Here is a 57,671-nt window from a genome sequence, read left to right as displayed (position 1 = left end):
AAATGCCGGTGACACTGTTTGCGAACAATATGCCGGTCGCGACCTTCACCTTCAATGGAACGAACAGCGAGTGGGTCAGTCAGACGAAGGACGTCTTCGTCTTCAACCCACACAACTATTTAAAACTCTACTTTGCACTCGGTGGTCTCGAGTTAAAAGAGTTGACGTTTACGCTGGCGGAATCGGTTCATATGAAGAACGGCTGATTAGATTAGCCGGACGGAAAGGACGGATTGCGTGCAGTTTTCCATCATCAAAAAACGGGTCGAGCCACTGCTCGCCCCGTCGTTACAGGGACGGATTGCTTTTCATGCAGCCGTCTACCGGATTCAAGACAGTCCTAGTCGCGTCTGGATGACGTTTGACGGAGAAGAGATTCTCGGAGCAGGCGACTTTCACTTCGAGCGGGAAGTCGATCGGCGCTACGCGTTACAAGCTGCACAGCTACCGGAAAAACCAGCCGGATCGTTATGGCAGTCCGACTGGTTGAAGCAGTCGCATGCGTTATCCGCTGAGATTGAACGACAGGTCAAACAAGACGGGTACATGGAGAACTACGAGATGCAACAGGACTTGTTGCAGTACCCGAACCTCGCGTTCGAACAAGCGCTTGTTCATCCACATCCTTTTATCCGTGGTATCGCACGGCTCGATCGGCGACTCGGCAAACGACGTTTCCTATCGCTGACGCATCAGTCTGATTTTGAACAATGGTGTGCGGATACGCGGCAAACCGTCGAACGCTGGTGACACGAAAAAGCACGCTTCCTCAAGATGAGGAGGCGTGCTTTGTTGTTAGATTGAAAACGAGTTGACCTCGTGAATGCCTTCTTCTTCAACGAAAGCGTCGAGTAAAGCACGCACTTCGTCCGTTGAGTTCGTCTCCATCAATTTGACCCGCAGTTCACTCGCGCCGCGGAATCCGCGGACGTAAATCTTGAAGAACCGGCGTAATGGTTTGAAGAGACGTGGCTCGAATTGAGCCGAGTAATGATCGTGCAGATCGAGCTGGAGACGTAACAAATCGAGGAGTTCTTGGCTCGAATGTTCTTTTTTCTCGACTTCGAATGCAAACGGATTGTGGAAGATCCCGCGACCGATCATGACACCGTCGACACCGTATTTCTCGACGAGTTCAAGACCGTGTTGGCGATCGTTGATATCCCCGTTGATCGTCAGTAACGTCTGTGGTGCGATCTCATCGCGTAACTTTTTGATTTCCGGAATCAATTCGAAGTGCGCTGGAACGGCGCTCATCTCTTTACGTGTCCGGAGGTGAATCGAGAGGTTCGCGATATCTTGTTCGAGGATGTGACGCAACCAATCGTGCCACTCTTCGACCTTCGTGTAGCCGAGACGCGTTTTGACGCTGACTGGGAGACCGCCCGCTTTTGCAGCTTGGATCAGTTCAGCCGCGACTTCCGGACGATTGATCAAGCCGGAGCCTTTTCCGTTCACGGCGACGTTATGGACGGGACAGCCCATGTTGATGTCGATCCCGCTAAAGCCTATCTCTGCCATGCCGATACTCATTTCGCGGAAATATTCTGGTTTGTCGCCCCAGATGTGAGCAACCATTGGTTGTTCATCTTCCGTGAACTCGAGACGTCCGCGGACGCTCTGTTTGCCTTTCGGATGACAATAGCTTTCTGTATTCGTAAATTCCGTGAAGAAGACGTCCGGACGCGCCGCTTTTGCGACGACGTGGCGGAAGACGACGTCGGTGACGTCTTCCATCGGTGCTAAGACGAAAAATGGTCGTGGTAAGTCCTGCCAAAAGTTCTTTTTCATAGTATATTAAACCCTTTCCTTAAGGTAATGCACATGTGTGGTTAAAGAATTTCATCAACTATACACTTTAAGCGCTCTGGCTAAAAAGTGCAAGTAAGGGATGCGATTCACTAGATGCAGGAGGGAATGAAGGAAATAAGAGAAAGTTGGACGGAGGTAGTTTCCAGATATTGAATCTTTTCCGTCGATGATCGCGTAAATGAGACTATACACTAAAGGAGGAGACCGGGATGCATACACTCTATATGAAAGAAAAAGCGTTTAGTTTACGTGGACGATTCTCGATTCAAGACGAGGCAGGGCACGACGCCTATCACATCGAGGGCAGTTTTATGAAACTTCCGAAGTCGTTCAGCGTGACGAACCGAGATGGAGAGGAAGTCGCGGAAATCACGAAGAAGACGTTCAGTTTCCGACCGGTCTTTTATGTCGAAGCAGCAGGGCAATCGTTTGAAATCATTAAAGAGTTCACGTTCTTCAAGGACCGCTATACAATCAACTCGGATCAATTCGAAGTGACGGGCGACTGGTGGGATGTTGATTTTGAGGTCTTACAACAAGGGCAACGGATTGGTCGCGTGCAGAAGAAATGGATCTCTTGGACCGATCAATACATCATTGAAGTCGAAGATGAAGCAATGGAAGAATTGTTGATCGCCCTCGTCGTCGCGATTGATTGCGTCAAGGCGGAGGAAAGTTCGAACTCTACATCTTTCATTGATTAAAAGGGGCATGATTTAGGATGGAACAGTGGGACGTATACACAGCAGATCGTAAGAAAACAGGACGGCTCTGGACACGGGGAACGCCACATACAGCCGGCGATTATCACATGACGATTCACGTCTGTGTCTTTAACGCCAAAGGAGAGATGCTCGTCCAACAACGGCAACCGTTCAAATCTGGTTGGCCGAACATGTGGGATCTGACGGTCGGAGGCAGTGCAATTAGCGGGGATACGAGTCAGATGGCAGCGCAACGGGAACTGTCGGAAGAGCTTGGACTCGATATCGATTTCACAGGTGTCCGTCCCCATCTGACGATCCCGTTTGAGATCGGTTTTGATGATTATTATCTCGTCGAGCAGGAAGTGGATTTGACGACACTGACGTTGCAGGAAGAAGAAGTCCAACGCGTTGCTTGGATGACAGAAGAAGCGATCGTTAACGGGATCAAAGAAGGATGGTTCATCTGTTATCATGAATCATTGATTCGACTGTTGTTTGCCCTTCGCCATAGTTACGGCGCGCATAACGAGACATAAAAACAAGCCCTTCCGGTAATTCGGAAGGGCTTGTTGCTTGATTAAGCGGATTTTTGAAGTGTATCCGTCCGTTTTGGTTTTGTTTCTGGTAAGAAGAACGTGAAGAACAGATACACGGAACAGCAGAGGAAGAAGACGATCATTGAGACCGTATATCCCGCATGTCCGAGTGCGTAACTCCAAATGATCGTAAAGATCGTCTGCGTCGCATAAGCGATTGCCCAGAAGAGGCCGAATAAAACGGTGATCTTTTGCGGTGTCATGCCTTTTCGTTCGTGTGCCAAGTTCATGAAGATCGGATACTGGATGTACATCGCAAATCCGGAAATGAACGCAAAGACATACGAAACGACTGGCGAGATGTTTCCGAACAAGACGGTGACGAGGAAACTCGCAATCATGACCGTCCCGCTGATCAACAGAATCGGTTTACGAGGTGTTCCTTTGTTACCGATCCGCAGACCGACGAACGTACCGACGATTCCGGCACCTGAGACCAACAGGTTGACGAGCGAACCGTTCAACTGCGTATACGTATCGAACACAGGTTTCAAGCCGACGAGCGATAAGATATAGAGCGTCAAGAAACCGCCGAAGGCAACCGCATATTTCCAGAGGAACGGATCGCGGACAGCATCTCCGTAACCGTAAGGCGTTTCGTCCGCGTCCGGAGCATCGTTCAACTCGAACGATTCACTACCGATCCACCATGCGAAGAAGAGGATCGCTGTCAGACTCGCGAAGATCGTCAACGTCAGTTTCCAGTCACTGACGAATTGATCAGCGAACAAGGTGAACAAGAGCGAAACAACGAATGCACCGACGTTATAGGAGACAGTATTGAAAGCGTTGATGCGTAATTTTTCAGCCGGATCTTGAACGTAACGTGTCACGACCGGGTTCATATAGACGATGACCATTGAACCACCGAGTCCCATGACCATGCGAGCGACCGTATACGCCCAGTAGTTCGGCAGGTAGATGGCGACAATCGACATCATCAGGAAGAACAGTGCGAGTAACGGTGCTTTTTTCGGACCGAGCTTCATCAAGATGAGCGCGGCGAGAATGTTGGCGAAGACACGCGCCGTCGTAATCGAATAATTGACGAGTTGTGAGATGAGGGGGTCAACGGTCTGATTGCCGAAGAAATGCGCCGTGATTTGTGGCGTCAACGACGAACCTGCAACCCAGTTCATGGCGAAGGTCGCATAGGCGAACCAGAGGACGATCATCATGAAATAGCCTTTTTTTGTGGTAGACATAAAAATCCCTTCTTTTCTGAAGTTCCGCTTCATACCTGAATCGAAAACTACTTAACTTTATTATCAATTCGTTTAATATAAAGCCGTTTCGAAGGGAAGTAAAATAGATAGTTCTTATGAAATCTATAAGCAAATTGAATGAGTAGAGTTCATTATTATTCTTCAAATGAATAATAATAAGAAAATAAATGCCTATAATTGTAATAAAAGGAGTTGTTCATTTGAAACCTAATATTTTTAATTATGCCACCAGTGAATTATCGCAAGATGCCTTTCTATGTTGGTTATTGAAGTGGGCGGAAGAAGGAGCACGAAATCACGATCCACAACTCCATGCGATTGCGAATGGATTCGTACGCGAAATGTTTTACCTTCATGATTGCTCATTGCCGGAGCCTATTCACAGTGTCCGTATTAGAAGACAGTTCAATAGTCTAGATATATTAGCGATCATTAATGAGACATATGCCATTTTGATCGAGGATAAAGTCTTTACGAAACATCATTCCAACCAATTAAAGCGATATCTTGATATGGTCAAAACGCATCCTGAAACATGGTATTTGGAGCCGATACCGATTTATTACAAAATCGTAGAACAAGGCGACTACTCCGGCGTGACAGGAGCAGGATATCAAGTATTTACGCGAACGAAGATGATTGAAGTACTGAGCGGCTTTCCTGCTTCGACGAGAAATGATATTTTGAATGATTATCTTCAGTATCTCAAGCAGATTGACACCTCGATCGAATCCTATAAATCATTACCTCTCACGGAATGGAGCAATTTCTCTTGGCAAGGATTCTTTAGAGATCTGCAAAAAGAATTGAAGCACGGAAACTGGGGGCGTGTGGAAAATGCCCGCGGTGGATTTTGGGCATTCTGGTGGAAGGGAGATGATAGTCAACCGCACTATTGGCAGTTAGAAGAATCAACGTTAAAAGCAAAGGTAGAAGCTGCTGATAGTCAAAATATAAGAGAGTATCGAGATCACTGTATGCAAGCATTATTGGAGTATTCTCAAAAAAATGAGTTGAATTTAAGTCGACCAAAAAGTGTTCGTAGTGGAAAAACGATGACGATTGCACAACGCCCCGATTACATACAAGTCTTTGATGATCAAAAAATTAATTTTGAACAAACCGTATTAGAGTTGAAGCGTTATGCGTATTTTAGTCAGGCTCCGTTAGTGTAGATCGATTGGTTGAAAAGATATTACATCATCTACTTGCGTCACCTTAAAAATATCCGGATTCTTCAGCTGTAAACTTTCTTCGAATCCAAAAGTAGGGTCAATCGAATGCAAGTATAAAGATAACAAATTCCCATGTGTCACGAGAATGGAACCATCATGCTGTTGCAAGGCTTTTTCAACGACACGCGTGATGCGCTTAGTTGCTATCCGGCTAGATTCACCACCAGGACACGTATAGTCTGGATCGATGAACGTTCGACGAAGATGATCCTGCCAATCGTCAAGTGGAATAGCACTTAACCGTCGTTCTTTTAAGTCCTCTTCTTGTGCAACGGGTAGTTTCAGAGCAGTCGCAAGTGGTTGAATCGAGTCGAGCGCTCGGCGATACGGACTCGAAATAAGATGTGTGATTGGAAGCTCAAATAACTGCGTACACAGTCGTTGCGCCTGTTCTTCTCCACGAGGTGTTAACGGGGCTTCCGGTGCTTGACCAGTCGTTTCACAGTGGCGAATCAAGTAAATCGTCGACATGAATGTTTCATCCTTTCGTGATCAAGTGGTGCTGTATGATTTCTGGAAAAGATGGTAAAGTCCTTTTCATAGATTGAAAAATCATTTTGAAAAAGGCGTTGACAAACGCTGTCGAGATTACTAGAATTAGAAACAATTCATCGATGCAGCGACGCATCGGATAATCAAATAAAGAGAAAGCTATGATTGTCATGGGTCACACTATGGCAGGAGCAGCTTCTGGAGAGACCGTGTCGACACGGCGCCGAAGGGTTCACAATCTCAGGCAAACGGACAGAAGAGTAATCACATGCAGCGACGGGCATTCATGGAATGTCGTAGTGGCGTGTATGGGTTATTCCTTTGATTTTGTTGAGATTGGACATTCGTCCAGTCTCTTTTTTTCTTTTTCAGGACCGACAGAACGGTCTGAAGCGTAGAGAAACCATCACAAGGAGGAGTTCAGGTTTGGAACAGCAAGGATTAAAGCGGGATTTATCGAATCGTCATGTACAGTTGATTGCCATTGGTGGAACGATCGGAACAGGGTTATTTTTAGGATCAGGAAAAGCGATCCAACTCGCCGGACCATCGATCATTTTTGCCTACTTACTCGTCGGGATCGCGATCTTCTTCGTCATGCGGGCACTTGGGGAATTGTTATTGTCAAAAGCAGGTTATCAGTCACTCACAGACATCGCAGAAGATTATCTCGGACCACGTGCCGCGTTCGTGACCGGTTGGACGTATTGGTTCTGTTGGATCATGACAGCGATGGCAGACATCATCGCTGTCGGTCTTTACGTCAAGTATTGGTTTGATATCCCGCAATGGATTCCAGCCGTGCTTGCTCTCTTGATTTTACTTGGATTTAACTTGTTGACCGTTAAATTGTTCGGTGAACTAGAGTTTTGGTTTGCCTTGATCAAGGTCGTGACAATCCTTGCTTTGATTGGTGTCGGAATCGTCTTGCTCGCGATTGGGTTTAAAACAGACGCGGGTCCGGTGACGGTCTCGAATCTCTGGTCACATGGCGGCTGGATGCCAAATGGAATTACAGGATTCCTGCTATCGTTCCAAATGGTCGTCTTCGCTTATGTTGGCGTTGAGCTCGTCGGGGTATCCGCAGCAGAGACAGCAGATCCGAAGAAGAACATTCCATCCGCAATCAATAAGATTCCACTTCGGATCTTATTCTTCTATGTCGGTGCCTTACTCGTCCTATTGATGATCAACCCATGGACAGGATTAAGTGCAACAGAGAGCCCGTTCGTCAAGACGTTCAGTCTGATTGGGATTCCGCTCGCAGCAGGAATCATCAACTTCGTCGTACTGACGTCTGCTGCTTCTGCGTGTAACAGCGGAATGTTCTCGACGAGCCGGATTCTGTATAACCTGGGAAATCAACAGCAAGCGTCGAACAAGTTCTCGAAGTTGAATAAAAACCATGTCCCGGCAAACGCCTTGTTCGTCTCAACGATCGTCGTCTCAGTCGGTGCTTTGCTCAGTAAACTGTTACCAGGACAAGCGTTCAGTATCGTTACGACGATCAGTGCGATCTGCTTCATCTGGGTTTGGGGTGTCATCCTCGTCTGTCATCTCCGGTACAAGAAACAAAATCCAGAATTGCATGCGGCGTCGACATTCAAAGCACCATTGACACCACTCGTCAATTACCTCGTGCTCGGATTGTTTGCAGTCATTCTCGTCGTCATGCTGTTTGCTGACGATACACGCCCAGCCTTGTTGCTGACACCGGTCTGGTTCCTCGGACTATTCGGACTGTATCACCTCCGGAAAAAGAAACAACAAGCAGCTAATCAAAAAAGTGCGTAAGCCAAAACAAGCCGGTCGGATCTAATCCGACCGGCTTGTTTTATGGTGTATCGAAAGCACCGTCCTGCAGTTGTTTTCGAAGTGCTTTCGCTTTCTTTCGAATATCGCGTTTGCTGTCCGCATCGCGCTTTCCCCATTGCCGATACATCATCGACATCCGCTGATTATCAGCGAACCGTTTTTCGTGCCGGTCGATGAAGTCCCAGTACAAGGCGTTAAACGGACAAGCATCCTCTCCGAGCATGTCCTTTTGATGGAACGGACATCCCTTGCAATAATCACTCATCTTATGGATGTAATTCGCCGAAGCGATGTACGGTTTCGTCGATAACGTTCCGCCATCAGCATGAAGCGCCATCCCGAGGACGTTCGGTAAGACGACCCAGTCATAGGCATCGATGTACATCTCGTTGAACCAATCTGCCGTCTGTTGCGGCGAAATCGCAAACAGATTAGCGAAATTCCCGAGCACCATCAAGCGTTGGATATGGTGATTGTGCGCATGCTCGACAACAGGACGTAACGATTCAGCGACACAGTTCATGTTCGTCTTCCCGGTCCAGAAAAAGTCCGGTAAATCCGCTTCATGCCGTAGCGCATTGACGGAAGCATAGTCCGGCATCTCGGCTAAGTAGATAGCACGCATGTACTCGCGCCAGCCAAGGATTTGTCGAATAAAACCTTCGACCGCATTGAGCGGAGCATCTTGATCTTCGAGGGCGGCTTCAACTTGACGAATGACCTCTTCCGGTGTCAGCAATCCGAGATTGATTGCTGCGGATAAGAGCGAATGCGATAACGTATCTTCACCGGTCAGCATGGCGTCTTGATACGTTCCGAACGTCTCAAGTCGTTCTTCGATGAAACGATGAAGAGTCCGCGTCGCTTCCTTGCGCGTGACGGGCCAATGGAAGGAATCAAGTGCTCCCGGATGATTGGAAAAATCACGTTCGACCTTGTCGATGACATCCTTTGTGATGCGATCGGGACGAAACTGAATCGGATCGGGGAACGTCGTCCCGGACTTCGCCGGTTTCCGGTTCTCGGCGTCAAACGACCACTTTCCACCAATCGGTTTGGAGCCGTTCATGAGAACGTTTCGTTCCTTGCGCAGTTTGCGATAAAAACGGTCCATCTTGTATGGCTTGTCGCCGATTGCTTCGACCGCTTCTTCCTGTGTCAGTAAAAACAACGGCACGTCGGAACAGACCTCGACCTTGATTTTCTTCGGTAAAGCGTCTTGCCACTTGTGCATCGCCTTTCGCATCGGTTCGTCCGTGATCGCCGTATAGAATACATGATCCGGATCATGATCTTTCCGGTGCGCCTTAAATGCCTGATCGAACGAATCAGCTTCCCGGTAATCGACGGTGAAGCCTTTTTCGCGCAGTTCTTCCGCAAAATGTCGCATCGCTGAGAAGACGAGGACAAGTTTTTGTTTATGGTACGTCTTCCACTTGGAGCGTGAGGTCGCTTCGACCATCAGGATGACGTCGTCTTGTTTGTTTGCTTCCTTCAATAAAGGGAGATCGTGATTCAATTGATTGCCGAATATCCAGCGTGTCGCCATGAGTGTTCCTCCTTTTACTTTCGTTATATGATTACCGTTTTTCGTCAAAGTCATGCCTGATTGTATGCCGGCTGACGAAAATCTTCTTACCTGAATCGTCGCTTTTACACATTTCTGAATGTAAAAGAAGTTCCTTTCTGTGCAAGCTATGATAGGGTTATAATGGAAAGGTAAGTAGTCGTCATGAGGGGGAAGTTTTTCATGACAGGTAGTCCATAATATCAACGGGGATAGGAAGGATATCATGAGCAGTATGCCTAAAAAAACAGACGTTATTTTAATTGGTGCCGGAGTCATGAGCGCGACGTTAGGGGTCTTATTAAAAGAACTCGCGCCTGAGATCAACATCAAGGTATTCGAGAAACTCGCGAGTGCCGGGGAAGAGAGCTCGAACGAGTGGAACAATGCAGGAACAGGTCACGCCGCACTATGCGAACTGAACTATACGACGGAAAATGCCGATGGTTCGATCGATATCAGTAAAGCGGTCAAAGTAAACGAACAGTTCCAACTGTCACGTCAATTCTGGTCGCATCTCGTCAAGGAAGGTGTCTTGCCGAATCCGAAAGAATTCATCATGCCGATTCCACATATGAGCATGGTTGAAGGAACGGAAAACGTCGAATTCCTGAAAAAACGATTGGAAGCGCTATCAGCGAATCCGTTGTTTGCGGGAATGGAATATTCAGAGGATCCAGCGAAATTAGCCGAGTGGATTCCACTCATCATGAACGGTCGGACGTCACCAGAGCCGATCGCTGCGACAAAAATCGATTCAGGAACGGACGTCAACTTTGGTGCGTTGACACGAATCCTGTTTGAATATCTCGCACAACACGATGTAGCGATCAACTATCAGCATGGTGTCGAGGATTTGAAGCGTGTTGACGGGGGTTGGGAAGTCAAAGTGAAGAATGAGCGCGATCACCGGATCGAGCATCATACGGCGCAGTTCGTCTTCATCGGAGGTGGCGGCGGTAGTCTGCCGTTGCTCCAAAAAACAGGCATCGAGGAATCGAAGCAAATCGGTGGTTTCCCGGTCAGTGGTTTATTCCTCGTTTGTAAAAATCCTGAGATCATCGAACAGCACCATGCGAAAGTCTACGGAAAAGCGAAAGTCGGAGCACCGCCGATGTCAGTACCGCACTTAGATACACGATACATCGATGGGAAGAAATCACTCCTCTTCGGACCGTTTGCTGGCTTCTCACCGAAGTTCCTAAAGACAGGATCAAATCTTGATTTGATCGCGTCTGTCAAACCGAACAACGTCTTGACGATGCTTGCTGCGGGAGCTAAAGAGATGGGATTGACGAAGTATCTGATCGAACAAGTCCTCTTGTCGACGGAACAACGGATGAACGAATTACGAGAGTTCATTCCGAATGCGAAGACAGAAGACTGGGATGTCGTCGTCGCTGGTCAACGTGTCCAAGTCATCAAGGATACACCACAAGGAAAAGGGACACTCCAGTTCGGAACAGAGGTCATTAGTGCAGCCGACGGATCTGTCGCTGCCTTACTCGGGGCGTCACCAGGTGCCTCAACAGCAGTTCCCGTCATGCTCGAAGTACTCGCGAAATGTTTCCCGTCCGAATTACCGGCGTGGGAAGCAAAAATCAAGGAGATGATTCCGTCTTACGGGATCTCACTCGTTGAAAATCCGGAGCTGTTCGAACAGATCCATGCCGAAACAGCTAAAACGCTCGAGCTTGAACAAGGTCAACCGATTCGCTAAACGAAAACCGTCCGACTCCACAAGGAGCCGGACGGTGTTTTGATTTAGCGGAAGTTACGGAAGAAACGTGTTTTCTTTAATGCAATCCCGACTGGAATCGCAACGAGGATTCCGACGACGTTTTGTGTGATGTTTCCTGGAATTGAAGCGACTGGTGCGACCCAGTTGCTGTAAAGGATACCTTCACAAACATAGTAAACAGCAAGCATGACGGGAGCAGAAACAATCATTGCGAAAATATTTAAGCCTGGATTGTCTCCTTTGTATCGCGAAGACCAGGCGATACGCCCGACAATATATCCTTGGAGTCCTCGAGCTACGATTGTAAATGGAGCCCAGAGTGTCCATCCACTGATAAGATCAAATAATCCCATGCCGATTGCTCCGGCAATCAGTGCTGTCCGTGGACCGAATAAAATCGCGATGAGAAAGAGCATCGCTGTTCCCATATGAACGAGACCACCGCTTGAAGCGATTGGCAATTTGATATTGATGAATAGTGTCGCGACAAGAACAAGTGCGATTGACATCGCAGTGATGACGAGCTGGCGAGTACGAGTGCTAGAATACGGTGCTGCTTTTTGCATGTGGCTAACCTTCTTTATGATAGATTTTAAGATAGCTTTAATCTATCAGATGACTGGACTAGTCAAAAGTGTCAACTTTGAATTATTTATAGGGGTCAGATTGACTAAAAAGTCGTCATTCGTTCTTAATTCCAAAAGAGTTTAATCTATTCATACAGTCTTAAATGAAAAAATCTCCAAAACGGTTGTCGTTTTTGAATCTACTTTTTGTTTTTTCTGTACAATGAACAGCGAAAGGAAGGGGAAGTTAATGAAATATCAGATCGCGACAGCTGTTTTTTTATTCGCTTCATTGTCACCAGTCATATCGGAGGCAAAGGACCAGACGACACAACATCAACGTTATTACGCGGCATATGAAAAAATCGTGCAGAAAATAAATCGGACACATGAAAATGCGGACGTCACGTTGCTTGCAGCAAATCAATTCGCAGACGAGGACTGGGTTTCGCCGAAACGTTTTCAGGAACGAGCAGTCAAACGGTTGAAGCCGTTACGTGTCCAAACGAGCTTCGAGTGGGATAGTGAACGGACGCTCGAACGCACGCAACGTGGAAACGAAGTCCGGATTATCGGGAATTTCGAGACAGAACTCTTGGAACAGAGTAAACGCCAACGATTATCCGATGTCTTTTCGATGACGTCTCTTGCGATCGATGATGGAAGATGGACGCAAACTGAATTTGTCGGTAGACCAATCGATGCAGGACAAACGATGGTCGTAACGGTCAGTGGTACATACGCGAAGCAAGGCATCTTAACAAAGCACCACATCACAAAAGAATTTCATTGTTCATCCGTTGGTGAAATCTACTATTGAAATAGAAAAAGAGCAAAACTCGTTTGAGTTTCGCTCTTTTCGTTTAATTCCGGATCAAGTGATCGAAAGCACCCAGTGCAGCTGTTGCACCAGATCCCATCGAGATGATGATCTGTTTATACGCGCTATCTGTGCAGTCTCCTGCAGCGAAAACGCCTGGTACGTTCGTTGCGCCGTGGCGATCGACTTGGACTTCACCGAACTTGTTACGGCTCACCGTTTCACCGAGCCAGTCCGTGTTCGGTACGAGACCGATCTGGACGAAGACACCTTCGAGCTCAACGTGACGCTCGACGTTCGTTTCGCGCTCGATGTACGTGATACCGTTCACTTTGTCCGTTCCTGTGATTTCCTTCGTCTGTGCGTTGACGACGACCGTGACGTTCGGAAGCGAAGCGAGGCGTTCTTGAAGAACAGCATCCGCTTTTAGTTCCGGTGCGAATTCAAGGACCGTGACATGCTTGACGATTCCCGCGAGATCGATGGCTGCTTCGATCCCTGAGTTTCCGCCACCGATGACTGCGACACGTTTTCCTTCGAACAACGGACCATCACAGTGTGGACAGTAGGCGACGCCTTTGTTCTTGAATTCGAGTTCGCCTGGGACACCAACGTTACGCCAGCGTGCACCTGTTGAAAGGATCAAACTCTTCGTCTTCAAGACAGCACCGTTCTCAAGCTCGAGCTCGAAAAGGTCTTTCTTCTCAAGACGAGTTGCCCGCTGCAGGTTCATGACATCAATGCCATACTCCTTGACGTGCTCCTCAAGACTTGCGACGAGTTTTGGTCCTTCCGTGTACTTCATGCTGATGAAGTTTTCGATGCTCATCGTATCCATGACTTGTCCACCGAAGCGCTCTGCGACGATTCCTGTCCGGATGCCTTTACGGGCTGCATAGATGGCAGCACTCGATCCAGCTGGACCACCACCGACGACGAGGACATCGTATGGATCTTTATCAGCGAAATCAGAAGCATCGGCACCTGTGCCAAGCTTCGCCAAGATTTCTTCAAGTGACATCCGTCCGTTACCGAATGCTTCGCCGTTGACGAAGACCGTCGGAACAGCCATGATCTCTTTTTGTTCGACTTCTTCCTTAAATGCCGCGCCATCAATCATCGTGTGACTGATGTTCGGGTTGAGGACGCTCATGACGTTCAATGCTTGTACGACATCTGGACAGTTGTGGCAGCTCAAGCTGATGTACGACTCGAAGTGGTACGTTTCTTGAATGCCTTGAATCTGCTTGATGACGTCCGCATCGACCTTCGGTGCTCGACCGCTGACTTGTAGCAGAGCGAGAACGAGGGACGTGAATTCATGACCGAGTGGGATTCCCGCGAACGTGATGCCGCTTGTCTCACCGACACGGTTGACTGTGAAACTTGGTGTCCGGGGAAGGCTTGCCTGCTCGACGGAGATGCGTGGTGTCATGCTTGCGATCTCTTCGACGAGTGCGCTCATCTCAAGCGAGACGGCGTCTGTCCCAGCGCTAACCGCTAGGACGAGATCGCCTTCGAGAAGCTCGAGGTATTGCGCGAGTTGTGCTTTAATGTCTGGTGCTAAAGCCATCGCGAATCCGCTCCTTAAATTTTTCCGACGAGGTCAAGGCTTGGTGTGAGTGTTGCAGAGCCTTCTTCCCATTTCGCTGGGCAGACTTCGCCTGGATTGTTACGTACGTATTGTGCTGCTTTGATTTTGTTGACGAGCGTGCTTGCATCGCGACCGATACCGCCTGCGTTGATCTCAACTGTTTGGATGACGCCGTCTGGGTCGATGATGAACGTACCGCGGTCAGCAAGACCATCTTGTTCGTTCAAGACTTCGAAGTTACGTGAGATGACGTGTGATGGGTCACCGATCATGACGTACTCGATTTTACCGATTGTTTCTGATGTTTCGTGCCATGCTTTATGTGTGAAATGCGTATCTGTTGAGACAGAGTAAACTTCAACGTCAAGCGCTTTGAGGGTTTCGTATTGGTTTTGGAGATCTTCGAGTTCTGTCGGGCAAACGAATGTAAAGTCTGCAGGGTAGAAACATACGACACTCCATTTACCGCGAAGGTTAGCATCCGTTAGGTCAACGAATTCTCCGTTGTGGAATGCTGATGCACTGAATGGTTTTACTTCACTTCCGATTAAAGACATGATAAAAATCCTCCTCAAGGGTTCTATTTTTAGAATCTGTTCTAGTGCATACAAACAATCTGTATTTATCACACTAGAATAATTCTAATCTAATACTAATTTCATATAGACCAACACTTTTGTCAAGGTATAATCGGTAATTTCTTATTTCAGGAAAGATTGTGTGAACAAAAAAAGAAATCCCGACTCCTAAATGAAACAGGAGTCGGGAGCTGTATTCTTTATTGCCAGTCCGTGTGGAAGATCCCTTCGCGGTCTGTCCGAGCATACGTATGAGCACCAAAATAATCGCGTTGTGCTTGCAACATGTTGGCATTCGAATTCGCTGTCCGGTAGCTATCGTAATACGTCAGTGACGTCGATAGAGATGGGAGTGCAAAACCAGATAACGCACCCTCGGCAACGACGTGACGTAACGATTCTTGATACGCCTGTACTTTCTCAGCGAAGAACGGGGCGAGCATCAAGTTCGAGAGGTTCGCATCATTTTTGAACGCTTCACTGATGACGTTCAAGAAGTCGGCCCGGATGATACATCCACCACGGAAGATCAAGGCGATCTCCTCAAGGCGTAAGTTCCAGTCATACAACTCAGACGACGTTCGGTACTGGGTGAAGCCTTGCGCGTATGCGGCAACTTTCCCCATATAAAGCGCTTGACGAATTCGTTCGACCCACGCGTCTCGCTCAAGCGTCGACAAGTCTTCGGGTCCCTTTAGGACAGCAGACGCTGCGACGCGTTCTTCTTTAATAGCTGAAAGGTAACGCGCGAACAGAGCTTCTGTAATGATTGAAGAGGCGATCCCATTATCAATGGCTTGCAGGCTCGTCCATTTTCCAGTTCCTTTTTGACCGGCTTGATCGAGAATGACATCAATCAACGGTTGCCCTGTCTCGTCATCCGTTTTTCGGAGAATGTCCGCTGTGATCTCAATCAGGTAACTTTTCAGTTCACCCGCGTTCCACTCAGCGAAGATATCCGCGACTTCCGTGACGTCGAGTCCGAGACGGAAACGGAGGAAGCTATACGCTTCAGCGATCAGTTGCATGTCCGCATACTCGATTCCGTTATGGACCATCTTAACGAAGTGACCAGCGCCCTTCGGACCAATATAAACACAACATGGATCTCCTTCGACGTGAGCGGCGATCTTCGTCAAGATTGGTGCGACATGTTCGTAAGCTTCTTTCGATCCACCCGGCATGATCGCAGGGCCGGTCCGCGCACCGACTTCACCACCCGATACACCGACACCGATGTATTCGATCCCGTGGCGTTGTAACTCGTCGAAACGACGCTCTGTATCGAGGAAGTGAGAGTTTCCGCCATCCATGATGATATCGCCTGTTTCGAGATGCGGAAGCAACGATTCGATGACTGAATCAATCGCGCTACCGGCTGTGACCATCATGAAGATTTTACGTGGGCGAGCGAGTGATTGAACGAATGCTTCAATGTCGTAGTACGGATGAAGAGGTAGTCCTTCATCATGTGCGACGAGATCGTCCGTTAAATCACGTGTGTAGTTATAGATGGCGACTTCTTCTTGATGACTCGCCATATTCAGTGCCAGGTTGCGTCCCATGACGCCAAGCCCGATGACTCCGATAGAATGTTGCATAAGTAGAACGACTCCTTTTCTTAGACGACGAGGCTGAGGAGAAGAACGAACCCAAGTCCACAAACGGAAATGATCGTCTCAAGCACAGTCCATGTCGCAAACGTTTCTTTTAATGATAATCCGAAATACTCTTTAAACATCCAGAAGCCCGCATCATTGACGTGTGAAGCGATCAGACTACCCGCACCAGTCGCGAGAACGACGAGCGCTAAGTTGACGTCGGATTGCTCTAGTAACGGAATGACGAGACCTGCCGTTGATAGGGCAGCGACTGTCGCGGAACCGAGTGAGATCCGCAGAATCGCAGCGATCAACCAAGCGAGTAGAATCGGGGATAACGCCGACCCCTCAAATAAGTGCGCGACGTATTTTCCAACACCACCGTCAATCAAGACTTGTTTGAAGGCACCGCCACCACCGATGATCAATAGCATCATCCCGATTTGGGCGATCGCCGTCGTACAAGATTCCATGACCGTTTGCATCGGAATCTTACGCGCGATCCCCATCGTGTAGACCGCGACGAGTAACGAAATCAACATCGCCGTCGAGGCGTTCCCGATGAACTCGATTGCCGAGATGACACTGTTTTCACCCCAACCGAGTGTTTCTTGTAAAAGCGTGAAGATTGTTGCGACCGACATCAAGAGGACCGGTAGCATCGCCGTGAAGACACTGATGCCGAAGCCTGGTGTCTCGTCTAAATCAAATTCTTTTTGTTCCCCGAGTGACGCGATGTTTCCTGTCCGTGTAAACGATTCAGGAACGAGTCGTTTGGCGATTTTCGTAAAGATAGGACCGGCGATGATGACGGTCGGAACAGCAACGATGAAACCATACAATAAGACTTCCCCGATATTGGCTTTATACTCCCCGGCGATGACGGTCGGACCCGGGTGAGGTGGTAAGAAGCCGTGCGTGACAGATAGTGCTGCGACCATCGGGATCCCGAGATACAGGATCGAGACGCGGAGCTGACGTGAAATCGCAAAGACGATTGGAATCAACAAAACGAGTCCGACTTCGAAGAAGAGGGCGATCCCGATGATGAACGAAGCGACGACAACCGCCCACTGGATGTTCTTTTCCCCGAATCGGGCGACAAGCGTCATGGCGATTCGCTGCGCCCCCCCGGCGTCAGCAATCAGCTTTCCAAGCATGGCACCGAGACCAAAAATCAGTGCCAAGTGACCAAGCGTTCCTCCGATACCGGCTTCGATCGTCTTGACGATCTGATCGAGCGGCATGCCGAGTAGTAGTGCAACGCCAAAGGAAACGATGATGAGTGAGACGAACGTATTTAATTTCAACCCCATGATGAGAACGAGCAACGCGACAATCCCAATTCCTACGATGACTAAAGGCATGATGACTTCCCCCAAAAGATTAAGTTAGTTTTCTTCTTGAATCAAGCTCCGTTGATACGTAGCGATTCGTTTGTGATCCTCAGACAATGTCCGCGCTAGACTAATGAAAATTGGTAAGAGCTGACGATATTCATGCATCGCTTCTTCATTTGGTACATGGCGATGCGTTTCCCCGATCATCTCAGAGACGACTTCGAACGAATCGACTTCCCCTGTCGCATACAGTCCAAGAATACAAGCACCAAGACATGAACTTTCAAAACTTTCCGGAATGACGACTTCTGATTCAAAGATGTCCGCCATCATTTGGCGCCAGACTTCGGACCGGGCAAACCCACCTGTTGCCTGAATCCGTGTCACGGGACCGTCCATGCACTCGATTAGGGCGAGGAAGACGGTATAGAGATTGTAGATGACGCCTTCTAGTGCCGCCCGGATCATATGCTCTTTTTTGTGCGAAAGTGTCAAACCGAAGAACGAACCGCTGACATCCGGATTCCAAAGCGGCGCACGTTCACCGGACAAGTAAGGATGGAACAATAGCCCGTCGGATCCAGGACGGACGCGTTCGGCAATCTTCGTCAAAACAGCGTACGGATCGATGCCAAGGCGTTTTGCTGTCTCGACTTCTGCTGAAGCGAGTTCGTCTCGGATCCACCGTAAGACCATTCCACCATTATTAACGGGTCCGCCGATGACCCAGTGGTCCTCGGTCAGCGCGTAACAGAACGTACGTCCCTTTTCATCGGTCTGCGGACGATCAATGATCGTTCGGATGGCACCGCTCGTTCCGATCGTGATCGCAATTTCCCCTTTGCGAATCGCGTTGACACCTAAGTTAGAAAGGACACCGTCACTGGCACCGACTAGGAACGGCGTATCGATGGAGAGTCCCATTTGTCGTGCGTAATCAGCATTTAGTTCGGTACATGTCGTCGTCGTCGGTACGGGTTCCGATAAGTAGCTTGCATCGATCCCTGCGACGTGTAACGCGCCCGTATCCCAGCCTAATTCATGAATGTTGAAAAGACCGGTCGCTGAAGCGAGAGAGTGGTCGATGACATATCTGCCGAACAGTCTTTGGAACACGAATTCCTTGATCCCGACATATTTTTTCGTTTGAGCATGGAGCTCCGGACGATCTTCGACGAGCCAACTGATTTTGCTGAGCGGTGACATCGGATGAATCGGTGTTCCGGTCCGGTGATAGATCGATAGACCATATTGTTCCTTGATCTTGTTCGACCATGCTTCACTCCGACTGTCTGCCCACGTGATGCAGGCAGTCAATGGTTGATGCTGTGCGTCCATTGCGATCAAGCTGTGCATAGCACTACTGAACGCGACGAACTTTGGTGGCATGCTCGGATGACGTTTCGTGATCAAGCGGATTGATTCGAGTACAGCATCAAAAATTTCTTCCGGATCCTGCTCCGCCGTCGAGCGATTTGGTGTATGGAGCGGGTAACCGACGTTCGTTTGTCCGATGACCTCTCCTTTTGTCGTAAATAAGACCGCTTTCGTACTCGTCGTTCCGATATCGACGCCTAACATATATTCAGTCATGTGAATCGACTCCTTTCGACATCATTTGTTGCGTTTTCCAGAGATCTTCGACTTCCTGGACGTCATCAAAGTTCTGATGTAAGGAAGCAACCATCCGTTCACGGTCGCCTGTCTCGATCGCTTCGATGTACAAGGCGTGGTTCGCGAGGATGCGTTCGAAGTCTTCGATGTCTTCCTCGAATCGTACCCGCATCGATAGGAGGATGAAACTTTCCATGACCGGTTTGAGATTTTGCCAAATCATGCTGACATATCCATGATCAATCGAGCGGATGATCGTTTCATGAAACAGTACATCCTGGAAGGAGAATTCATCGGCATCCTTGTATTTGATGGCAACCTTCATCATTTCGAGAATTTTACTGAGCTCTCGGACGAGTTCTGCCCGTTCGATTTTGACGAGTCGTTCGAAGACGAACGTTTCGATGAGTAGCCGGACATCATAGATTTCCTGAATGTCGCGCTCAGACAAACCGACGACGACTGCTCCCATCCGCTCGAGACGAATCAATTGTTCGGATGCAAGGACCTTTAATGCATCACGGACAGGCGAGCGACTGACTGAAAAATCAGAGGCTAATTTGTTCTCAGATAAGATGTTACCGCTTTCAATCCTTCCTGAAATGATGCGCATCCGTAGCTCGTGTGCAACACGATCTCCGGCGGAAGCTTTTGATAACCACTTCAAGGGGTATAACATTTCTGACATGGAATCACCTGATTTCTAAAGTGAGTATACTTGTATACAAGTTAGTATATACGTTTTTTTCTAAAATGCAAACGCTTAACTTAAAACGGATCGATCCACGCAGAAATCAGGAAATCGGTTCCAAATATGTTAGGGTGAAGGAGTAAGCAACGCACAGAACGGGTAAGGAGGAGATAGTACATATGAACATGTTAGTTGTAGGTGCAGGGGCAGTTGGAGGCTATTTCGGAGGTCGTCTTGCTGAGCAAGGGGAGCAGGTGACATTCCTCGTCCGTTCGAATCGATATGAACAACTACAAAAAACAGGACTACACATCACTAGTCCTCATGGCGATATGACGATTACGCCTCAGTTGATAACACGAGACATGCGACTGGATCGTGCATTTGATGTCATCTTGCTTTCGACGAAAGCCTATCACTTAGATGACGTCCTACAGGACATCGCGCCATTCGTTTCGAGCGAGACGTATATCATTCCTTTGTTGAACGGCATGCAGCACATTCGACGATTAACAGAAGTCTTTGGAGAAGATCGAGTTTTGGGTGGTCTTTGCTTTATTGAGTCGACGCTTGATGCAGAAGGGCGCATTGTACAGACAAGCCCGTCGCATCGGCTGCTATTTGGTTCACGAACCGGTAAACCAACAGCGCGTCTAGAGAAAATCGCAGCGTGTTTTGCGAAAGCGAAGGCACCAATGAAGTATTCGATGCATATCATGGATGACATGTGGCAAAAGTATCTCTTCATTTCGACATTCGCGGGCGTGACGACGCTATTTCGCTCAGCAATCGGTCCGATTCGGGAAGAAGCTGTTGGACGTCAAATGATCCTAGACGTCATGGCGGAAGCGAAACAGGCGATGGAAAAACAAGGGGCAGTCTTTAATGACGATGTAGAAGCGGTCTTGCTGAAGCAGATGCATGCAATGGAAGATACGATGAAATCATCGATGTTACGGGACATGGAAAAGGGTCAGCCCGTCGAAGTGGAACATTTTTTCAGTGAATTATTAAAGCCTGCTACGACTGATCAGATGCATGCCTTGAAATTAGTCGAAGCGAATTTACGCATGTATCTCGAAACGACTAAATAGTCACATTTTTCTATTTTAGAAAAATGATGGTGTGGTGCAAATGTTTCGTTTTGATGACGAAAGACCTGTTTCCCTTAGGAATCGTTGACTTCCGAAATAAAGTTCATCTATTCTTAATGAGATTGAAAAAAACTGATAATATATTTTTCCGTATTTTTTTCTTGCAAGGACGAATGAAGCAGACGAGAGGGGAAGTTTATCCATTATGAAACGTATTATTATTCGTGCAGGTATGACACCATTCGAACAGTTCGATGCTCCTTATTTGATGAAACATAATTCCATTGGAGGAAACGTTGGAAATCTTATCTATCAATACAGTATCTTTCGGACGTTGATGACAGAAGGTACGACGATTACACCTGACTATTACTATTACGACGAAGAACGGGCAGACGAAATCAATGCCAACTTTGATCTTTATGTCATTCCGTTAGCGGATGCATTCCGAAAAGAATTCGTACCGACGTTACGGAAATATACACGTCTCATCAAAAAATTAAAAATTCCAGTCGTCGTCATCGGTGTAGGGTTACGTGCACCGTTTGAACCAGACTTAGATGGTGGATTCCCATTCGATGAAGATGTCAAAGCGTTCGTCAGTGCCGTTCTCGAGCGCTCGAGCATGCTAGGTCTTCGCGGGGAGATCACGTCGAAATACTTAACACGTCTTGGTTTCCGCGAAGGGATCGATCATCGCGTTATCGGATGTCCTTCGATGTACGCGTTCGGTCGTGATTTGAACATTCGCGAAACAAATATCACGTCCGAGTCGATGATTACAGTCAACTCGTCACGTTTGGCACCACAAAACGTTCTTGATTTCATTACGCGCGGGATGGAAGAGTATCCGAATCACTACTTCATTCCACAGTGGATGAAGGAACTGAAGTTGACGTATACAGGAACGCACCCAATCGCAGACTTGTCCGTGACGAACTATCCGGTGAAGATGTCGAATCCTGCTTATATGAACGATCGTGTCCGTTTCTTCTTGAACGCACAGACATGGTTTGATTTCATCGGTCAAGCAGACCTCAGTTTTGGAGCTCGTTTACACGGAAACATCACAGCGACACTTGCGGGTACGCCGAGTATCCTCATTCCAAAAGATGCACGGATGCGCGAATTGACGGATTACCATCAGTTGACGCACATTTGGGCGAACGACATCAAAGCGGATACACAATTATCCGACGTCGTAGCAAATGCTGACTTCCAAAGTCCGGCACGTGTTCAAGCGCGTAACTTCGACAACTTCGTTGACTTCTTGAACGTGAACAATCTTGAGCATATTTATCAAGAGACGAACTATCCTGAGAATGTACCGTTTGACCGTCAAATGGCGCAAACCGAGTTGCTCCCACCAGTCCAGCCGATTTCTGGCGTAAGTCTTGAGGAAGCAGTCGCTCGTTTTGAACGGTTCTTCCCGGAACAAGAGAAGAAGATTGCGGATGCGCAAAAACAAACAAAAGCACAATTAGCTGAAAAAGATAAGAAAATCAAAGCATTGCAGAAACAAACAGGAACGGCTCAAAAGGATCAAGAGATTGCGGCGCTCAAAGCGCAATTGGCTGCCCAAACGAAGAAAATGAAGCACCAGCAAGGAACATTGAATCGGAAAGCGGTTCGTGCAGCCTTGAAAACAGCGGATTTATTCGCCAAAAAGTAACCCTTTAAACATTCCGGATTGATACGATGCGGAATGTTTTTTTGATAGGAGTATTCTGAATTGTATTGACAATTTAAAAAAGACTTGATAGGGTTAGGAACAATTACATACTTATCCAGAGAGGTGGAGGGACTGGCCCTATGAAACCTCAGCAACAGGTCGAAAGATACTGTGCTAATTCCTGCGGGTGCTGCACCCGATCGATAAGATTTCCGAATTGTCGACCGACGCATCCGTGAGGATGCGTTTTTTGTTTGGAATAGTTGGAACGAGGAGGAAATGGATTCATGAAAACGAGCGGAGCGTTTCGACGCAAGATGGAATCACGTCATCTGATCATGCTGTCGTTAGGTGGTGTCATTGGAACAGGATTATTTTTAAGTACAGGTTATACGTTGGAACAAGCAGGACGCGTCGGAACGATTCTGTCTTACTTGATTGGGGCCGTCGTCGTTTACTTAGTCATGTTAAGTCTCGGTGAACTCGCCGTGCACATGCCGGAAACCGGATCATTCCATAAGTACGCAACGAAGTACATCGGACCCGGCACCGGTTATACAGTGGCCTGGCTCTACTGGCTGACATGGACGGTCGCCCTTGGTTCAGAATTCACGGCAGCAGGCATTTTGATGCAACGTTGGTTCCCGTCGATTCCTGTATGGGTGTTCAGCGCATTGTTCGCTGCGATGATCCTCGGTATTAACGTCTTGAAAGTTCGCGTGTTCGCTGAAGTCGAGTTTTGGTTTTCCGCCATTAAGGTCGTGACGATCATTGCTTTCATTTTACTCGGTGCGGGAGCAATCGTCGGCTTCATTCCACTGCAAGATGGTAGCCCGGCTCCATTCTTTTCTTCGTTAACCGAAGGCGGGTTGTTCCCAAATGGCGCTTTCGTCATCTTCATGACGATGCTTGCCGTGAACTTTGCTTACTCGGGAACGGAACTAATCGGTGTCGCAGCGGGTGAAGCAGTCGATCCGAAACGGACGATTCCGCTTGCGATCCGGACGACAATTTTGCGACTCGTCCTCTTTTTCGTCGGTACGATCATCGTGTTAGCCGTCTTATTACCAACGGATGGGAAAGGTGTACTCGAAAGTCCGTTCGTCGCCGTGTTTGAACGGATCGGAATTCCGTATGCGGCAGACGTGATGAACTTCGTCATTTTGACAGCGATCTTGTCGGCAGCGAATTCTGGACTTTACGCCGCCTCTCGGATGCTCTGGTCGCTTGCGAACGAACGCATGATTCCACGCTTCTTCGCCCAGGTGACGCCAAGTGGGGTTCCACTTCGAGCCGTATTGTTCAGCATGCTTGGCGGAGGACTTGCCTTGCTGTCTAGCATCTATGCAGCAGGAAGTGTCTATATCGCGCTCGTCTCGATTTCCGGTCTCGCTGTTGTCGTTGTTTGGATGAGTATCAGCGTTGCCCAGTATCGCTTCCGGAAGCAATTTCTTCGTGAAGGGCATACGGTCGACGAATTGGTCTATCGCACACCACTCTTTCCATTCGTACCGATCGCCGCTTTCGTCGTTTGTTTGATTTCCTTGATTGGTATCGGATTTGATCCGACACAACGAATTGCCTTGTACTGTGGTATTCCATTTATCGTGATCTGTTATGTCGTTCATGCGTTCACGAATTCTTCTCAGAAACGGAGTGTTGAAGATGTCCCGAATCAAAAATCCAGTTGATCAACGATTACAGGAAGTTCCCTTTCTTATTTTAGATGGTGCCCTTGCAACCGAACTTGAACAGAAGGGATTCGACTTGAACGACCCGCTTTGGTCAGCACGTCTCTTGATCGAAGCACCGGAACAAATCGAACACGTCCATCGTGACTACTTTGAAGTAGGTGCCGATGTTGCGATCACTTCAAGCTATCAAGCAAGTATCGAAGGGTTCAAGCAACGTCATATCACGACAGAGGAAGCACAGGCGCTGATCCGACAAACGGTCACCTTGGCGCAAAACGCACGTACGCGTAGCGGAAAGAGTGACGCATTGATCGCGGGATCAGTGGGTCCTTATGGTGCCTACTTAGCAGATGGTTCTGAGTATCGCGGTCATTATGGAGTGTCAGCAGATGTGCTAGAAGCCTTCCACAGACCACGGATCGAAGCATTGATTGAAGCGGGGGCTGATCTGCTGGCATTTGAGACGATTCCGTCGCTCGAGGAAGCTGTCGTGTTGTTCCGGATTCTCGAAGCGTATCCGGAAGTGTCCGCTTGGCTGACGTTCTCGCTTCAAGATGCGACACACATTAGTGAAGGAACGGCACTTGCGACGTGTATTGAAACGGTCGGACAACATCCACAGCTCGCAGCAATCGGTGCAAATTGTTTTCCGGCATCTTACGCGACCGACTTTATCCGTCACCTTAAGGCGTTGACGGATGTGCCAATCATCGTCTATCCGAACTCTGGTGAGGTCTATGATCCGGTCGCAAAAACGTGGTCAGGTACGAATCAGTGTACATCGTTCCAAACCGTCGCGAAGACATGGTATGAGGCAGGGGCACGATTGATCGGTGGTTGTTGCCGAACGTCACCTGAACATATCGCACAAATTCGTTCGGTTTGTCAGGTTTCTCATACATCATGAAGAATGACGAAAAAACGGACGCGAAATCGATTGATTTCGCGTCCGTTCCTTTAAATGGTGTGATTTCGTTACCGCTCGCGCAAGGCACGGTTGAATTGTTGCAATAGACGTCCAAAATCTTCGGCATCGTCTGATGGCCAATCCGTCAGGAGACGTTCGATGCTCGCGAGGCGCGCTGTCCGGTAAATCGTGAGCTCTTCTTGTCCTTTATCCGTAATGTGATAGAAGAAGGCACGTCCATCTGTCGGATCTTTTACTTTTTCAACGAGTTGCTTTTGATCGAGTGCCGCAGCTTGGCGACTGACGGTCGAGACATCAAGCTGGAGTTCACGGGCAAGTGTTTTGACACCGACGTTGCCGGAATCCGCTAGTTGTCGCAGTAAGAGGTAGGAAGCACGATCTAAATTACGATTGTCTGCCGTCGCTGTCGTCAAGCGCCGGATCAGAATCGCTAACTCCAATTCAATGGTTTCGAGTGCTTGTTGAGACATCGGGTATCTCCCCTTTCAATAAGGTCTCTCTGTCCCTCATGATTACCCAATGTGGATAAGCTGTCAATGCGAAAAGCAGGAGGCTTGACAGAGTTGTAGTTGTATTATACAATCATTTTTGTTCTTTTAATTGTATCATACAACTTTTTCATATGAGAAATGAACGACAAAGGAGAATTCAGATGAAAGCTTATGAGTCGATGAAACAAGAGGTCATCACGGTAAACGATACAGATCTGATTCGGACGGTCATCGAACGATTCATTCAATCTGGTATTAGCGGCGTTCCTGTCATCAATGCTGAGCAGGAGGTCGTCGGGTATATCAGTGATGGAGATATCATGCGCGCGATCGGAAAACACAAGGACATCATCGTCGATACATTCTTATATGTAGATGTCATCAAAGGAGACGAAGAAGATTATGAAGATCGGATTCGTCATATCTTGAATCGACCTGTCATGGAACTGGCACGCCGGAAAGTCGTAACTGCGGACGCTGACACAGAAATGGAAGAGATTGCAGCAACGCTCGGCGCAAAACGGATCAAAAAGCTTCCGATCCTGAAAGCAGGACGGCTTGTTGGGATCATTAGTCGAGGCGACGTCATCCGCCATTCGTTTAAACAGTTCATGTAACACATCCAATAGAAAGAAGGGACATTATGGCACTTGCTGAAAAAACAACGACGCTTGAGCCGGAAACGGTATTAGCAGAGAGCAAACATGGATTATTCCATCAACCAGTTGCTGTCTGGGCAGTCTTTTTCGCCAGTATCACAGCATTCATGGGAATGGGGCTCGTCAATCCGGTCTTACCGACGATTGCCGAGAATTTAGAAGCGTCAAAAAGTGAAGTAACGCTCTTATTTACAAGTTATAACGCCGTCATGGCATTCGCGATGTTGATTACAGGCGCGATCTCATCACGGATTGGTCAAAAAGGAACATTGATGCTCGGGATCGCCGTCATCGCAATCGTTGCTGGTTTTGCTTCACAAGCTGACAGCATCTGGACGCTCGTCGCGTTACGCGGTGGTTGGGGGCTTGGTAATGCCTTATTCGTTGCAACAGCACTCGCTGCGATCGTTTCTCTGTCGTCAGGTGGAACAGCAAAAGCGATCATTTTATATGAAGCAGCCGTTGGTCTTGGGATTTCGATTGGACCACTATTAGGCGGAACGCTCGGTTCAATCACATGGCGCGCCCCATTCATGGGTGTTGCGACGATCATGGTCATCGCGTTCCTCGTCTTGCTCTTCTTAATGCCAAAACCAGCAGCATCTGCTGCACCAAAACAGAAGTTATCATTAAAAGCACCGTTTCAAGCGATGAAGCATCGTTCACTCTTGACGCTCGGGATCGTTGCGGCACTTTATAACGTTGGGTTCTTCACGATCATGGCTTATGCGCCATTCGTCATGAAACTACCAGCGCAAGGACTCGGATTTGTTTTCCTCGGCTGGGGAATGTTGCTTGCGATCACATCGGTCTTAACGGCTCCGAAACTGAAACAATGGTTCGGAACAATCAAAGCGATGGTCATGATGTTGATCACATTCGCAATCTTACTTCTATTAATGGGGATCTTCACGGAAACACCAGCCGTCGTCATCGTCTGTGTCATCTTGGCGGGAGCCGTGCTTGGGAATAACAACACGCTCATCACGACAGCTGTCATGGACGCAGCACCTGTCGATCGTTCGACAGCATCTGCGGCATACAGTTTCCTACGTTTTCTCGGGGCAGCCATCGCGCCATTCATGGCCGGTAAATTGGCTGAAATCTTCAACGCAAACCTACCGTTTTATGTCGGAAGTGGCTTTGTCCTCTTATCCGTCATCATCATCGGGGTCAATCTCAAACACATTCGCCATATCGATCGGACGGAAGGCGGACATTAATTTCAAAAAACAGCCGAAGCGAATCCGCTTCGGCTGTTTTTGATTGAAATCAAGACGGGTACATGTCTCTTAACGTGCGGATCGAGTGCTCAATCATTTCCCGAAGGACGTTTAAATCGATGTCAGTCAGTCGTTTTACGTAGAGGCAGGACTTGCCGCGTCGATACGTACCGAGAGTGGCAAGCAGTCGTTCCGATACATCGTCTTCACCAAGCGCGAGGTAAAGGACGAGGTTCGTCTTGCGCGGAGAAAAACCGACATAAAAGCTGTCGCCCTCGTGACCAGAGGCATAGCGATAATGATAGGCACCAAAACCAATCAAGGAAGACCCCCAAAGAACGGCTTCGTATCCCGTGACATCTTCGAAGAACTGACGTAACGTGATACCATCTGCTTGACGTAGTGGTGGTTCGACTTGTGCCAGAAATGCATCAACGGACTGTTCAGTAGGACCTGTCTTTGGCGTATCAGACATAAGCAGACTCCTTTCGGATGAAGAAGATATCGATTACTTTCGAGAAAAGAAAGCGAAAATCCTTGTACATAAAGGAGGAAATCGAATGAAGCATCGCATCGTGTTTCGAGGAGAAGAAAGCAGTGTATCGTGGGACATCTTACACGTATATCCTAAACAAGAGGAACTAACGATTCAAATGACGGGAGAAGATAGTGAACACGAGTTTTCAGTTACATTTAATCAATATGATACGTTCATCCGTAACTTTGCTCGCGTCCATGAGTCGTTACAGGGAGAAGTCGTATTCGAGCAGGGCGTGATTTGTCTCTGTTTACGGTATGACCGGCTTGGTCGTGTCTTCATCAGTTGGTCTGACGGACAAACGAATCATCAGTTTCGCAGTGATCAAAGTTATTTAAGTGAGGCGTTGGCACAGCTTGGTGTGTACTAAACTAAACACAGTAAAAGTAGAAGGGACGACTCTGGGTATTGCACCCAAAAGTCGTCCCTTTTTTATTTAAAGCGATGGAAGTGATTGATGTAATGGTGTGTTGATCAAGTTAAAGCAAAACGCAATCGTTTGTTCATATTCGGATAACGGAATCGACTCATCGACTTGATGCGCGAGACGGAAATCATGGAAAGAAGCAATCGCGATCGGGAATGCTTTTTTTGCTTGGCTGAACATTGCACCATCCGTTCCACCTGGGATGGCGATTTTTCGTGGTGTCACGCCGCTGACCTGCTCCATCGTATCTGCGACCTGTTGCAAGAAAGGCGCTTGTTCATCGGTTTCACAGGAAGGAATATCCTTGATGACGGTCACGCTCATGTCAAAGTCAGGATCTTCTGCAACAAGTCGACGCTCAATATCCGTAAAGGCAGCAAGAACGTCGACCCGACCGAATCCAGGAATCGTTCGGATGTCCATATAAAACGAAGCCTGACTCGGAACGACGTTTGGTCCTTCGCCTCCTGAAATCGAGGTGATTGACGCAACGACCGGACCAAGCGCCGGGTGATGATTCACTGTGATCGAGAAGCGTTCCGACTTCACTTCCTGGATGACGCGATATACGTCATCAATGGCATTACGTCCGAGTTGAGGAGCAGAGCTGTGTGCACTTTTCCCACGGCATGTTACTTCAATCCCAACGACACCTTTTTGTGCATAACCGATCATCCCACTCGTCGGTTCTGTGATCAGTAGAGCATCTAAATCATCCGCATGCCCTTGTTCCGTCAAATGCCGAGCTCCTGTCATGCCATTTTCTTCATCGGATGTAATCAGAAGTTTGACGGTGTTCGGACGGTTTTGACGTTCCTTGTATTGAATGAGCGCTTGCACCATCGCCATGACACCTGACTTCATATCCGAAGCCCCACGACCATAAATGCGTCCGTCTTCGATTTCACCACCGTATGGATCTTTCGTCCAGCCGTCTCCTTGCACAGGAACCGTATCGAGATGACCAGATAGCCCGAGTACGGAAGGGCGTGAAACCTCTTCACTCGCAGGAACGGTCGCGACGAGACAAATCCGTTTCGATGAGACTTCGATCCATTCTGTCGAGATGTGATGATCAATTAGTACATCGTACACATAACGTGCAACGGCTTCCTCTCCGTCCGTCGGATTAACGCTTGGAATTTGAAGACATCGTTGTAAGTAATTAATTGCTGTTTGCATAAGTATTTCCCCCTTTACCTATCCTGTACCCTGATAAAAATACTTCAGGGAGGTAAACGAATTCGGAAAATAATTTAGGGAGCTGAACGTCTTGAGATAAAAGAAAACGGTGCAACCAGAGGGTTACACCGTACCTTGCTCATTCACTTTTTTCTGCTTCGTCTTTCCACTTCGAATCAATCAACATCTCTCCCGGCCATGTATAAGCCATGATACCACCGTCTGCTGTGATATCCTCACCTGTGACATATGAGCTGTCATCAGAAGCGAGGAAGAGAGCGACCGTTGCCATCTCGCGTGGTTTACCGAGTCGTCCGAGTGGTGTGATCCAAGCGTTCGCATCGCGGAACTGTTTACCTTGCTCTTTTTCTTTTTCACCGACAAGTGTATCGATGAGTGGTGTTTCGATTGTTCCTGGTGATAACGAATTGACACGAATGCCATGACGCGCATAATCGATTGCCATCGCGCGCGTGAAGTTCGCAATCCCACCTTTCGCTGCGTTATAACCGGATCGGTTCAAGTCAGCTGCGCGACCAGACATCGATGACGTATTGATGATTGACCCACCGTTATCAAGCATGAATGGAATCAAGAATTTACTGACGAGGAATGTACCGCGCAAGTCGACCGCGATGATCCGGTCGAAGAGATCGATTGGATACTCGTGGACTTTCCCGCCTTGTTCATCGATTCCGGCATTGTTGAAGAGGATGTCGATCGTACCGTATGTCTCTTTGACGTGCTTCGCAAGTTGCTCGACACTCTCGACGTCTGAGACATCGACATGGACGGCTTCCGCTTTCCCACCTTGTTGTGTAATCTGTTCTACTGTTTGTTGTGCTTTTTCAAGTGAGACATCGGCACAGACGACCGTTGCTCCCTGTTCTGCGAAGACAAGTGCAGTCGCTTGTCCAATCCCTGTTGCCGAGCCGGTAATGACAGCTACTTTTTGATCGAGTCTACCCATTGTTAAATCCCTCCTAAGTCGTATCGTTCACCTTATGAAACATTCCCGGAGAAATGGAGATTAAACCCATCGATGCGTCTAGTAATAGAGGATAGGGGGTACATCTACAACAGCACAATCGCTGTATAGAGGGAGATGAGAACGCTGACATCCGATCAATGGCAACTTGCCAAAAAATTATTACACGAAGCCGTCCAGTACCAAATGACACTCGAGAAGAGTGCATTCGCAAGTGAATTGATCGACCAAACGACACCGGTCCTCTGGTTTGGTGATGCGACACGTAGCAGTTGGGTGACAATCGCGACGAACCCATCTCGATCGCAGTTTTTAGACCGAACAGGTACATTACGATTTGACGAGCATGGTCCGCTTTTCATACGTCCGAAGTCGATGGCATGGGAGGATTATCTGCAGGAGAAAACGCTGACGGATTCGATCCGACGCTTCAATCGTTACTTCAAACAACCAAATGTGTACCGGACCTGGTTCGGTCGACCAGGTGGGGGGAAGCTCGAAGGATTCTTGAACGGACTCGGTGCGTCGTTTTACGAAAAGACGTTTGATCCAGTCATTCATTTGGATTTTTTCCCGTTTCCGACACACCATTACATGGGAGCGATCAAAGAACGCAGCGTGTTGGAAGATAGTCCGTTCGGTCAGACATTTTTGTTACGCCTGCTTGAACTGTTTTCGATAAAAGGAATCATCCTGCTCGGTAAGGAACACACGGAACGATTTGCGAAGCTCGAACCAGACATCGATTGGACGACCTATCGACCAACGGATTACCCGGACGCGATCTTTCAAGTCGGCTTTTCGTCACGATTTCAGGTACCCGTCGTCGGGCTCCATTTCAAACCGAGTGAACAGTTCATCGGTCTCGGTAATCGAAAGGATGAAAACGGCGTCAGCCATGGCACCTATGGGTCAGCAGAACACTTACGTCAGATCGGAATGATCGTCCTTGAAAAAGTCACGACATACAGTGAAAAAGGAGATTGACAGATATTTCGAACTCCCTAATAATAGGAGATGAATTAGCACTCTATATGATTGAGTGCTAAAAAAGAGGGGGCAGAATGAGCATGGAAACGAAACAATTTAAGGCGGAATCAAAACGATTGCTGGAGATGATGATTCATTCCATCTATACGCATAAGGAGATTTTCCTGCGCGAATTGGTCTCGAATGCAAGTGACGCCATGGATAAGATGTACTATAAAGCATTGACGGACGAGACGATTTCGTTCGAGAAGGAACACTACAAAATTACGATCGAACCAAATAAAGAAGCACGTCAACTGATCATTCGTGATACGGGAATCGGAATGACGAAGGAAGAACTAGAAGACAATCTCGGTACGATCGCGAAGAGTGGATCGCTTGCCTTCAAGGCAGAGAATGAAGCACAAGATGGTCATGATATCATCGGACAATTCGGTGTCGGATTCTATTCTGCCTTCATGGTCGCAGACGTCGTCACCGTCGTTACGAAACCGTTCGGCAGTGCAGTCGCTTATAAATGGGAATCGCGTGGTGTCGAAGGTTATACGATCGAGGAAGTCGACAAGGAAACCGTCGGAACGGAGATTACACTCCACATCAAGGCGAACGATGAAGAAGAATCGTATGACGAATACCTCGAGACATATCGTCTACGTAGCATCATCAAAAAATACTCGGATTTCATCCGTTATCCGATCGAGATGAAGGAACTCGAACGTCAGCCGATCGAAGGCAGTGACGAGACGGAAGAGGTCGAAGTCGTCAAGACGATCAACAGCATGGTGCCGATCTGGCGGAAGAACAAACGGGAACTGACAGACGAAGACTATACGAACTTCTACCAAGAGAAGCGGTATGGTTTCGACACACCGGCGAAACACATTCATATCAGTGTCGACGGCGCTGTTCGTTATCAATCGATCTTATTCATTCCGGAGCAAGCGCCGTACGATTATTATTCGAAGGAATTTGAAAAGGGTCTTGAACTCTATGCCAACGGTGTCTTGATCATGGAAAAATGCAGCGACTTGTTGCCGGATCACTTCAGTTTCGTCAAAGGGATGGTCGACTCGGAAGACTTATCGCTCAACATCTCGCGTGAGTTACTGCAGCACGATCGTCAATTGAAATTGATCGCGAAAAACATCCAAAGTAAGATCAAGACACAACTCGAAGCCCTCCTGCGCGAGGATCGTACGAAGTACGAAACGTTCTATCAAGCGTTCGGACGTCAGCTGAAGTTCGGTATGTATAATGATTACGGCATGCATAAAGAACAGGTGCAGGACCTCGTCCTCTTCTACTCAGCCAAGGAGAAGAAGTTGATCACACTCGCAGAATACGTCGCAGCGATGCCGGAAGATCAGGCACATATCTATTACGCTGCTGGTGAGAGTACGAATCGTCTGGATAAATTACCACAATCCGAGCTCGTTCGTGATAAAGGGTATGATATCTTGTACTTCACGGAAGAGATCGATGAGTTCGCGATTCAGATGCTCGTGACGTATAACGAGAAGACGTTCAAGTCGGTCACAAGCAGCGACTTAGGGATTGAAGCAGCAGAAGCGGAGACGACGGACGCACAAGCAGAGATGTTCCAAGCTATGCAGGAAGTCCTAAGTGGACAAGTCAAGGAAGTCAAAGCCTCAACGCGTCTCAAATCGCATCCCGTCTGTTTTGCGACGGACGGCGCCGTCTCGATCGAGATGGAGAAAATCCTAAAGGCGATGCCGAATAACGAAGGGGTAGAAGCGGTCAAGATTCTTGAATTGAATCCGTCACACGCAGTGTTCGAGTCTCTTGAAACGGCATATCAAAACGATCGTTCGAAATTCGAGCGCTATACAAAACTGATGTATCAACAAGCATTGCTTGTCGAAGGGCTTCCACTCGAGGATCCAGTAGCGTTCGCAAATGATGTGTGTTTATTGATGGTATGAAACGAATAGATGTAAAAAAGGCATTGGATGCGCGCATCCAATGCCTTTTTTCGTACAGTGTTACATTAATCTGTTTGTAAATCAGAAGCGGTTTCGCCTTTTTTCGAGAGAACGTTCAAGACGACGACAAAGAGTACGAATGTGACAAGAGCTCCGATGAAACCGAAGACTGAAGACTCCGTGAAACCGATGACTAAATAACCGACTGCCGCAGTGACGGCACCGACTAGCGCATACGGTAATTGTGTCGTAACGTGATCGATATGATGGGATCCAGCCCCTGTCGAACTGAGGATCGTCGTATCGGAAATCGGTGAACAATGGTCACCGAAGACAGATCCAGCAAGAACAGCAGCAAGCGTCGGTAACAAGAGTGAGGCATCGACAGCCATGACGAGATCCGCACCGATTGGCAACATGATCCCGAATGTGCCCCAACTTGTTCCTGTTGAGAATGCCATCAAGCCGGCAATCAAGAATAATAAGAACGGCAAATACGACGCAGAAATCGAGTTGCTGACGAAGCTCGCGAGATAGTCACCGGTTTTCATATCACCGATGACAGCGATGATCGTCCAAGCGAATAACAGAATCACGACTGCTGGCCACATCGAACGCATACCAGCGACAATACTTGCACGGTAATCGCGGCCCGGAATTTTCCGACCGATAAGCATCAGGAAGGCAACGATCAAACTAATGACGACACCTGCGACGAGGGAACGGGTGACGTCCGTTGCCTCAAATGCACCGATTAAAGTAAACGGGCGGTTGTCGGCTGCAAGTGCCTGAGCACCTGTTCCGAGTAACGCACTGATCGTAGCAATGACAAGAACGACGATCGGAACGACGAGATCCCGGACTTTTCCGTTCGTATGTTCGTTGACCTCTTTTGCCATCCCCATCGGTGTTCCTTTTGACGCATCAAAAAGTTCACCATTCGCGGCACGGCGTTCATGCTGTTTCATCGGTCCGACAGAGACGCCAGAATAAGCGATGTAAAGTGTTAAAAGTAACGCGAAAATCGCATAGAAGTTCATTGGAACGATCATCATGAAAGCACTAAACGCTGAGTAATCCGTAATCGAGTGCGTCGTTAAGATACCGGCGATGATGGAGATGATGAATGCGCCCCAACTCGAAAGCGGACTGATGACACAAACAGGCGCAGCTGTTGAGTCAATCAAATAGGCAAGCTTTGCACGTGAGACACCACGGCGATCCGTTAACGGACGACTGACGTTGCCGACAGCGAGACTGTTGAAGTAATCATCGATGAAAATCAAGATACCGAGTCCGAAGGCAACTAAGCGTGCACCACGCGCTGTCTTGACGTGAGTAGAAGCCCATTCACCGAAGGCACGAGCGCCACCTGATGTCTGAATGAGCGTGGAAAGGACGCCGAGCAATAACAAGAAGACAAGCAATAAGACGTTCCACTCGTTCAAGGCACCGTCTGCCCAAAAGAGGCTGAAGATGTTCTTGCCGAGATAGGTTACCGTATCGATCGGATTAAAACGGTGGAGTAACAGGGCACCGACGAGAATACCGACACCTAACGAAAGAACGACCTTTCGGGTAAAGATGGCTAATAAGATAGCTAGTAAAGCAGGTACAAGGGCAATGATGGAATCTGAATAGTTGACCATGAAAAATATCCTCCTCTTTAATAAATGGCTTAAAGATGAGACCCCGCGGCACAAAAAAAGCAAGGGCACCGGCAACAAAGCCGACACCCTCGCTGGATGCGTCTTTCTTAGCCGAATTGGAGCGCTCCATACAATTGTTATGTATGGCAATCGATCGGGTGTTTCCCGAATCGACCAACGACGATATGCTCGACACATACTGTCATTTCGGCGATGTCACCTTTCCTGTAGTCGTCTTCGTTGTCATCCTCGGACCAAGTACTGATTGAAATCGCGCCTCTACCTCATCGATAGAATAGTCATATTCTGTTCTTATGGACACTTTATCATGTATTTCAGAAGCGATTCAACCATATATTCTGATAATTTAAGATAAAGTTGTTTATTCAGCAAAATGTTGAATGAGCTGTTTCATCAAATAGGCTTGGTTTTCCTCGAATTGTTTTTTTCGATGACCGTTCGCGCCAGATGGGTGGGGGAATCCGGAAAGAAGCTGATGCTGTTCGATTCGTCCATCATGAATCAATCCACGGACTTGCGTCTCGACGACCCGACCGAGTGGAATTAATAACACTGGTTTTTGTAACTGATTGATCTCAGCGACGAAGTGTTCTTCCGCGTAGTGCCTTAATAAAGGGCTACGATTGATCTTCGGTTGATGACCCGAGTAATTCTTTTCGCGATAAAAGACGGGTTGCTTTAACAGTGACGTTGGATGCAATAATTTCTGATGTTGATGAAATAAGCTAGCCGTCGTCTCGATTCCGAGCAATGCTGGAAGTTCAAGTGTATCGAGCATCTGGACGAGGTTACGTCGCATCGTTCCGGCAAAGCTTGCTGTATATTTGACGAGGCGTGCCGTCTCTTCTAATGAAACACCATGATGGAGGGCATCTGTCGCTTCTTCGAAAGCGATTCGCATCTGTTCAAAACCTGGTGTGATCCCGATGATGACGACTTTTGCTTCAGTATTGACATATTCGCCAATCGGAGAGTAATAGACGGTCAGCTCGTTCTCCTGTTGCAATAAAAAATCGTCCGTCCATAATTCATCACGTCGTAACGTACGATCGTCAGGTAAGCTACGAATGGCTTGTTCAAATATAGTTAATGAATTCATGAAGGACCCTCTCTCTCTGTAATGGCACTATGATAACAAATAATACCATTTGTGACAATTCGACCCTTTCACTATTTGTATATAGGTATATAAAAAAGGACTCGATACGAGTCCTTTTCGTGCATCATGCGCGTTCTTTGACCGAAGCGACTTCATAAGTCAGAATCTCGCTGCCGAGCATTGGCGATTCTCCTGCCTCACTACTCGCAGGTCGACTATGTGACGCTTTAAAATCGTCACTCTCCCGCCATGCTTGAAAACTCTTCATGTCTTCCCAGTACATGTTGACGTTCATTTCATCGTGTTCTTCGATATTTTGCGTCAATAAGACCTCGACGCGGATGAATCCGTCCATCGTATCGAGTCCACTTGGACGCGTAAAACGAGGAGCGAGAGCGGCAGCCATCCCTTTTTTGACTTTAATCCGGTTCGTAACGACGATCATCATAAAATCCCCTTTCAAAAAACGAGTAACGTACTTCTTCAGTATAGTACGATGAGGGAAAGAATGCCGGAAAGAAGGAACAAAAGACGATGAATGAACAGGAATACGATCAACGATTACGAATCGAGACCATTGAGATGCAACATCTTTATGGTGTGTTTAGTCACTACAATCGATATGAACCAACGCCTTATGCGGCACTAGACGAATTATGCGAAACGTATTTGTTTCAAAAACAGGACACGGTCATTGATTTCGGGTGTGGGAAAGGGCGTTTGAACTTTTACTTACACGACCGATTCGATTGTTCCGTCATCGGAATCGAGATGAACGGACAATTTTACGAGGACGCACTCCGGAATATGGCGAACTACCAAAGTCGACGGAAGCGGCGTTCCGGAAGTTTGCGATTTGAACAGACGTATGCCGAGCAGTATGCCATTCCGGATGAGACGAATAAGTTTTATTTCTTCAATCCATTCTCTTCACAAATTTTCATGAAAGTGATCGATCACATTTTAAGTTCGGTCGAACGTTCCCCGCGTTCGGTTGATCTCATCTTGTATTACCCGACCGATGAATACCGGGAGTACTTGGAGCGCCATACCGTATTCGAGCAAGTCGATGAGATTCGATTACGAGACATCTATGAAAAAAATCATGACGAGCGGTTCGTCATCTATCGCTTTGATCCGAACAAACTGCTTCAAAACGGGTATTAATACAATGATGAGAAAAATAGAGGATGAGGAGGTCGGACGATGATCCGTTTGGAGCATGTCACGAAAGAGTTTGCACCGGGGCGTGGAATATTCGATGTCAGTTTTACAGTTGATCCGGGTACGATATTCGGTTTCATCGGACCAAACGGATCTGGAAAATCAACGACACTTCGACATTTAATGGGACTACTGGCGGCGGATGCTGGAAAGGCGACGATCGGTGGCTTTGATTGCTGGAAGCAAAGTAAAGAGGTGAAGCAGTTGGTCGGTTATTTGCCGGGGGAGATTAGTTTACCTGGAGACATGACAGGAGTAGACATGCTCGATTTGATGCAACGACTGCATGGTAGCGATCCGACACGGCGGCAACTGTTGTTGAAACGATTTCCGTTTGAGACGAAGACGAAAATCCGCAAGATGTCAAAAGGGATGAAGCAAAAACTGGCACTTGTCGGTTGCTTCATGAAGGATGCACCCGTCTATCTACTTGATGAGCCGACCAGTGGACTCGATCCTTTGATGCAAGAGCGTTTTTTAGAGTGGATCGAACAGGAGAAGCATGCTGGAAAAGCGATTCTGATGAGTTCACACCACTTTCCGGAGATGGAAAAATCGTGCGATCGAGCGGCTTTAATCAAAGCAGGGCGCATCATCGTCGAATCGGATATTCATGAGTTGGTTCGATCGAGTCGAAAGACGTACACGATCGTCTTCCGAACTGAGGTGGAGGCGGCACAGTTCGCGATGCAAGTCGGTGTTGAACCGAAGCGGCTGGAAGTCAGTTTTCAAACGGACGAGACGCTGAGCTTGAATCAGGCGATCGCTTATTTAACTCAGTATGATGTGCGACTGATTCGTCCGTCAGCAGATGATTTAGAACAGGTCTTCTTGCATTATTATGGAGAGGAGGAATCGTCGTGATATTGCTGATTCGCTCTTTATTCAAGCAGGTCAGAAAGCCCGTGCTTGCTTATGCGATTGGAACGAGTCTCTACTTATTGATGCTTGCGTTGCTTTATCCATCGATGATGAAGACAGGTTTACTAGAAGCAAAGCTAGAAGCGTTACCTCCGGAAGTCTTAAAAGCATTTCAATACGATAAGGTGACAGGGTTCGAGAATGTACTGGATCTGCTCGGTGGGAACTATTATGGACTGATTTTTCAAGTCATTGCCAGTCTATTCCTGCTCTCATTAGCAGCGCGTCTCGTTGCACGACCGATCGACAACGGAGAGCTGATCGTCTATCTCGCAGCCCCGATTACACGGAATGCGTATACGTTTGCTGTCGCGATCGTCATGGGTATCGCAAGTATGGTTCTCGTAGGACTGAATGGACTCGTCTTGATGGTATCCGACTGGTGGATGACAGATATTTCGATCAATGACGTCATCTTATGGCGGATTCAACTCAATGCGCTATTGTTACTCTTGGCGATCGGTGCCTTTACGTTATTCGTTGCGACGTTATTTGACGAAGAACGTCGTGCTTTTTCGCTTGCCGGTAGTGTACTGGTTCTATCGATCGTCTTGACGATTCTGTCGGAACTAAGTGACAAGACGGAGTGGCTTCGTTATCTATCTGTCTTCTCCTTATTCAATACGACGCAATTACTAGAAGGAACGGATCATTTTCTTCTTCATTCCATTCTTTTACTCGTCCTCTGTCTCGTGTTCTTGACCGGAGCAGTCGTTCAATTCGGACGTCGGAGTCTGTCGATTTGATCGAAAGTGGCGCAAAAACTTTACAGAAAGTGAACATTTAGGATTTGAACGTTGCGTCACGCGCTGATTTTTACTAAGATAAAGGAATGTTGTAGTTCTGGAAAAAGAAATGAGGTCTTTCGAAATGAATAAACCATCCATTTATGGATTAACGCTTGAGCAGATGACAGAATGGTTATCGAATCAAGGGCACAAACCATTCCGTGCCAAACAAGTATGGGATTGGCTCTACCGTAAACGTGTCACGACTTTCGCGGAAATGACGAATGTCAACAAGGATTGCCTTGAGTTGTTAGATCAGAGTTTTACGATTGACTCGATGACAGAAGCGGTCAAGCAAGAATCAGCAGACGGAACAATCAAGTTCCTTTTCAAATTATATGATGGTAACTTGATTGAAACGGTTCTGATGCGTCATAAGTACGGTCTTTCTGTCTGTGTTACGACACAGGTCGGCTGTAACATCGGCTGTAGCTTCTGTGCAAGTGGTCTGATCAAGAAGAGCCGCGACTTGTCAGCAGGCGAAATCGTTGAGCAGATCATGAACGTTCAACATCACCTCGATGCAGTCGGTAACGAAGAACGTGTCAGCCACGTCGTCGTCATGGGTATCGGTGAACCGTTCGATAACTTCGACAACATGGTCGACTTCTTGAACGTCATCAAGGACCACAATGGTCTTGCGATCGGTGCGCGTCACATCACGGTTTCAACAAGTGGTTTGGCAGATAAGATCTACAAGTTCGCTGACTTGAAACTCCAAGTCAACTTGGCGATCTCGCTTCATGCACCAAACAATGAATTGCGTACGCAAATCATGAAAATCAACCGGGCGATCCCGCTTGAGAAATTGATGCCAGCAATCGATTATTACGTTCAAACGACGAACCGTAAAATCACGATCGAGTACATCTTGCTTCGTGGCGTCAACGACCAAAAAGAACACGCAGTCGAACTCGCAAAACTGTTCGAAGACAAACGTCACTTAACGTATGTCAACTTGATTCCGTACAACCCGGTCGATGAGCATGGTCAATATCAGCGTAGTACGTCTGAAGATATCACGACGTTCTACGATACGTTGAAAAAGAACGGCTTGAACTGTGGTGTTCGTCTTGAGCACGGAACAGACATCGATGCAGCGTGTGGTCAATTACGTAGTAAGCAAATCAAAAAAGATAAAGTAGCATCCAAATAATTCGTTGGGCTTCTCATCGTTTCGGTGGGAAGCTTTTTTTACGATAAGAAATGAGGACATTCTATGACACGTACACGATTTAATGATTTTAACTTAAGCGCACCGATTCTCGACTCAATCGAGCAACTCGGCTACACGACACCAACCGAAGTTCAGCAATCCGTCATTCCGGTCGTACTATCTGGAAAAGATGTCATCGTCAAATCACGGACGGGGAGCGGAAAGACGGCATCGTTTGCGATCCCACTGTGTGAACTCGTCGAGTGGGAAGAAAACAAACCACAAGTCTTAGTCTTGACGCCAACACGTGAGCTGGCCTTACAGGTCAAAGAAGATATCATGAACATCGGACGCTATAAGCGGATCAAAGCGACAGCTGTCTTCGGCAAGCAACCGTTCCGTGGGCAAGTCACGGAGCTCAAGCAAAAGACACACGTCGTCGTCGGAACACCGGGACGCGTACGCGATCATATCGAGCGGGGCACGTTATCGCTTGAGAAAGTCCGTTACGTCGTTTTAGATGAAGCGGATGAAATGCTGAACATGGGCTTCCTCGATCAAGTCGATGCCATCTTGTCTGAGTTACCGAAGGAGCGGATGACACTATTGTTCTCTGCGACCTTCCCAGAAGACATCGAACAGTTGAGTGACCGTTACATGGAGGCACCAAAACGGATCGAAGTGGGTGAAACCGTCGTCTCAACGATTACGCATAGTTATATTCCGGTGACGGACAAGACGAAGTTCGCGATTTTGAAAGATGCCCTGGTCGCTGAAAACCCGGATCGCTGCATGATCTTCTGTCGGACGAAAGAACACGTTGATTTCGTCGCGAATGGTCTACGCGCCCATGACTATCCGGTTGAAGCGATCCATGGTGGGATGGAACAAGACGATCGACTCGATGCGATGAAAGCCTTCCGTGCCGGGAAGTTCCGAATTCTTGTCGCAACAGATGTCGCGGCACGCGGCATCGATATCGAGAACATCACGCACGTCATCCAGTATGATCTCCCTGTCGAACGAGAAAGCTACGTTCACCGGACCGGTCGAACGGGGCGGGCAGGAGCAGCAGGACAAGCAATCAGTCTCGTCACACCAGCAGACGAACGTCGCCTGAAGGAAATCGAGCAGTATCACGGGAAGCTGACACGTCGCCAAGCACCGACAGAAAAGGACTTGATGCGGACAGCGGATGCGTTCGAAGAGAAAATGGCGACGGAAGATACACGTTCTTCGAAAACGGAGCAGCTTGATGCGGACATCATGAAGTTGTTCTTCAACGGTGGGAAAAAGAAGAAACTCCGTGCCGTCGACTTCGTTGGAACGATTGCGAAGATTGAAGGCGTCACAGCAGACGACATCGGCATCATCTCGATTCAGGATACGTTGACGTATGTCGATATCCTCAACGGAAAAGGTCCGCTTGTCCTCCGGGCGATGAAGACGACGAAGGTCAAAGGGAAACAATTGAAAGTGTACGAAGCATTCAAGAAATAAGACAAGCCGGTCATTCTCCGCTTAAGCGAAGAGGGACCGGCTGTTTTGCGTCAAGGCATGTCCAAGATGGAGTCCGCTAGCAGCTGCTTGGGCAAGCGAGTGTGTGGCACCGGAACAATCCCCGATCGCATAGACACCGGGACATGTCGTCTCAAACGTCTCTGACGTCTCAAGCATCGGTGCGTAAAACTTGCCATCTAATCCGTAAAGCAACGTATCTCCCGGAAGTTCCACTTCAAGGAGTTGCTCAAGGCGCTCTAAAAACCCTTCTAAGACAAGCATGTCTTCTGCAGGTACTTCTGCATGCAAATTACCGGGGGACGCGGTTAGGGAAGGGATGATCGTGTTACGACTCAATTGATCGTGTGTCGTCGCTCGCGATGCTCGGAAATCACTAAGTCGCTGAACGAGAATGCGATCACCACCTTGGTTGATTCCGCCAATGATGCGCGTGGCATACGCATTCGCTTTCGTTAGCGTCGAAAAATACCGCGGGAGAAATAGCGTGAAGTTCAGATTTGTCGAGCCGTCTGCTGTCTCGTGGACGTTTTGGCCGTCCGGCATGACGAGTCCTTCTTGATATTTGCGGATGATCCGTCCGCGTGGATTCATGCAATAGGTGACGGCTTGACCGTAAGGCGAGTCGTAACCGAGCTTCGTCTCGAACGTCTCCTGTAACAATGTCCGAAATAGCGCCTCATCCGTCTCAATTCGCACCCCGAGATCAAGTCGAGTCCGCTGTGGGGTGACACCAAGCGTCGCTAACTTTTGCAACGTAAAGTCTGCACCTGAACGACCTGTCGCAAACACAATCCGTTGACTGACGAAGATCTCGTCCGCTGTTTTGATCGTAAACGGCTCTAATTTTGTGATCTGCTCGATTGTCGTTTCGAACCGGGCATCGAGACGTGGTAATAAGGCGTCCTCAAACGCCGTGAAGACGGCAGCGGTCCGTACTGTGCCTAAATGACGGACGGTCGTCTCGACCGAATGTAGACCGGCGCGACGGGCACGAGACGCTACAGTAGGGGAATGCGTGGAATAGGTCTCAACTGTACCTCCACCATAAGTACATAAAAGATCATCGACTTCTTGGAACAGTCGTCGTGTCGTCTCTTCACCGATTTTTGAGACGAGTTCCCCGCCGAATCCTGTCGCATAATTAAACTTTCCTTCTGATTTGCCAAGCCCCGCAAATCCAAGATACGCATCTTCTGCCTTGCGCTCGCGAATCGTTTTTCCGGCATCGAGCAGTAGGACGCGTTGTCCGTCTTCCACAAGCTGATGGGCGAGGAAAATTCCTGCCACACCGGCTCCGATAATCGTCACATCATACATTACTGACGCCTCCTTTTCTTTGAGTATACAAAAAAGCCGGATTCCTGTGAAAGGAATCCGGACTAGGTGAGATCGCTTATTTCCACTCTGCGATGTCAGCGATTGGTAGACGAACCGATGGGTATCCTGCGTCCACGGCTTTACCGATTGAAAGCAACATGACTGGAAGATAACGTTCTTTTTCAAGACCGAATGCTTCTGCGATTTGGTCTTTTTCATAACCACCGATTGGGTTTGTGTCATAACCGTGTGCACGAGCGACGAGCATCAATTGCATCGAAACGAGACCTGAGTCGATCAAGATGCTATCACGCAATGTTTCAACGTCTTCTGGACGGTAGAAACCTTTGATGGCTGGTACTTGGCGATCACGTACTTCTTGCGGCATAAGCCCTTTTTCAACAGCCATGTCGTAGATTGTCTCGATGCTATCGACCGCGTTCATGTCACCGAAGACAGCGATGACAGCAGAAGATGTCTCGACTTGAACTTGGTTGAATTTTGCGAGTGGTGCGAGTGTCGCTTTACCTTCTTCGCTATCGATGACGAGGAAACGCCATGGTTGCATGTTAACTGAAGATGGTGCAAGTGTTGCTTCTTCAAGGATTTGTGTCATTTCTTCTTTTGAAATTTTTACGTTCGTGTCGTAGTTACGAATCGAGCGGCGTCCTTTGACGATTTCCATGAAGTTCGTTGTTGTTTGAGTAGTCATAATTATTCAATCTCCCTTGTGTGTGTTTTCTTTTTTTATAGTGTAAAAAAACTTATTTCCAGTCTGCGATGTCGTTGATTGGTAGGCGAACTGATGGATATCCAGCGTCCACCGCTTTACCGATCGATAGCAACATGACCGGTACATAACGCTCTTTTTCAAGACCGAATGCTTCTGCGATTTGATCTTTCTCGTAACCACCGATTGGGTTTGTATCATATCCGTGTGCACGAGCGACGAGCATCAATTGCATCGAGACGAGACCCGAGTCGATCAAGATACTGTCTTTCAAATCGTTCGCTGATACACTGCTGTACATACCTTGAATCGCTGGTACTTGGCGATCGCGTACTTCTTGTGGCATAAGCCCTTTTGCGACAGCTGTATCGTAGATGTTCTCGAGTTGATCAACAGCGTTCATGTCACCGAAGACCGCGATGACAGCAGAAGATGTCTCGACTTGGACTTGGTTGAATTTCGCGAGTGGTGCGAGTGTCGCTTTGCCTTCTTCGCTATCGATGACGAGGAAACGCCATGGTTGCATGTTGACAGAAGAAGGTGCGAGTGTTGCTTCTTCAAGAATTTGTGTCATTTCTTCTTTTGAGATCTTCACGTCTGTATCGTAGTTACGGATCGAGCGACGTCCTTTGACGATTTCCATGAAGTCTGTTTGAGTTTGCGTTGCCATATTAAATCGACTCCTCTTTTAATTTAGGTAATGTGTCGGCGTTCGCTTCGATGCGTTGAATCATCTCAGCTAGCGTCCGTTGTTCTTCAGCGGAGAATCCTTCGAGTAAGTTCTCGAGGAACTCATCTTTTTGTTCGCGTAATCGTGCAATGCGCGTCGCCCCTTGTTCCGTTAAGGAAACAAGAATCACCCGATTGTCAGCGGCTGACCGTTCGCGAGCAATCATCCCGGTCGATTCCAGATGTTTGAGATGACGGGTCACTGCTGCATGATCGACATTGACGCGTTTTTGCAATTCTTTTTGACTGATCGTTTGATCGACTTGTAGTTGAGCAAGTAGGTCCATTCGCGTCTGACTGAAACCATCCGTACAGAGATCGAATTTTTGAGCAATCGTCTTATTGACGGAGACGAGTGCATAGATCAAACGTCCTTTTTCGGTGCAGGAAATACTCAATCCATCACATCCTTCCCTTCGTTCGAAGAAACCTTTGACGTATCAAAGATTGATATGTAAACGAATATAACGTGTTTATTTTGATGGCGCAACTTATCTGCTTCTGACATAAAAAAAGATATCATTCACGCAGAATGATATCGAGTCAGGCGACTTAGCTAATTTGGCGTTCAGACGCCGGAAGTCCTTTTGCATCAATCGCTGCAATGATCCGTCGGAAATAGAACAACCAAAATTGCAGGAACGGTCCGATCAGGAAAATCGAGAGGATCGTACCGAAGAAAACAGGTCCCCCAAGCAACCAGCCAATGCCGCATGCCGTAACTTCCATGATCGTCCGCATCAGACGAATCGACGTTCCAAAACGCTCTGCAAGTGTCAATGTCAACCCATCGCGTGGACCGGCCCCGTATCCGACAGCGACATACAGACCAGCGCCCATCCCAATGATGAAGATGCCGAAAATCAGCCAGAGTGTATTCAACCAGATCGATTCAAAAGAGGGTAAGAGATGAGAACCAAGCACAAGATTCATGAAGACACCAACGAAAATCGCGTTGACGAGCGTTCCGATTTGCGGTGTGACGCGGTCTAACGCGTACTTCACGAAAACGAGTAATAGACCAACAAGTAAGATGATCGTTCCGACGGATAGTGGCGTCTTCTTTTGGAGACCAAGATGCAATACATCCCACGTCGAGACACCGAGTTCAGCCGTGATCATCATCGATGAGCCAAGAGCGAGTAAAAATAAACCAAGCAGGAAGAGTCCCCACTTTAACGTAGCGCGTAACAACCAGGAAGCACGATGACGCGTCATGTCTGGCACCTCATTTCTTAAAAATAATTGATTCGTTAACTGTATCATGAGGAAAGTGGAAGAAGAAAGACGAAATTTTCCGTTTTTTCCATCTTAAGAAGGAGGGGAAGGTCAAAAGAGAAACGTATACTGAAGAAAAAGGAGATGACCAAATGAAAGCGATCCGGCACCTGATTCGTTTTACATATATAGAAGCCATCTGTTGTGTCTTTCCCGTAATGATTTTCGCGGCGCTTGCTCTTTCACGTTATCTTCCTACTGAACCGATCGCACGATACGATCTCCTGTTGCTCTGGTGTATTCTCGTCCAAATCGTCTTACTCGTCACGCGGTATGAAACGATGGAGGAATTCAAACTGATCTTATTGTTTCACGTCATCGGTCTAGCACTTGAACTGTTCAAGGTGAACGTCGGGTCTTGGAGTTATCCGGAAGACGCTTTGACGAAAGTGGCTGGTGTTCCCTTGTATGCAGGATTCATGTACGCAAGCGTCGCGAGTTATGTCTGCCAGGCGTTTCGGCGATTTCATTTACGATTCATAGCATTTCCACCCCCCTGGCTTGCGATCAGCGTCGGCAGTCTCGTCTATCTCAACTTCTTCACCCACCACTGGATCTTCGATGCACGCTGGCTATTGATGGTCCTCGTCGTCCTCGTTTTCTATAAGTCATGGGTTCATTTTACGATCGAGCAGACGATCTACCGGATGCCGCTCGTTCTATCCTTTTTACTGATTGCCTTTTTCATTTGGATCGCGGAGAACATCGTAACGTTCTTTAAAGGCTGGGTCTATCCGCATCAGGAAGGAGGCTGGGTAGTCGTTGATCTTGGAAAATTGTCTTCTTGGTTCCTGCTTGTGATCATCACGGTTTTGATCGTCATCGTTGCGAAATACAAGCGTCAGGATCCGGCTGTGGAAATTCAGCAACGTACCTAAATAAAAAATAACCTGGTTATTTTTTTGGACTACTTCCGCGTTTTTTCGTTGCTATAGTGAAAAAAACGCAAAGGAAGTGGTTACGGATGATGCAACAGGTGTTGGAACGAGCAACTGAATTGGTACAGATGAAATTAGCGGTCGTGGAGCAGTATGAAGATTGGCAACTCTGGCTCGACGAAGTGAACGGAATCGATGAATGGGTCAAAATGTCAGCGTATTATGCACCGCGCGACGTTCAAGAAACACCGGTCATCGATGAAGTGATGGAGTTAGAGAAACAGACTATCGTCATGCCACCGCAAGTACCGATCGAGCCAGTACGCAAGCAACGTTATGCCTATACGTTTCAGCGGGGGTTAAAAGGTGGTACTTTACTAGAATGGTCGGGCAGTCATATTTCTGAACGAGACGTCCGCGATTGGAATCTCGAGCACGGCATGGAAGTCCGTGTCCGTGTCGATCGTCAGGATGATCAAAAAACGATATGCCGTATCGAAGCCGTCGTCTCGACGGAGCGAATGAGAGAGAATCCAGAACGTGTCGTGTTTGAACAAGCAATCGTCAAGGCGCATGGAATCATTGAGGAAACGGTGAATGGTCCACTGCAAGATGAGTCGGGCAGATCGTTCTATTATGTCGTTCCGGTAGAAGACATGCGCTATTTCCGACTAGAAGCAGGTCAACTCGTCGATCTCGTCATGTGGCGGGAACGGAAGGATACACTGACGATTGCTTGGAAGCATCCATTCACGTATAAAGAGCCGATCGTCAACGCATCATCTAACCGCCCATCAGAGGTAGAGCAACCGGTAGTGAAGACGTCTGTGACAACGAAAAAGTCAAATCGGTATGCACGAAAAATGAAACGACAACCGGTTCCGAAAGCTAAAAAAGCACAGCGTCGCGTCCGTATACCAAAAGAGCGAACGATTGAACCGATCGTGACGACAGCCGTACCTGGACAATTGATGGATTTCGTTGATAAGACACCACTTGATTTCACGCGCTTCACAGGAATGCGTCTCGTCATCGTCGGAAATGAACAACAGACCGCTGTCTATCGCGAGTTCTTTGCGCCGACGGGAATCGAATTGATTCATCTTGCAGGGGACGCACAGTCCGCGAAAAAGATTGCCTGTCTCGCCAAAAAGACGGACGCGATCGTCGTCGTGACGAGTCGCGTTTCTCATGCAGCGAGTGCACATGTCATCGCGCAGGCGAAAAAGCATGGTATTCCATTCGCGATGGAACGGCTCGACGGTCGACGATCGTTATACACGGCGTGTGAACGACAACTTGAGCGTGCTTGGCTCAACCAGCAACGAGACGGGAAATTATTGAAAAAAGAGTGAAACATTAGAAGAATTCGACCGTAAAGTAAGGTGAGAACTTATTTTTCAAGGAGGACCTTACTCATGTCATCTCAATTAAAAAAAGCAGCGAAGGAGTCGCTCAGCGGTCGTTGGGGATTTGCCATCCTCATGTTCGTACTGTTTTCTATCATCCAGAGCGTTCCGACGTTCATCGGACCAGATCCTAACGAAGATCTAAATGCGATGAGTGCGGTCAGTATCATTCTTTCGATTTTATTGATCCCAATCGCAGCGGGTTGGACGTGGGTCGCGATGTCGTTCGCACGCAATGAAGAAGTCAAAGTAGCTGATTTGTTCGAGCCGTATAAAATCTTCGGCAAAGTCATCGGCGTCTCGATTGTGCAAGCGGTCTTCTTATTCTTATGGACATTACTCTTGATCATTCCAGGGATCATCAAGTCGTTCTCTTACCTGTTGACGTTCTACATCCTTCGAGATGAACCATCGGTCGGTATCTTCGAGGCCATCACACGTTCACGTCAACTCATGGATGGTCATAAAATGGAAGCATTCTTACTCTTCCTATCATTCATTGGTTGGGCATTACTCGTGATCGTTACACTTGGTCTTGCTGTCTTATGGGTTGGACCATACTTCAGCGTCACAATGGCAAAATTCTATGATCGTGTGCGTGGTGAACAAGCGCCAGAGCCAACATCAGATTTCGTCGCACCATATTAATACCGAATCCCGACACGACGTCGGGATTTTTTTATGCGTGAAATAATTCCGATTGGAAAAGACGGTTTAATGGTTGCTTTAGTTCAGTGAATTTTGTACGATGAATGCAACACATCTTATCTAGAGAAGTCGAGGGACTGGCCCGAAGACACTTCAGCAACCCCGCTACGGCGGAAGGTGCTACTTCCAGGAAGGGATACCTTCCGAAGATAAGAGCGGACAGGACAAGATACCGTCGCTCTTTTCGAACTTCGAAAAGAGCGTTTTTTTATGATAAGGGGGACGATGGAGTGGAGTATGGTTTTTGGTTACCGATTTTTGGGGGATGGTTACGTAACGTCGAGGATGAACAGATGCCACCGACCTTCGATTATGCGAAACAAGTCGCACAAACAGCAGAACGAATCGGGTTCTCGACGACGTTGATTGCGGAATTGAACTTGAATGATATCAAAGGCATTAAGGAACCGAGTCTTGAGGCATGGACGACGGCAGCAGCGATTGCTGCAACGACAGAACGCCTTGAGATCATGACAGCGGTTCGTCCCGGGTTCCATAATCCAGCGACGACGGCGAAGATGGCGGCAAACATCGATCAGTTGAGTGGTGGACGCTTTACGCTCAACGTCGTTTCAGCGTGGTGGGCAGAGGAAGCGAAACAATACAACGGTATCTTCACAGCGCACGATGAACGCTATGCTCGGACGGAAGAGTTCGTCACGGTCATGAAGGGACTGTGGGCAGATGCGTCACCGTATAGCTTCTCCGGTCATCACTACACGATCGAGCAAGCAGAACTCCATCCGAAGCCAGTCCAGCGTCCAGGCATCAAGCTCTACGCTGGTGGAGAGAGTGAAGCTGGAAAGCGAACGATCGTCGAACACTGTGACGCTTATGTCATGCACGGGGGCACTGTTGAAGAAGTAGCCCATAAAATCGACGACATGAAAGTACGCCGGGAAGCGACGGGACAAAAGCCGCTCGAAAGCTTCGGTCTTGCTGCCTACATCATTTGTCGGGATACGGAAGAAGAAGCACTTCTTGAATGGCAACGGATCACGGACGTCAAGGAAGACAGCGCCGGTTATGCCGGTTATCAGGATTTCATTAGTAAATCGCAACTGGAGCAACAGGTCGAGCGGAACGATTATTCTGTCTCGAACCGTGGTCTACGTCCGAATTTAATCGGGACACCAGAACAAATCGCTGAACGGATTCTAGCGTTCGAAGCCGTCGGTGTCACGTTACTTTTGTTACAATTCTCACCACAACTTGAAGAAATGGAACGCTTTGCTCGTGACGTAATGCCACTGGTCGAAGCGAAACGAAAGGTAGGTCAACAATCATGACAAAAATTCATATTCTCCACGAAAACCAAGAATGGACGGACCATCTCATCAAACGTCTCGAAGAACTCGAATTACCGTATGAACAGTGGCACTTGAATGAAGGAATCGTTCCGCTGGATGAACTGCCGCCAGAAGGCGTCTTTTACAGCCGGATGAGTGCTTCTTCGCATACGCGGGGACATCGTTACGCGCCGGAGTTGACGGAAGGGGTCCTCGCTTGGTTAGAAGAGCATGACCGGACCGTCTTTAACGGAACGCGTGCGCTCCGTCTTGAAGTCAGCAAAGTCAATCAATATACGGCGTTGCGGAAGGCTGGGATTCGTGTACCGAAGACGACGGCTGCCGTCGGACGTGATCAAATCGTACAAGCAGCAAAAGAAATCGGTGTTTCGTCATTCATCACGAAACACAACCGTGCCGGAAAAGGTCTCGGCGTCCAGCTGTTCCACTCGATTGAAGCACTTGAAGCTTATCTCGACGGTCCGACATTCGACGAACCAGTCGATGGCATCACGTTGATTCAAGAGTATATTCAAGCACCAGAACCGTACATCACACGTTGTGAGTTCGTAGGTGGAAAGTTCGTCTACGCGGTTCGAGTCGATACATCAGAAGGGTTCGAGCTTTGCCCAGCGGATGCATGCGTGATCGACGACTTGTTCTGCCCAGTCGGTGAAGAAGCACCGCAAACACCGATGAAGTTCCAAATCGTTGAAGGCTTCGATGACCCGATCATCCAAAAGTATGAAGCATTCCTCCAAGCGAACCAAATCGCGGTCGCAGGCATCGAGTTCATTAAGGATGCGTCAGGTACGATCTATACGTATGACGTCAATACGAATACGAACTATAATTCGGATGCCGAGGCAGCTGCAGGACGCTACGGTATGCTCGAACTAGCGAAGTTCCTCGGTGCAGCCCTTGAAACAAGCACAGTAAAATAAGAATCTGCTCTCGCCCTGTCACCGGACGTTACAAGACCGGATGACAGGGTATTTGTATAGAAAAGGGGGCGGATCTATGATTACGTGGAGAGAAGAACGACAGCTCGATATTCCGATTGAGGAAGCATGGCACTTGTTTGATCACACGCGATTGCAGTGTTTGATTCCAAACGTCGTCCAGCACGAGGTGATTGAACGAAAACCGGGTGTCGTCGGTTCGACGTATCGTCAAACATACATGCAGGGTAATCGACTTGAAACCTATATCGTGACCGATTTAGCCTATACGAACGAGCCTGACTTCAAACAAAATACGATTGGATTCACATTGGCTAAAATATTCAAGATCGAGATGACGTTTACACTTAAACCGATCGACCATGACCGTTGTCTGTTGATCTATACGGGAAAAAATGAGGGAGCGAACTTTGTTGGAAAGAGTCTGTTGTCGCTTGGAGGAGAGCGAGAGAATGAGAAAATCGTTCATGGGCTGTTGCAACGTGTCGAAGAAGAAGCGGCGAAACAAAAGAAGAATAACGCATGAAAAAACGGATTCCCGCGTTTTTGTATCCTGTCGCTTCGTATACGATTTATCAAAATCAGGCGAGAATACTCCCACCTCTAAGTGTAGCGTAGGTAGGAGATGAATCACCCGTTTCGATAAGACTATAATCATTTGATGAAATCAGTGCAACCAATAAAAGGAATTGATACACAAACAAAATTTAACACAGATAAGCATTCAGTCTTTCTTCTGAATTACGATCTTATCCTCGTAGTGAAATACAGGAGACAAGTGATTGATGACGCCATCTCGACGTTTGCGAGACAGATGTTCGAACGAATAGGCACGTCATATCGTATTACACTGATCGAGTGGAACCATGACAACGATTATATCGATGTGTTGTTTAAAGCGCACCCAAACGCGGAAATGTCCAAGTTTCTGAACGCTTATAAGAGTACCAGCAGTCGATTGATCAACCACGATTTTCCACATGTCAAAACACAACTTTGAAAAGAAATGTTTTGGTCCCGAAGTTATTGTCTAGTGAGGACCGGAAATGCGACGATCGATGTCATCAGACACTACATCGAAAAAAAGGAGAGGAGTGATTTCCTTGCTGAAGGCGTACAAGTTTCGACTTTATCCGACGAAGTTCCAACAAGAGTATTTCGTGAAGACGTTCGGTTGTGTCCGTTTCGTTTACAATAAGATGCTCGAAGAGCGTATCCGATTGTATAAAGAGTCTAAGCTCGACCCTGACGTGAAGCAGAAGCTCCCAACCCCAGCAAAGTACAAACCTGAATTCCCTTTCCTAAAAGAAGTCGATAGTCTTTCCCTAGCGAACGCTCAGATGGACTTGAATAAGGCATACCAGAACTTTTTTCGGGATAAGTCTGTTGGGTTCCCCAAGTTCAAATCGAAGCACAACGACCGCGCCTCTTACACGACGAACAATCTGAAGGGAAGCATCCGAATCGAGGCATGTCAGGTGAAGCTTCCTAAGATTGGTTTTGTGAAGTTGAAACAACATCGTCCGTTTACAGGTGTGATCAAGTCCGCGACGATCTCGATGACGAGGACCCGAAAATTCTTCATCTCGATCCTCGTCGATCAAGCCGAAGAGCAATGGATTCCCGCCAAACATAAAGTAGGGATTGATCTTGGTTTGGAGCACTTCGCCATCCTGACAAACGATAAACATTTTTCTGAGAAAGTTGCCAATCCGCGCTTTCTTCGAAAGTCTGAAGATAAGATAAAGAAGGCGCAACGTGGCTTGTCACGCAAGAAAATTGGGAGTAAGAACCGAGAGAAGGCGAGGATGATCCTTTCCAAGAAGCATGAAAAGATTGCGAATCAACGTCAAGATTTTCTTCATAAGCTGTCGAAACGAATCGTTGACGATAACCAAGTCATAGTCGTTGAGACACTTAAGTCGAAGAACATGATGAAAAACCATAAGATCGCCAAATCGATCGGGGATGTCAGTTGGTATGAGTTTGTTCGTCAGCTAGCATACAAATGCAAATTCTACGGGCGAACACTTATCAAAGCGGATCAATGGTATGCCTCTACACAGATTTGTTCTTCTTGCGGAATAAAAAGCGAGAAGAAAGCCATGGATGTGCGCGAGTGGAGCTGTATTTGTGGTGCTCTTCATGATCGAGACATCAACGCGAGCATCAACTTGTTGATGTTAGCATACTGAAAATTCTTCAGGGTGGGGACCACCCGATGAGCTTGGTCAATAATCGTAGCTTGTAAAAGTACGGTCTTCCCAAGAGGCTCCTACTTCAATTTGCGAAGCAAACAAGTGGTGAGTAGTTCACTCAGTCGATTATGTAGGGAGTGTAAAGAAACCTGGTTAGTTATATCTCAGTTAGTTAATCTTTCCTTTACAGTAAGTTCAGCAAACGAGTAATCTGTGAATCATCTTGAAGGTCCTTTAGTGGTCGGAAACGGACGGTTCGTAATTCCTGTTTATTAAGCGGAAGTTCGGGATCAATCCCGAGTCGAGGTGCAGAAGAACTACCTGAGGTGCGTTGAACGAGAAAACATGTCTCGATTCCCTGATCGATTGAAATCTCGTAGAGTTGTCGTTCGATTGTGATGTGAAGATGCGTCTCCTCTAATACTTCGCGCACGACGGCTTGTTCTTTTGTTTCACCACGCTCGACACCTCCGCCCGGTAACGTCCAAAATGTCCGGGAAGGCGTGTGTAATTCAACCATTAAGATCTGTTGCTCTTCAATCAGCGCGGCACATACGCGATGACGCATATCGCATTCCTCCTTCAAAGTGTTCAAAAAAGAGACCGAAACGACAGTTCCGGTCTCTTTTGACATCATTGTGCGTATAACGCTGTTAATTGCTGTTGGATCGTATCATTGTTCAAGTACTCATCGTATGTCGTTTCTTTATCGACGATACCGTTTGGCGTCAACTCGATGATACGGTTCGCAATCGTTTCGACGAACTGATGGTCATGCGAGCTGAAGAGCATCGCACCTTTGTAAGCGATCAAGCCATCGTTGAGTGCTGTGATCGATTCGAGATCCAAGTGGTTCGTTGGATCGTCGAGGACGAGAACGTTAGCACCGCTGAGCATTGCTTTTGAAAGCATACAACGGACTTTTTCGCCCCCAGATAAGACAGAGGCTTTTTTCATAACTTCTTCTCCTGAGAAGAGCATCCGACCGAGGAATCCACGGAGGAACGTATCACTCTCATCTGCCGGTGAGTACTGACGGAGCCAATCGAGGATCGTCTTGTCCGAGCCTTCGAAGAATTCCGAGTTATCTTTTGGCAAGTACGACTGTGAAGTCGTGACGCCCCATTTGAACGTACCGCTATCCGGTTCCATCTCACCCATAAGGATCTTGAAGAGAGTCGTGATCGCGATATCGCTCTGACTGATGAACGCGACTTTATCCGTCTTGTTCAACGAGAAGCGGACGTTATCAAGGACTTTGACACCATCAATCGTCTTCGAGATACCGTCAACCATCAAGAGGTCATTTCCGATTTCGCGTTCCGGTGTGAAACCGACGAACGGATAACGGCGTGACGATGGACGAATGTCGTCGAGTGTGATTTTATCAAGCAATTTCTTCCGCGACGTCGCTTGTTTCGCTTTTGAAGCGTTTGAGCTGAAACGCGCGATGAAGGCTTGAAGTTCTTTGATTTTCTCTTCTTTTTTCTTGTTTTGGTCACTTGCCATGCGCGAAGCAAGCTGACTTGACTCGTACCAGAAATCATAGTTTCCGATATACAATTGAATCTTACCGTAATCGAGATCCGCCATGTGCGTACAGACGTTGTTCAAGAAGTGACGGTCGTGGGAAATGACGATGACCGTGTTCTCGAATCCGATCAAGAATTCTTCGAGCCATTTGACGGCTTTCAAATCAAGTCCGTTCGTCGGCTCATCGAGTAAGAGAATGTCTGGTTTGCCGAACAACGCTTGTGCAAGCAAGACTTTGACCTTTTCCGATCCTGTCAGCTCAGCCATCGTTTTCGAGTGAAGGTCTTCCTTGATGCCGAGTCCTTGAAGAAGCATTGCGGCTTCCGACTCTGCTTCCCAACCGTTCATCTCAGCGAATTCACCTTCGAGTTCAGCAGCGCGCATGCCGTCTTCGTCCGAGAAATCTTCTTTCATATAGATCGCATCTTTTTCTTTCATGACTTCATAGAGACGTTTGTGTCCCATCATGACCGTTTCGATGACTTGGAATTCTTCGTATTCGTAATGGTTCTGACGGAGAACGCCTAAACGTTCGCCTGGTGTGATGATGACATCGCCTTGTTGTGCTTCGATGTCACCAGCGAGAATTTTCAGGAATGTCGATTTACCGGCACCGTTTGCACCAATCAGACCGTAACAGTTACCTGGTGTGAACTTGATGTTGACGTCTTCGAATAATTTTCGGTCTGCAAAGCGAAGACCGATGTTTTGTACTGTAATCATATAGAGATGAACCCTCGTTTCTAGTAAGTGATGTGCTCATTCGAGTGTACCACAAATCGTGATCTGTCGTAGAGCAGGCAAAGTTCCCTCCATATTAGGACAGAAATTAAAAATAAGCAACCAGACATTTAAAAAAATGAAACATTTTCCAGATAGATACGTAGAAGAAAGTAAGGAATTCGTTAGAGGAGGGGTTAGATGGCCATCTTTTTCACATTATTGTTTTTCGCCCTCATCGTTTTGCTTGGCATGGAACTCTACCGTTATATCCAAGAAAAGATCGATAAAGGAGATTCAGAATGAGAGAAATCAAACCGAAGAAAAAAATTCGCCCATCGATGATCATCGCTGGTGTGCTCGTACTAGCGTTGCTTGCAACAACACCGTTCATCGTTGAACAAATCGAACCTGGACAAGTTGGTGTCGTCTATACACCATCAAGCGGTGTCAAAGATGAGACGTTATCGCAAGGTTGGCATGTCGTTTCACCGATTACACGGGTGACAGAGTATCCGATTCGGACACAGACAAAAGCGCTTGAAAACATGACGCTTGCGACCAAGGATGGAAAGAACATCGTCGTCGACTTTACATACAGCTTCTCCGTCTCACCGGATAAGGTGACGAAAGTCTTCAATAAGTTCGGACCGATTGAAATCGATGAGATCGCAAAAGGATATCTGAAACAACGTCTCTATGATGCATCGCGTGAGCAAATCTCGAAAGTTACCGTCCTTGAACTGTTCGGTGAAAAATCAGGGAATGTCTCGACGAGCATTCAGACGCAGTTTGCAGAAGACGTCAAGGATATCGGTTTCATCATCGAAGATGTCGCACTCGGTGCGCCGAAACCAGATGAAAAGACACAGGAAGCAATCGATGCGCGTGTCAAAGCGTCGCAGGAACTTGATAAAAAGAAAACGGATCTTGAAATCGCTAAAGCAGAAGCAGAGCGTCTTCGCGTAGAAGCGAAAGGAGCAGCAGATGCGCGTTTGATCGAAGCCCAAGGTTTAGCAAAAGCTCAAAAAGAACTACAGAAGACATTGACAGAAGAGATGATTCAATACGAAGCTGTCAAGAAATGGGACGGAAAGTCACCACTCGTCAGTGGGTCGGGTAGTATGGTTCAATTACCGATTCCAAACGATACGACAGAAGAAAAGAATTAAATCTCGATGTGCTTGGAGACAAGCACATTTTTTTATTTCATCATAATAAAATGACTGTACTAATGCTCTTATGGCATTAAATTTTAATATACCAATAAATAATGATATATTTTATATCTTTTAAATCCCAAATTAATGGTTTAATTAACTTATTTAGAAGGAAAAAGATGTAAAGAAAAGTCATTTAGATCAACTAGGTCAATGAATTGTTCCAATTGAAGGAGGAATTTTATTGTATCGAAATCGATCACCAAATCTTTTTATCATCTTAATGATCTTACTGGCAACAAGCTTTCCGATTCCGCACAGTCATGCGACGACTGAGGAATTCGAGATTCCAGACCCTTTGACGTCATCGTTTTGTGAAGAGACGTTGAATGATCCAAAGAAAAAGGACTTGTTGGAAAAAGAGGAAATTGAACAATGCGAAGAACTCGTAGAAGTAGAGAAGACACCATCAACCGAGAGTGAAGACCCACCAACACCCGAGACACCCCCAACCGAGAGTAAAGACCCATCCACACCTGAGACACCTCCAACTGAGA

56 protein-coding genes, 1 pseudogene and 4 riboswitches (1 of these 61 running past the window's edge) are annotated in these 57,671 nt (G+C 47.5%); of the genes and pseudogenes, 32 read left to right on the top strand and 25 right to left on the bottom strand.

The window, feature by feature from the left end; genetic code table 11:
- Nucleotides 1-206, top strand: the 3' portion of a protein-coding gene (locus tag KNQ11_RS14270) for a glycoside hydrolase family 3 protein (RefSeq protein WP_214772374.1). 2,554 nt of this gene lie to the left of the window's left edge; only the last 206 of its 2,760 coding nucleotides appear in the window; its start codon lies beyond the left edge, outside the window; the stop codon is at nucleotides 204-206.
- A 31-nt stretch (nucleotides 207-237) separates the two neighbouring features.
- A complete protein-coding gene (locus KNQ11_RS14265; protein ID WP_214772372.1) occupies nucleotides 238-750 on the top strand; it encodes an SF0329 family protein in 513 nt (170 codons plus the stop codon).
- 45 nt (nucleotides 751-795) lie between these two features.
- On the opposite strand, the gene KNQ11_RS14260 is transcribed toward KNQ11_RS14265, so the two are convergent.
- Nucleotides 796-1,791 carry a tRNA dihydrouridine synthase gene (locus KNQ11_RS14260; protein WP_214772370.1) on the bottom strand — a complete coding sequence of 332 codons (996 nt, stop codon included), beginning with the start codon at nucleotides 1,789-1,791 and terminating at the stop codon, nucleotides 796-798.
- Nucleotides 1,792-2,021: 230 nt separating this feature from the next.
- On the opposite strand from KNQ11_RS14260, the gene KNQ11_RS14255 reads away from it, so the two are divergent.
- Nucleotides 2,022-2,516 carry an LURP-one-related/scramblase family protein gene (locus tag KNQ11_RS14255; protein ID WP_047394907.1) on the top strand — a complete coding sequence of 165 codons (495 nt, stop codon included), beginning with the start codon at nucleotides 2,022-2,024 and terminating at the stop codon, nucleotides 2,514-2,516.
- Between the two features lie 17 nt (nucleotides 2,517-2,533).
- Nucleotides 2,534-3,055, top strand: a complete 522-nt coding sequence (locus tag KNQ11_RS14250; RefSeq protein ID WP_058265617.1) for an NUDIX hydrolase — start codon at nucleotides 2,534-2,536, stop codon at nucleotides 3,053-3,055.
- A gap of 41 nt (nucleotides 3,056-3,096) precedes the next feature.
- On the opposite strand, the gene KNQ11_RS14245 is transcribed toward KNQ11_RS14250, so the two are convergent.
- Entirely contained in the window at nucleotides 3,097-4,320 is a 1,224-nt protein-coding gene (locus KNQ11_RS14245) for an MFS transporter (protein WP_058265618.1), read from the bottom strand.
- A gap of 221 nt (nucleotides 4,321-4,541) precedes the next feature.
- On the opposite strand from KNQ11_RS14245, the gene KNQ11_RS14240 reads away from it, so the two are divergent.
- Nucleotides 4,542-5,516 carry a PD-(D/E)XK nuclease family protein gene (locus tag KNQ11_RS14240; RefSeq protein ID WP_214772368.1) on the top strand — a complete coding sequence of 325 codons (975 nt, stop codon included), beginning with the start codon at nucleotides 4,542-4,544 and terminating at the stop codon, nucleotides 5,514-5,516.
- On the opposite strand, the gene KNQ11_RS14235 is transcribed toward KNQ11_RS14240, so the two are convergent.
- Nucleotides 5,508-6,047 carry a histidine phosphatase family protein gene (locus tag KNQ11_RS14235; RefSeq protein ID WP_214772366.1) on the bottom strand — a complete coding sequence of 180 codons (540 nt, stop codon included), beginning with the start codon at nucleotides 6,045-6,047 and terminating at the stop codon, nucleotides 5,508-5,510. The genes KNQ11_RS14240 and KNQ11_RS14235 overlap by 9 nt on opposite strands.
- A gap of 209 nt (nucleotides 6,048-6,256) precedes the next feature.
- Nucleotides 6,257-6,334: riboswitch (glycine riboswitch) on the top strand.
- A 160-nt stretch (nucleotides 6,335-6,494) separates the two neighbouring features.
- Here KNQ11_RS14235 and KNQ11_RS14230 point away from each other — a divergent pair.
- Entirely contained in the window at nucleotides 6,495-7,862 is a 1,368-nt protein-coding gene (locus tag KNQ11_RS14230) for an amino acid permease (RefSeq protein WP_050678563.1), read from the top strand.
- A gap of 40 nt (nucleotides 7,863-7,902) precedes the next feature.
- Here the strand turns inward: KNQ11_RS14230 and KNQ11_RS14225 are convergent, their stop codons facing one another.
- Nucleotides 7,903-9,432, bottom strand: a complete 1,530-nt coding sequence (locus KNQ11_RS14225; protein WP_214772364.1) for a cryptochrome/photolyase family protein — start codon at nucleotides 9,430-9,432, stop codon at nucleotides 7,903-7,905.
- Between the two features lie 244 nt (nucleotides 9,433-9,676).
- Between KNQ11_RS14225 and KNQ11_RS14220 the strand changes: the two genes are divergently transcribed.
- Complete coding sequence (locus KNQ11_RS14220) at nucleotides 9,677-11,170, top strand: malate:quinone oxidoreductase (RefSeq protein ID WP_214772362.1); 1,494 nt, start codon at nucleotides 9,677-9,679, stop codon at nucleotides 11,168-11,170.
- A 44-nt stretch (nucleotides 11,171-11,214) separates the two neighbouring features.
- On the opposite strand, the gene KNQ11_RS14215 is transcribed toward KNQ11_RS14220, so the two are convergent.
- Nucleotides 11,215-11,757, bottom strand: a complete 543-nt coding sequence (locus tag KNQ11_RS14215; protein ID WP_069940113.1) for an ECF transporter S component — start codon at nucleotides 11,755-11,757, stop codon at nucleotides 11,215-11,217.
- Nucleotides 11,758-12,007: 250 nt separating this feature from the next.
- On the opposite strand from KNQ11_RS14215, the gene KNQ11_RS14210 reads away from it, so the two are divergent.
- Nucleotides 12,008-12,577 carry a hypothetical protein gene (locus tag KNQ11_RS14210; protein ID WP_149428069.1) on the top strand — a complete coding sequence of 190 codons (570 nt, stop codon included), beginning with the start codon at nucleotides 12,008-12,010 and terminating at the stop codon, nucleotides 12,575-12,577.
- Nucleotides 12,578-12,620: 43 nt separating this feature from the next.
- Here the strand turns inward: KNQ11_RS14210 and ahpF are convergent, their stop codons facing one another.
- From ahpF to KNQ11_RS14180, 6 genes are all read right to left on the bottom strand, one after another.
- Nucleotides 12,621-14,150: an alkyl hydroperoxide reductase subunit F gene (gene ahpF / locus KNQ11_RS14205; RefSeq protein ID WP_214772360.1), complete on the bottom strand. Its 1,530-nt coding sequence runs from the start codon at nucleotides 14,148-14,150 to the stop codon at nucleotides 12,621-12,623.
- Between the two features lie 14 nt (nucleotides 14,151-14,164).
- Nucleotides 14,165-14,728, bottom strand: a complete 564-nt coding sequence (ahpC, locus tag KNQ11_RS14200) for an alkyl hydroperoxide reductase subunit C (RefSeq protein WP_023469815.1) — start codon at nucleotides 14,726-14,728, stop codon at nucleotides 14,165-14,167.
- Between the two features lie 221 nt (nucleotides 14,729-14,949).
- The gene (gnd, locus tag KNQ11_RS14195) at nucleotides 14,950-16,350 is read right to left on the bottom strand and encodes a decarboxylating NADP(+)-dependent phosphogluconate dehydrogenase (protein ID WP_214772358.1); all 1,401 of its coding nucleotides are present in this window, start codon (nucleotides 16,348-16,350) and stop codon (nucleotides 14,950-14,952) included.
- Nucleotides 16,351-16,370: 20 nt separating this feature from the next.
- Entirely contained in the window at nucleotides 16,371-17,717 is a 1,347-nt protein-coding gene (locus KNQ11_RS14190) for a GntP family permease (RefSeq protein ID WP_214772356.1), read from the bottom strand.
- A gap of 24 nt (nucleotides 17,718-17,741) precedes the next feature.
- Complete coding sequence (gene gntK / locus KNQ11_RS14185) at nucleotides 17,742-19,283, bottom strand: gluconokinase (RefSeq protein ID WP_214725197.1); 1,542 nt, start codon at nucleotides 19,281-19,283, stop codon at nucleotides 17,742-17,744.
- Nucleotides 19,276-19,992 carry a GntR family transcriptional regulator gene (locus KNQ11_RS14180; RefSeq protein WP_214772354.1) on the bottom strand — a complete coding sequence of 239 codons (717 nt, stop codon included), beginning with the start codon at nucleotides 19,990-19,992 and terminating at the stop codon, nucleotides 19,276-19,278. Before KNQ11_RS14180 ends, gntK begins: the two co-directional genes overlap by 8 nt.
- Nucleotides 19,993-20,174: 182 nt before the next feature.
- Here KNQ11_RS14180 and KNQ11_RS14175 point away from each other — a divergent pair, with 182 nt between their 5' ends.
- The 4 genes from KNQ11_RS14175 (at nucleotide 20,175) to mmuM (ending at nucleotide 25,362) form a co-directional block, all read left to right on the top strand.
- Nucleotides 20,175-21,089, top strand: a complete 915-nt coding sequence (locus tag KNQ11_RS14175) for a ketopantoate reductase family protein (RefSeq protein WP_214772352.1) — start codon at nucleotides 20,175-20,177, stop codon at nucleotides 21,087-21,089.
- A 205-nt stretch (nucleotides 21,090-21,294) separates the two neighbouring features.
- Nucleotides 21,295-22,761, top strand: coding sequence for a polysaccharide pyruvyl transferase family protein (locus tag KNQ11_RS14170; protein WP_214772350.1), 1,467 nt, complete (start codon nucleotides 21,295-21,297; stop codon nucleotides 22,759-22,761).
- Between the two features lie 108 nt (nucleotides 22,762-22,869).
- Nucleotides 22,870-22,971, top strand: a riboswitch (SAM riboswitch).
- A gap of 77 nt (nucleotides 22,972-23,048) precedes the next feature.
- Nucleotides 23,049-24,452: an amino acid permease gene (locus tag KNQ11_RS14165; RefSeq protein WP_214772348.1), complete on the top strand. Its 1,404-nt coding sequence runs from the start codon at nucleotides 23,049-23,051 to the stop codon at nucleotides 24,450-24,452.
- Nucleotides 24,427-25,362, top strand: coding sequence for a homocysteine S-methyltransferase (mmuM, locus tag KNQ11_RS14160; RefSeq protein ID WP_214772346.1), 936 nt, complete (start codon nucleotides 24,427-24,429; stop codon nucleotides 25,360-25,362). Before KNQ11_RS14165 ends, mmuM begins: the two co-directional genes overlap by 26 nt.
- Nucleotides 25,363-25,430: 68 nt before the next feature.
- Here the strand turns inward: mmuM and KNQ11_RS14155 are convergent, their stop codons facing one another.
- Nucleotides 25,431-25,853 (bottom strand): MarR family winged helix-turn-helix transcriptional regulator, encoded by a 423-nt coding sequence (locus KNQ11_RS14155; protein WP_035395500.1) that lies wholly within the window; start codon nucleotides 25,851-25,853, stop codon nucleotides 25,431-25,433.
- Between the two features lie 182 nt (nucleotides 25,854-26,035).
- On the opposite strand from KNQ11_RS14155, the gene KNQ11_RS14150 reads away from it, so the two are divergent.
- Nucleotides 26,036-26,491, top strand: coding sequence for a CBS domain-containing protein (locus KNQ11_RS14150; protein ID WP_035395501.1), 456 nt, complete (start codon nucleotides 26,036-26,038; stop codon nucleotides 26,489-26,491).
- Between the two features lie 26 nt (nucleotides 26,492-26,517).
- Complete coding sequence (locus KNQ11_RS14145) at nucleotides 26,518-27,756, top strand: MFS transporter (RefSeq protein ID WP_214772344.1); 1,239 nt, start codon at nucleotides 26,518-26,520, stop codon at nucleotides 27,754-27,756.
- Between the two features lie 49 nt (nucleotides 27,757-27,805).
- Here KNQ11_RS14145 and KNQ11_RS14140 read toward each other — a convergent pair whose 3' ends face one another.
- Nucleotides 27,806-28,231, bottom strand: a complete 426-nt coding sequence (locus KNQ11_RS14140; RefSeq protein WP_214772342.1) for a DUF1801 domain-containing protein — start codon at nucleotides 28,229-28,231, stop codon at nucleotides 27,806-27,808.
- Between the two features lie 85 nt (nucleotides 28,232-28,316).
- Between KNQ11_RS14140 and KNQ11_RS14135 the strand changes: the two genes are divergently transcribed.
- Entirely contained in the window at nucleotides 28,317-28,664 is a 348-nt protein-coding gene (locus KNQ11_RS14135) for a hypothetical protein (RefSeq protein WP_214725184.1), read from the top strand.
- A gap of 66 nt (nucleotides 28,665-28,730) precedes the next feature.
- On the opposite strand, the gene KNQ11_RS14130 is transcribed toward KNQ11_RS14135, so the two are convergent.
- Together KNQ11_RS14130 and KNQ11_RS14125 are read right to left on the bottom strand one after the other, a co-directional pair.
- On the bottom strand, nucleotides 28,731-29,903 hold the full coding sequence (locus KNQ11_RS14130; protein WP_214772340.1) for a M20 family metallopeptidase: 1,173 nt from the start codon (nucleotides 29,901-29,903) through the stop codon (nucleotides 28,731-28,733).
- A 139-nt stretch (nucleotides 29,904-30,042) separates the two neighbouring features.
- On the bottom strand, nucleotides 30,043-30,873 hold the full coding sequence (locus KNQ11_RS14125; RefSeq protein WP_214772339.1) for an SDR family oxidoreductase: 831 nt from the start codon (nucleotides 30,871-30,873) through the stop codon (nucleotides 30,043-30,045).
- Between the two features lie 135 nt (nucleotides 30,874-31,008).
- On the opposite strand from KNQ11_RS14125, the gene KNQ11_RS14120 reads away from it, so the two are divergent.
- Both KNQ11_RS14120 and htpG read left to right on the top strand, forming a co-directional pair.
- Nucleotides 31,009-31,878 (top strand): PDZ domain-containing protein, encoded by an 870-nt coding sequence (locus KNQ11_RS14120; protein WP_214772337.1) that lies wholly within the window; start codon nucleotides 31,009-31,011, stop codon nucleotides 31,876-31,878.
- Nucleotides 31,879-31,961: 83 nt separating this feature from the next.
- On the top strand, nucleotides 31,962-33,824 hold the full coding sequence (htpG, locus tag KNQ11_RS14115; protein ID WP_214772335.1) for a molecular chaperone HtpG: 1,863 nt from the start codon (nucleotides 31,962-31,964) through the stop codon (nucleotides 33,822-33,824).
- Nucleotides 33,825-33,889: 65 nt separating this feature from the next.
- Here htpG and KNQ11_RS14110 read toward each other — a convergent pair whose 3' ends face one another.
- The 3 genes from KNQ11_RS14110 to KNQ11_RS14100 form a co-directional block, all read right to left on the bottom strand.
- Nucleotides 33,890-35,473 (bottom strand): Na+/H+ antiporter NhaC family protein, encoded by a 1,584-nt coding sequence (locus tag KNQ11_RS14110; protein ID WP_214725178.1) that lies wholly within the window; start codon nucleotides 35,471-35,473, stop codon nucleotides 33,890-33,892.
- Between the two features lie 111 nt (nucleotides 35,474-35,584).
- Nucleotides 35,585-35,763, bottom strand: a riboswitch (Lysine riboswitch).
- Between the two features lie 92 nt (nucleotides 35,764-35,855).
- Entirely contained in the window at nucleotides 35,856-36,593 is a 738-nt protein-coding gene (locus tag KNQ11_RS14105; RefSeq protein ID WP_214772333.1) for a uracil-DNA glycosylase family protein, read from the bottom strand.
- Nucleotides 36,594-36,717: 124 nt separating this feature from the next.
- Nucleotides 36,718-37,038, bottom strand: a complete 321-nt coding sequence (locus KNQ11_RS14100) for a heme oxygenase (RefSeq protein ID WP_023469797.1) — start codon at nucleotides 37,036-37,038, stop codon at nucleotides 36,718-36,720.
- 89 nt (nucleotides 37,039-37,127) lie between these two features.
- Between KNQ11_RS14100 and KNQ11_RS14095 the strand changes: the two genes are divergently transcribed.
- From KNQ11_RS14095 to KNQ11_RS14075, 5 genes are all read left to right on the top strand, one after another.
- A complete protein-coding gene (locus KNQ11_RS14095) occupies nucleotides 37,128-37,760 on the top strand; it encodes an SAM-dependent methyltransferase (protein ID WP_214772331.1) in 633 nt (210 codons plus the stop codon).
- 39 nt (nucleotides 37,761-37,799) lie between these two features.
- The gene (locus KNQ11_RS14090) at nucleotides 37,800-38,681 is read left to right on the top strand and encodes an ABC transporter ATP-binding protein (RefSeq protein ID WP_214772329.1); all 882 of its coding nucleotides are present in this window, start codon (nucleotides 37,800-37,802) and stop codon (nucleotides 38,679-38,681) included.
- Nucleotides 38,678-39,484 carry an ABC transporter permease subunit gene (locus KNQ11_RS14085; protein ID WP_350468480.1) on the top strand — a complete coding sequence of 269 codons (807 nt, stop codon included), beginning with the start codon at nucleotides 38,678-38,680 and terminating at the stop codon, nucleotides 39,482-39,484. Before KNQ11_RS14090 ends, KNQ11_RS14085 begins: the two co-directional genes overlap by 4 nt.
- A 124-nt stretch (nucleotides 39,485-39,608) precedes the next feature.
- On the top strand, nucleotides 39,609-40,682 hold the full coding sequence (rlmN, locus tag KNQ11_RS14080) for a dual-specificity RNA methyltransferase RlmN (protein ID WP_023469793.1): 1,074 nt from the start codon (nucleotides 39,609-39,611) through the stop codon (nucleotides 40,680-40,682).
- Between the two features lie 63 nt (nucleotides 40,683-40,745).
- Complete coding sequence (locus KNQ11_RS14075) at nucleotides 40,746-42,182, top strand: DEAD/DEAH box helicase (protein ID WP_214772327.1); 1,437 nt, start codon at nucleotides 40,746-40,748, stop codon at nucleotides 42,180-42,182.
- Nucleotides 42,183-42,203: 21 nt separating this feature from the next.
- On the opposite strand, the gene KNQ11_RS14070 is transcribed toward KNQ11_RS14075, so the two are convergent.
- The 5 genes from KNQ11_RS14070 to KNQ11_RS14050 form a co-directional block, all read right to left on the bottom strand.
- A complete protein-coding gene (locus KNQ11_RS14070; protein ID WP_214772325.1) occupies nucleotides 42,204-43,520 on the bottom strand; it encodes an NAD(P)/FAD-dependent oxidoreductase in 1,317 nt (438 codons plus the stop codon).
- Between the two features lie 76 nt (nucleotides 43,521-43,596).
- Nucleotides 43,597-44,232 carry a nitroreductase family protein gene (locus KNQ11_RS14065; protein ID WP_214772323.1) on the bottom strand — a complete coding sequence of 212 codons (636 nt, stop codon included), beginning with the start codon at nucleotides 44,230-44,232 and terminating at the stop codon, nucleotides 43,597-43,599.
- A 52-nt stretch (nucleotides 44,233-44,284) separates the two neighbouring features.
- Nucleotides 44,285-44,920 carry a nitroreductase family protein gene (locus tag KNQ11_RS14060; protein WP_029342971.1) on the bottom strand — a complete coding sequence of 212 codons (636 nt, stop codon included), beginning with the start codon at nucleotides 44,918-44,920 and terminating at the stop codon, nucleotides 44,285-44,287.
- Nucleotide 44,921: 1 nt separating this feature from the next.
- Entirely contained in the window at nucleotides 44,922-45,377 is a 456-nt protein-coding gene (locus KNQ11_RS14055) for a MarR family winged helix-turn-helix transcriptional regulator (RefSeq protein ID WP_023469788.1), read from the bottom strand.
- 154 nt (nucleotides 45,378-45,531) lie between these two features.
- Complete coding sequence (locus KNQ11_RS14050) at nucleotides 45,532-46,197, bottom strand: YczE/YyaS/YitT family protein (protein WP_058265637.1); 666 nt, start codon at nucleotides 46,195-46,197, stop codon at nucleotides 45,532-45,534.
- A gap of 152 nt (nucleotides 46,198-46,349) precedes the next feature.
- Here KNQ11_RS14050 and KNQ11_RS14045 point away from each other — a divergent pair, with 152 nt between their 5' ends.
- The 8 genes and pseudogenes from KNQ11_RS14045 (at nucleotide 46,350) to tnpB (ending at nucleotide 53,698) form a co-directional block, all read left to right on the top strand.
- Nucleotides 46,350-47,135: a DUF817 domain-containing protein gene (locus tag KNQ11_RS14045; RefSeq protein WP_214772321.1), complete on the top strand. Its 786-nt coding sequence runs from the start codon at nucleotides 46,350-46,352 to the stop codon at nucleotides 47,133-47,135.
- An 86-nt stretch (nucleotides 47,136-47,221) separates the two neighbouring features.
- Complete coding sequence (locus KNQ11_RS14040; protein WP_214772319.1) at nucleotides 47,222-48,490, top strand: DUF2325 domain-containing protein; 1,269 nt, start codon at nucleotides 47,222-47,224, stop codon at nucleotides 48,488-48,490.
- Nucleotides 48,491-48,553: 63 nt separating this feature from the next.
- A complete protein-coding gene (locus tag KNQ11_RS14035) occupies nucleotides 48,554-49,192 on the top strand; it encodes a DUF975 family protein (protein ID WP_214725166.1) in 639 nt (212 codons plus the stop codon).
- A 113-nt stretch (nucleotides 49,193-49,305) separates the two neighbouring features.
- Nucleotides 49,306-49,408: riboswitch (SAM riboswitch) on the top strand.
- A 74-nt stretch (nucleotides 49,409-49,482) separates the two neighbouring features.
- Entirely contained in the window at nucleotides 49,483-50,541 is a 1,059-nt protein-coding gene (locus KNQ11_RS14030; protein ID WP_149428047.1) for an LLM class flavin-dependent oxidoreductase, read from the top strand.
- Nucleotides 50,538-51,485, top strand: coding sequence for an ATP-grasp domain-containing protein (locus KNQ11_RS14025; RefSeq protein ID WP_050678782.1), 948 nt, complete (start codon nucleotides 50,538-50,540; stop codon nucleotides 51,483-51,485). Before KNQ11_RS14030 ends, KNQ11_RS14025 begins: the two co-directional genes overlap by 4 nt.
- A gap of 76 nt (nucleotides 51,486-51,561) precedes the next feature.
- Nucleotides 51,562-52,029 carry a hypothetical protein gene (locus KNQ11_RS14020; RefSeq protein WP_214772317.1) on the top strand — a complete coding sequence of 156 codons (468 nt, stop codon included), beginning with the start codon at nucleotides 51,562-51,564 and terminating at the stop codon, nucleotides 52,027-52,029.
- Between the two features lie 135 nt (nucleotides 52,030-52,164).
- Nucleotides 52,165-52,590, top strand: a pseudogene (tnpA, locus tag KNQ11_RS14015) (IS200/IS605 family transposase); the annotation flags it as partial.
- A gap of 16 nt (nucleotides 52,591-52,606) precedes the next feature.
- Complete coding sequence (tnpB, locus tag KNQ11_RS14010) at nucleotides 52,607-53,698, top strand: IS200/IS605 family element RNA-guided endonuclease TnpB (protein WP_133208443.1); 1,092 nt, start codon at nucleotides 52,607-52,609, stop codon at nucleotides 53,696-53,698.
- 187 nt (nucleotides 53,699-53,885) lie between these two features.
- Here tnpB and KNQ11_RS14005 read toward each other — a convergent pair whose 3' ends face one another.
- Both KNQ11_RS14005 and KNQ11_RS14000 read right to left on the bottom strand, forming a co-directional pair.
- Entirely contained in the window at nucleotides 53,886-54,269 is a 384-nt protein-coding gene (locus KNQ11_RS14005) for an NUDIX domain-containing protein (protein WP_214725162.1), read from the bottom strand.
- Nucleotides 54,270-54,334: 65 nt separating this feature from the next.
- Nucleotides 54,335-55,957, bottom strand: coding sequence for an ABC-F family ATP-binding cassette domain-containing protein (locus KNQ11_RS14000; protein WP_214772315.1), 1,623 nt, complete (start codon nucleotides 55,955-55,957; stop codon nucleotides 54,335-54,337).
- 299 nt (nucleotides 55,958-56,256) lie between these two features.
- Here KNQ11_RS14000 and KNQ11_RS13995 point away from each other — a divergent pair, with 299 nt between their 5' ends.
- Together KNQ11_RS13995 and KNQ11_RS13990 are read left to right on the top strand one after the other, a co-directional pair.
- Nucleotides 56,257-57,126: a prohibitin family protein gene (locus KNQ11_RS13995; RefSeq protein WP_149428044.1), complete on the top strand. Its 870-nt coding sequence runs from the start codon at nucleotides 56,257-56,259 to the stop codon at nucleotides 57,124-57,126.
- 232 nt (nucleotides 57,127-57,358) lie between these two features.
- The coding region (locus tag KNQ11_RS13990; RefSeq protein WP_251139706.1) for a hypothetical protein at nucleotides 57,359-57,671 on the top strand (313 nt) is incomplete at its 3' end.

The organism is Exiguobacterium sp. s39, from assembly GCF_018618925.1.
Classification (GTDB): domain Bacteria; phylum Bacillota; class Bacilli; order Exiguobacteriales; family Exiguobacteriaceae; genus Exiguobacterium_A; species Exiguobacterium_A abrahamii.
The sequence above is the reverse complement of the archived record's forward strand: the minus strand, read 5'-3'. Positions and strand labels throughout refer to the sequence as shown.

Coding starts and splice junctions, on each gene's coding strand:
- KNQ11_RS14260 (WP_214772370.1), bottom strand. CDS start 1,791: ATGAAAAAGAACTTTTGGCAGGACTTACCACGACCATTTTTCGTCTTA.
- KNQ11_RS14255 (WP_047394907.1), top strand. CDS start 2,022: ATGCATACACTCTATATGAAAGAAAAAGCGTTTAGTTTACGTGGACGA.
- KNQ11_RS14250 (WP_058265617.1), top strand. CDS start 2,534: ATGGAACAGTGGGACGTATACACAGCAGATCGTAAGAAAACAGGACGG.
- KNQ11_RS14245 (WP_058265618.1), bottom strand. CDS start 4,320: ATGTCTACCACAAAAAAAGGCTATTTCATGATGATCGTCCTCTGGTTC.
- KNQ11_RS14235 (WP_214772366.1), bottom strand. CDS start 6,047: ATGTCGACGATTTACTTGATTCGCCACTGTGAAACGACTGGTCAAGCA.
- KNQ11_RS14225 (WP_214772364.1), bottom strand. CDS start 9,432: ATGGCGACACGCTGGATATTCGGCAATCAATTGAATCACGATCTCCCT.
- KNQ11_RS14220 (WP_214772362.1), top strand. CDS start 9,677: ATGAGCAGTATGCCTAAAAAAACAGACGTTATTTTAATTGGTGCCGGA.
- KNQ11_RS14215 (WP_069940113.1), bottom strand. CDS start 11,757: ATGCAAAAAGCAGCACCGTATTCTAGCACTCGTACTCGCCAGCTCGTC.
- KNQ11_RS14210 (WP_149428069.1), top strand. CDS start 12,008: ATGAAATATCAGATCGCGACAGCTGTTTTTTTATTCGCTTCATTGTCA.
- ahpF (WP_214772360.1), bottom strand. CDS start 14,150: ATGGCTTTAGCACCAGACATTAAAGCACAACTCGCGCAATACCTCGAG.
- ahpC (WP_023469815.1), bottom strand. CDS start 14,728: ATGTCTTTAATCGGAAGTGAAGTAAAACCATTCAGTGCATCAGCATTC.
- gnd (WP_214772358.1), bottom strand. CDS start 16,350: ATGCAACATTCTATCGGAGTCATCGGGCTTGGCGTCATGGGACGCAAC.
- KNQ11_RS14190 (WP_214772356.1), bottom strand. CDS start 17,717: ATGCCTTTAGTCATCGTAGGAATTGGGATTGTCGCGTTGCTCGTTCTC.
- gntK (WP_214725197.1), bottom strand. CDS start 19,283: ATGACTGAATATATGTTAGGCGTCGATATCGGAACGACGAGTACGAAA.
- KNQ11_RS14180 (WP_214772354.1), bottom strand. CDS start 19,992: ATGTCAGAAATGTTATACCCCTTGAAGTGGTTATCAAAAGCTTCCGCC.
- KNQ11_RS14175 (WP_214772352.1), top strand. CDS start 20,175: ATGAACATGTTAGTTGTAGGTGCAGGGGCAGTTGGAGGCTATTTCGGA.
- KNQ11_RS14170 (WP_214772350.1), top strand. CDS start 21,295: ATGAAACGTATTATTATTCGTGCAGGTATGACACCATTCGAACAGTTC.
- KNQ11_RS14165 (WP_214772348.1), top strand. CDS start 23,049: ATGAAAACGAGCGGAGCGTTTCGACGCAAGATGGAATCACGTCATCTG.
- mmuM (WP_214772346.1), top strand. CDS start 24,427: ATGTCCCGAATCAAAAATCCAGTTGATCAACGATTACAGGAAGTTCCC.
- KNQ11_RS14155 (WP_035395500.1), bottom strand. CDS start 25,853: ATGTCTCAACAAGCACTCGAAACCATTGAATTGGAGTTAGCGATTCTG.
- KNQ11_RS14150 (WP_035395501.1), top strand. CDS start 26,036: ATGAAAGCTTATGAGTCGATGAAACAAGAGGTCATCACGGTAAACGAT.
- KNQ11_RS14145 (WP_214772344.1), top strand. CDS start 26,518: ATGGCACTTGCTGAAAAAACAACGACGCTTGAGCCGGAAACGGTATTA.
- KNQ11_RS14140 (WP_214772342.1), bottom strand. CDS start 28,231: ATGTCTGATACGCCAAAGACAGGTCCTACTGAACAGTCCGTTGATGCA.
- KNQ11_RS14135 (WP_214725184.1), top strand. CDS start 28,317: ATGAAGCATCGCATCGTGTTTCGAGGAGAAGAAAGCAGTGTATCGTGG.
- KNQ11_RS14130 (WP_214772340.1), bottom strand. CDS start 29,903: ATGCAAACAGCAATTAATTACTTACAACGATGTCTTCAAATTCCAAGC.
- KNQ11_RS14125 (WP_214772339.1), bottom strand. CDS start 30,873: ATGGGTAGACTCGATCAAAAAGTAGCTGTCATTACCGGCTCGGCAACA.
- KNQ11_RS14120 (WP_214772337.1), top strand. CDS start 31,009: ATGAGAACGCTGACATCCGATCAATGGCAACTTGCCAAAAAATTATTA.
- htpG (WP_214772335.1), top strand. CDS start 31,962: ATGGAAACGAAACAATTTAAGGCGGAATCAAAACGATTGCTGGAGATG.
- KNQ11_RS14110 (WP_214725178.1), bottom strand. CDS start 35,473: ATGGTCAACTATTCAGATTCCATCATTGCCCTTGTACCTGCTTTACTA.
- KNQ11_RS14105 (WP_214772333.1), bottom strand. CDS start 36,593: ATGAATTCATTAACTATATTTGAACAAGCCATTCGTAGCTTACCTGAC.
- KNQ11_RS14100 (WP_023469797.1), bottom strand. CDS start 37,038: ATGATCGTCGTTACGAACCGGATTAAAGTCAAAAAAGGGATGGCTGCC.
- KNQ11_RS14095 (WP_214772331.1), top strand. CDS start 37,128: ATGAATGAACAGGAATACGATCAACGATTACGAATCGAGACCATTGAG.
- KNQ11_RS14090 (WP_214772329.1), top strand. CDS start 37,800: ATGATCCGTTTGGAGCATGTCACGAAAGAGTTTGCACCGGGGCGTGGA.
- rlmN (WP_023469793.1), top strand. CDS start 39,609: ATGAATAAACCATCCATTTATGGATTAACGCTTGAGCAGATGACAGAA.
- KNQ11_RS14075 (WP_214772327.1), top strand. CDS start 40,746: ATGACACGTACACGATTTAATGATTTTAACTTAAGCGCACCGATTCTC.
- KNQ11_RS14070 (WP_214772325.1), bottom strand. CDS start 43,520: ATGTATGATGTGACGATTATCGGAGCCGGTGTGGCAGGAATTTTCCTC.
- KNQ11_RS14065 (WP_214772323.1), bottom strand. CDS start 44,232: ATGACTACTCAAACAACAACGAACTTCATGGAAATCGTCAAAGGACGC.
- KNQ11_RS14060 (WP_029342971.1), bottom strand. CDS start 44,920: ATGGCAACGCAAACTCAAACAGACTTCATGGAAATCGTCAAAGGACGT.
- KNQ11_RS14050 (WP_058265637.1), bottom strand. CDS start 46,197: ATGACGCGTCATCGTGCTTCCTGGTTGTTACGCGCTACGTTAAAGTGG.
- KNQ11_RS14045 (WP_214772321.1), top strand. CDS start 46,350: ATGAAAGCGATCCGGCACCTGATTCGTTTTACATATATAGAAGCCATC.
- KNQ11_RS14040 (WP_214772319.1), top strand. CDS start 47,222: ATGATGCAACAGGTGTTGGAACGAGCAACTGAATTGGTACAGATGAAA.
- KNQ11_RS14035 (WP_214725166.1), top strand. CDS start 48,554: ATGTCATCTCAATTAAAAAAAGCAGCGAAGGAGTCGCTCAGCGGTCGT.
- KNQ11_RS14025 (WP_050678782.1), top strand. CDS start 50,538: ATGACAAAAATTCATATTCTCCACGAAAACCAAGAATGGACGGACCAT.
- KNQ11_RS14020 (WP_214772317.1), top strand. CDS start 51,562: ATGATTACGTGGAGAGAAGAACGACAGCTCGATATTCCGATTGAGGAA.
- KNQ11_RS14005 (WP_214725162.1), bottom strand. CDS start 54,269: ATGCGTCATCGCGTATGTGCCGCGCTGATTGAAGAGCAACAGATCTTA.
- KNQ11_RS14000 (WP_214772315.1), bottom strand. CDS start 55,957: ATGATTACAGTACAAAACATCGGTCTTCGCTTTGCAGACCGAAAATTA.
- KNQ11_RS13995 (WP_149428044.1), top strand. CDS start 56,257: ATGAGAGAAATCAAACCGAAGAAAAAAATTCGCCCATCGATGATCATC.